Below are 57,671 nucleotides of genomic sequence, written 5' to 3'. Positions count from 1 at the left end.
TTCTGTTTCACAAGAACTGACCCCATGGAACTCCCTTTTCCTGAAGCTTGCAGCCATTATATCGGCATGGTTGTTTTTTGCCAATATAGAATATGGGGTTGGGTGGATACAGATCTTCGATTTTTTAAACCAGTCCGATTATCGTTCTTTTCAGGAACTTATCACCTATTCCATTCACAGCTTTTTCATTTTTCTACTCGCCTTGGTGAGTTTCAAACCGCTCACTTCCTCTGAAGTTCAACTAAAAAATTACACCTTGCCCGTCAAAATCACATTTTACGTGATTTTTGGAGCATTGGGTGCCTTCCTCTTCTTCTTTCTGCTTATTGAAACGTACACCCTTCTTTCGGAAGCTCCCATACCGGTACTCGATCTTGAAGTGTTCCCAAGTACCGTCACCCTGATCTTCTATTTTGCAAGCGGACTTTTCGGGATTTCTGCTTCCCTGGTTTTGATTTTGTTTGGATGGTTTTTGGTAAGGCAGAGCTATTCCATAACGAGATCATTAGTATCCATGATCCTGGGTTTCAGCCTTGCTACCGTTTTAATGTTCCTGATGGTTCCTTCTTTTTCTAAACAAGACTGGATCATTTACTTAGGAAGCATCTTTTTCCTGATTGTTTTGGTTTTCATTTTCATCTCTCACCGGAATCCCACCTTTTTCAACAATGCTTCAAGGTTGAGGCTTCTTTTGCTCTTTAGCTACTTTTCAGTCAGCCTGACTTATGTAGCCATTTATAAAGGTTATTCAGACAAACTGAACGAACAGATGAATGACGCTGCTCAACTCTTTATCAGTGAAGAGGAATCGCAGGCAGAACAGATCACTCAAAACCTGCTTACCAATCTGGAACAATCATTATCAGGTTTAACACAAAATGACTTACTGGAGCGGCCCGACTTTGTAGAGTCACTCTTTATTCAGCAAACTCAGCAGCACATTTCAGCGGAATGGGAACGTTTTTCTATTTCCACTCAATTGGTTAATAATTCAGGTGAGATCATTGGTGAATACTCCTCAAATCTAAATTCTCCCGCCTGGACGAAAGCTTTCAACATGTTCTCGCTTATCATTCCATTCGAAGCTGAGCAGATCCGTATTCAAAACCTTCGCCCTATCATTCGTGAACGGCCTTTGAATGAAGCTAACACTAATTATTCATCTTTCAGAAGAGGCTGGATTCCTTTATATGAACGAAATAACGAAACCAGAATTGGCTGGATACTCACCTCTGTTTACCGGGAGCGCCCACAGTTTGAGAAGCCACTCAGGGCAGTCATCGCTTCAGAAAACAGTGAGGACTGGAATACTACCATAAACATCACCGAATACATCAATGGCCGGTCAGCCAGAACAAATATTTTAGGTCCGCCCCTGGAGCTGCCAAGCAACCTGCGCCTGCCGGATGAACTCATCTCAAAAATACAGGAAGACTCTACTTTGTATAGGGTTATTCATGAAGCAGACCTGAATATTCGTGAGTTTTTTATTGCCAACTCCGATGAACAGATCATAAGAGCTGCTACCTCGCATCCCGGGTTTGACAATCATCTCTTTTCAATGATCCGTTTTTTCTTTTGTGTGTTAGGGGTGGGATTTATTCTTTTTGGCCTGTTATTCTGGAGAAAAGAATTCAACATTTTCGGACAAAGCAAACGATTCAGAGATCGGCTTATCGACCGCTTTATACTGGCATCATTATTTTGCCTAATGGCATTGATGACCACCACCTATTATGCCATCAGCAGCCAAACACAGAAAAGCATTCAGGATCAGCTTTTAAATAAACTCAGCAACCTGACGGAGGCAATCACGCTGTATGAATCCGAATCAAATGAGTCTTCTGAAATTCCCCTCAGCCAGCTCACTTCAACACTGGATGCCGATGCTGCCTTATATCGCAACCAGGTACTTGCACTTTCTACAACCACCCAGATCTACAGCCAGCATTTGTTGCCCCGTTTGCTTCCATGGGATGTTTACAATTCAATCATGGAACGCGGAAACAGGCAGGTTACCCGTATAATCACCCTTGGCGATCTTCAGTTACTTATTGGCTATCAACCATGGCTTAATGAGGAGAATGAGATCGCAGGAATTGTTGCCATTCCAACTTTTTTGAATGCCCCAAAATTTAACGAACAGCTGCTTTCAACTACCAGCTATCTGCTAGGGCTTTATGTGATCATCTTTGGGTTATTCATACTTGGAGCGGCTCTTATTTCAACACAGCTTACTTCCCCACTGGAAGCACTTCGGGATGGCTTGAAAAAAATCACCGGAGGTGACCTTGAAACCACGCTCCCGGTCAGAAGTAAGGATGAGATCGGATCTTTGACAAATGCTTATAACGTAATGGTGTATCGCCTTAACGACTTACAGGATGAACTGGCGCGAGCTGAACGTGAGGCTGCCTGGAAGGAAATGGCTCAACAAGTGGCACACGAGATCAAAAATCCGTTGACCCCCATGAAGCTTAACCTGCAACATTTGGAAAGGCAGCTAAAAGCATCAAAGGAAGATTTTGCAGAAATGAAGCCTAAAATAGAAAAAATAGCAGCGAATATGATCGAACAGATCGAATCGTTGAACCAAATTGCTTCTGACTTCTCAAAATTCGCCAAACCAACAGAGCAAGAATTCAAAGAAGTTGAGGTTAATGAGTTGGTGCGCGCAATAGCTGATCTGTATGAACCGGAACAACGACTGACGGTTAAAACAAATTTATATAAACGAAAGCTTTGGATTTCGGGGGTAAAAGATGAGCTTCGCAGGGTACTTATTAACCTGGTTAAAAATGCCCATGAAGCTATGCCCAAAGGAGGCACGGTAACTTTAGTCACCTCTCTTCAAAAAGAAATGGTCAGCATATCCATAAAAGACAATGGAGAAGGTATCCCCAAAGAAAGCCGCGACCATATCTTTGTGCCCAACTTCTCCACAAAAAGCAGTGGTACCGGGCTTGGCCTGGCCATCACCAAAAAGATCATTCAGGAGCACAATGGAGAGATCTCATTCACCTCTGTTAGTGGAGAAGGAACCACATTTATCATTCACCTCCCATTACTGAAGAAGTAGTTTTCTCAATTTTACCAATAGCTAAACTTTATCTCATTTCTTGCATATAAGTCCGTACCTTTGACGGCTCCAAATTCCTATGAAATATCCCAAGCAAGAAATACAAGAAGAAAGCCGGAAATTACTGGCTATCGGCAGCCCTATCATCGCCACACAGCTTATTAGTATGGGCCTCAACTTCACTGATACAGTGATGGCCGGAAATCTCTCTGCCTTAGACCTGGCGGCCGTAGCTATCGGAAATGCGATATATATGCCGGTGGGGATTTTTTGTATGGCTACCATGATCGCCATCAACCCGGTCGTTTCACAATTCCTTGGAGCCCGTAAATTTGACGAGATCGGTAAAAGCGCCCGACAGCTTTTTTGGCTGATCCTGATGCTGGCCATTCCTGCTTTCTTCCTCTTGCGGAATCTTGACCTGGTAATGGTATGGATGGAGGTAACTCCTGAGATCATTCCTATAGCAGATGGATACTTAAAAGCCATTTCCTGGGGTATACTCCCTTTGCTTGTATATGCCGGAGCCCGTTATTTCAGCGAAGGACTTTCTGTAACCAAACCGGCCATGTTTGTGGCAACAGGTGCACTGATTGTTAATATCGGAGCGAACTATGTGCTGATGTACGGCAAACTCGGATTCCCAAAACTTGGCGCAGTTGGCACCGGTTATGCCACAGCTATTGTGAGTTTATTTGCGGCTATAACATTTGTCACATTCCTGGCTTTCTTCCAACCTTTCAAGCGGTTCCATATATTTGCCCCGCTAAAAAAACCGGAATGGGAATACATCGGAGAATTGATCAAAGTGGGTGTTCCCAATGGGGTCAGTTCGTCTATGGAAGTACTGCTTTTTGCTTCTGTCAGTTTGTTGATGGGCACCCTTAGTGTAAAGGCAGCGGCAGCTCATCAAATCGCCATTAATGTGGCCGCTACTATGTTCATGATCCCCTTTGGACTTTCCCTGGCAATTTCCCAGAGAGTCGGTTTTTCCATTGGACAGGGATCTCTTGAAAAGGCTAGGTTTCGCGGCTTTGTGGGTATAGTGATTTGTGCCGGCGTGATGACCTTCACCGCTATCCTGTTGTTCCTGTTTCCGGAGTTCATCATCGGAATTTACACCAGTGATCCTGAAGTAACCTTTGTCGCTGTTTCTTTACTGTTCATGGCGGCCGTTTTTCAGATCTCTGACGGACTGCAAGTTGGCGGTTTTGGAGCACTTCGAGGGTTAAAAGACACAAGAGTTCCCATGGTTGTCAATTTCATCTCCTATTGGGTGGTTGGGTTTCCAACCGGGTATATATTGGGAATTCACCTGGGATACGGGCCTGAAGGACTTTGGATTGGACTGATCTGCGGATTGACGGTAGCAGCCTTTCTTCATAACTATCGTTTCAACAAACTTACCAAAGCAGCATCAGGGCTGGATTATTAATCTGATCTATTCATTTATGCATTTCCGTTTTCCAGGAAATGCGAAAGCGAATGAACTTCACTTGCAAAAGGTTGGGATAACAAATACAAATTGTTATTCTGTCACATGGGTGTTTTCATTCACGATATTGCCACTTCAGTCCCTCCCTATTCCTCTGATCAACGGCATATACGGGACGTTATGAAAAAATTTCTGGGTTCTGACCGGAAATCTCAGGCCATCATTCATCGTATCTACAATCAATCCGGAATAGAGAGACGGCATTCGGTAATTGAAGACTTCACGCCAAACGAAAAGGGCGAGTTATTTTTCAATGGCCAGGTAAAAAATGATCCGGGAACCTCGGCTCGAAACAAGATCTATGAGCGGGAAGCTAAAAAGCTTTTTGTGGATGTTGGCAGAAAATTATTGGCTGACAATTCTTCAATCTCTTCCGATGATATCACCCATGTAATCACCGTTTCTTGTACGGGTTTCTTTGCTCCGGGGCCTGATTTTGAGATCGTAAAAGCGCTTCAGTTAAAACCAACAACTCAGCGCTTTCATGTGGGTTTTATGGGATGTTATGCGGCATTTCCTGCCTTAAAAATGGCGGAGTCTTTTTGTAAAGCTGATCCGAACGCGACCGTTCTTTTAGTTTGTGCCGAACTGTGTACAATCCACTTCCAGTTCAATAATGAAGTAGATAATCTTTTATCCGGTTCCGTTTTTGCAGATGGAGCTTCCGGCCTCCTTATTTCTTCAAAAGAACCGAAAAAGACGGCTTTCCAGATCAAGCAATTTGCATCTTCATTGGCACCTAATGGTGAAAAAGATATGGCCTGGACTATTGGAGACAACGGATTTGAGATGATTCTTTCTACTTACGTCCCAGACATCATACGTGAAAATCTGAATTCCGTTATTCAACCTCTTTATGAGCAGTATGGATTGCAAACCAAAGATATTGACCGCTGGGCAATTCACCCCGGTGGCCGTTCTATACTCGATAAAGTGGAGGAGACCCTGGAACTTCATCCGGAACAAATTGACGCTTCCAGAAAGGTATTAGCTAACTATGGAAATATGAGCAGTGCCACGGTTTTGTTTGTTATGGATGAATTACTTCGTGCAGACCTGCCTTCCGGGAAAAATATTATTGGAATGGCTTTCGGGCCCGGACTAACCATTGAAAGCGGATTATTCACTATGTATCATCCATCCTGAAATGCCTATTTTTCTATCGAAAAGACAGCCGGATTTGATCGAATTCATGGATCGGGAAGATTGTGATCCGGTTCTGCTTGAGAACACCTATCGCCAGTTTGCTACCATTAACCTGCTTCTTTCACAGTGGAAAAGAATTTATAAAAATGAACTTCTTCCAATGATGCAGGAAGGCATTACCTACACCCTCCTCGACATTGGTTTCGGTGGCGGGGATGTTCCGATAAGACTTGCAGAATGGGCCGAAAAGGATGGAATTAATCTAATAATTACGGCTATCGATACGGATAAAAGAGCTTATAATTTTGCCCAAAAGCTGTATTCACACCCACGGGTTACTTTCAGGCATTGCGCTTCGTCCGATCTTGTCTCCGATTCGGTCTCTTTCGGTTTTGTTATTTCTAATCATGTGCTGCACCACCTTCCTGAAAACCAGATGCAGAAGTTTTTGGAGGAAACTAAATCACTGGCTGATCAAAAAGTGATCTTCAATGATATTGAGCGCAGTGATATTGGTTATGCCCTGTTTACAACCTTTGCGAGAATGCTGTTCCGAAAGTCTTTCATTGTGGCTGATGGATTGATTTCCATACAACGCAGCTATACAAAATCCGAGCTTGAAAAAACTGTTCCAAAAGAATGGAAGGTGAAAAAAGTTTTTCCATTTCGATTATTACTGAAATATGGCAGAAGCTAAACCCGAAATACCGGTTGTGATTGTAGGCGGGGGACCCGTCGGGCTTTTCCTGGCTATTAGCCTGATTAAAAAAGGAGTAAAATGCCGCGTTTTAGAACGGAGAAAAGACCCGGTGCCGGATTCGCGATCTTTGGGAATTCACCCGGTTTCGCTGGAACTTTTTGATGAGCTTGGAATCACCCTACCCTTTTTGAAAGCAGGTTTAAAAATCAGGAAGGGAATTGCGTTTACAGAAAATAAAAAGCTGGGAGAGATCTCCTTTGAGAACTGTCCTCAACCGCATAACTATATTTTGGCATGCCCACAGTTTACTACAGAATCTATTTTACGAAAAGAATTGCACAAGCTGGATTCCGATGCTCTTATTCAGAAGGCAGACTTTCAAGGGTTTGAGGAAAAAGATCAGCATGTGCTTGTAAACTATCATCAAACGGGAGATACTCAGCAAATCCGCTGCGGCTATCTTGTGGGATGCGACGGCAAAAACAGCCAGGTAAGAAGAGAGGCTTCCATTCACTATTCCGGGAAGCGATACCCGGATACCTACATCATGGGCGATTTTGAGGACACCACCAATTTCGGCCAGGATGCGGCTGTGTTCCTGCCAAGAGCCGGTTTGATAGAGTGTTTTCCTCTGCCAAACGGAATGCGTCGATGGGTGGTAAAAACAGATCATTATATAAAAGAACCCAACAAAGAATTGCTTTCATCAGCCATCAAAACCAGGATTGGTTACGATATTTCGATGGCGAAAAATACTATGCTCAGTAGTTTTGGAGTGCAGCACTTTACGGCTGAAGTTTTTGCTAAAGGGAGGATATTACTGGCCGGTGATGCCGCGCATGTGGTAAGTCCTATTGGCGGACAAGGAATGAACCTGGGTTGGCTGGGTGCCTGGAAATTATCGAAAATATTGTCGGAGGAGACTCCTTCTGAAGCACCGGATGCGTACAGTAAAAATCACAAAAAAATTGTGGCTAAAGTAGCTCGCAGGGCAGAGATGAATATGATGTTGGGCAGAGCTTCAAAAATTCCGGCTTTTAAAAACCTATTCCTTAAATTTCTGCTGCGTACTCCTTTAAAAAAGAAAGTAGCCCGTCTATTTACGATGAGAGATCTGGACAGTTTTGGCTTTTAAGCAGGAAAGGAAATTAAGCAAGTAGAACCGATCTCCGGATTTTGAGTATAGGTAATGTCGCCATCCAGCTTTTCAACCAGCGCATTTATTATAAATTGTCCATTCGGCTTTCCGCTTCTGTATTTCAGGCTGTCATCCTTAAAGCCGATACCGTCATCCGTTACAATCATGACAATCTTGTCTTTACCGGTTCTTTTCAGGCTTATGATTATGTCTCCTGAGTCTTTCTTAACAAAGGCATGTTTATATGCATTGATGAGCAGCTCATTCAAGATCAATCCGCATACCATACTGCGGCTGCTGTTAAGCATAACCGGTTCAAACCTTGTGCTGAGAATAATGTCTTTATCGGGTGAGCTGAAGATATTTTCGACATTGTGAGCAATAGATAACAAATACTCTGACAAATCCATTTTAGACTGGTCAGGTTTATCATAAAGCAGGGCATGGGCATCAGCTACCGAACGAATTCTGGAACTGGTTGCCGAAAGAACCTCCTTTGATCTTTCATCCTGCACTTCTTCAAGGTCAAACTCGATCAGTGCACTTATAATAGCTAAGTTATTTTTTAAGCGATGATGAATTTCAGATAGTTGGGTATTCCGGTCATGAAGTTTATTCTCAAGCTCATCATATTTCTTTGACCGTTCAATAGCTGTAGCCACATGAATTGCAAAGGCCTCGAAAACAGGCACATCTTCATTTACAAAAGGTTTTCCCTCTTTTTTATTAATGGCTTGCATCACGCCAAAGGCCTCTCCTTTTGAATTTCTGAGTGGCACACAAATGATATTTCTGGTGGTAAAACCGGTGGAAAGGTCTTTCCAGAAAATATCACTTTCAACTACATCATTTGAAATAAATGGCTGATTGTAAGAAATAACCCATCCTCCTATTCCCTTATTTTTGGGAATAGTCATTCCTTTAACTTCATCCTTTACAGGACCGGTAGGAATGCTAATGTTCAAATCACCCGTGATTTCATCAAGCAACATGAGTGAACTTGCTTCTGATTGCATCACAACCTTTGTTGCTTCCATGCACTTTTTCAGAACATGTTTCAACTCAAGTGTTCGGTTGATCCCCTCGATCACATGCAGAAGCAACTCTTCCCTTTCTTCCACAGAGGAGGTATTGGTCTTATTTTTATTTTTTTCTTTGATATAAAACTCCCGAAAGTATTTTACAGAACCTGAATATAAACAAATTCCCTTCTGATCCGAAAATCAACCACATAAAAAAAAGCACAGCCTTAACTGTGCTTTTTAGATTTTAGATAATCAGTTGCTTACTTACTATGACTTACTCTTTTTGAGATAGTCAAGCAGTACCGTATGAAGAATTCCTCCGTTTCGGTAATAATCTACCTCAACAGGAGTATCAATACGGCAATCGGTCATAAATTCGATCACTTCTCCGTCTGCTTTCGTCGCAGTGACTTTGATCTCATCCTGTGCCTTCACGTTGTCATCCACATGGATGTCGAAGGTTTCGGTTCCATCAAGTCCAAGGCTGTCGGCCGTATCACCGTCTTTGAACTGCAGGGGCAGTACACCCATTTGGATCAGGTTTGAACGGTGGATACGCTCGTAAGAAGTAGCGATCACACATTTCACTCCTAACAAATTAGTTCCCTTAGCAGCCCAGTCTCGGGATGAACCTGTTCCATATTGCGTTCCGGCCAACGCAACCAGAGGAGTTCCTGACTCTTTGTATTTCAGCGAAGCATCGTAGATCGTAGTTACTTCTCCAGTTGGGTGATAGGTTGTATATCCGCCTTCTTTTCCGGGAGCCAATTGATTCTTGAATCGTACATTGGCAAAAGTTCCACGCGTCATCACGCGGTCGTTACCTCGGCGTGAACCGTACGAATTGAAATCCGCTTTCTCTACGCCATGCTCTTTCAGGTATTTACCTGCAGGTGAATCTTCTGCGATGTTACCGGCTGGAGAAATGTGATCTGTAGTAATAGAATCGCCCACTTTAACCAATGCTCTTGCGCCTTTGATAGGTTTGATTGGCTGAGGTTCTTCACTCATCCCCATAAAGAATGGAGGTTCCTGAATGTATGTTGATTCCTCACTCCAGTTAAACAAGTCGCCGCCTGATACCGGAATTTCTTCCCAAGTTGGCGATTCGAAGATATCACTGTACATCTTGTCGAACAGCTCAGGACGAATAGCCGCATCCAGGTGCTCAGCAATTTCCTCGGTAGTTGGCCAAATGTCTTTCAGATACACATCATTGCCATCTTTGTCTTTGCCAAGCGGCTCAGTTGCAAGATCGATATCTACGCTTCCGGCCAAAGCATAAGCTACCACCAATGGAGGTGATGCCAGGTAATTTGCTTTCACCCATGGGTGAATTCGTCCTTCAAAGTTACGGTTTCCGGAAAGTACACCCGCAGCGATCAGATCACCTTCTTTGATTGCTTTTTCAACCGGTTCAGGCAGCGGACCGGAATTTCCGATACATGTTGTACAACCATAACCCACCAGGTTGAATCCAAGTTTGTCCATGTATTCGGTAAGCCCTGCTTCTTTCAGGTATTCGGTCACTACCCGGGAACCCGGTGCGAGAGAAGTTTTCACATACGCCGGCACTTTGAGTCCTTTTTCGTAGGCTTTCTTGGCTACAATTCCGGCACCTAACATTACACTTGGGTTAGAGGTGTTGGTACAAGACGTGATAGCCGCTATTACTACATCACCATGTTTCATCTCGATTTCCTGACCGTTCTTGTACAAGCCTTTATTAGCCAGTTTTTCCTGCGTCAGGTTGAAGCCCATCGTTGGGTTATCACTGGTTAGTGACTGCTCAAAAGCCTGCTTCATATTATTTAGCTTGATGCGATCATGAGGCAGTTTGGGTCCGGCTAGTGAAGTTTCCACCGTACTCAGATCCAACTCAAGTGTTGAAGAGAATTCCGGATCCGGGGTATCATCCGTTCTGAATAAGCCCTGAGCTTTAGTATAGGCTTCTACTAATTTCACCAATTCTTCAGAACGTCCGGTTCTTCTCATATATCGCAGGGACTCTTCATCAATTGGGAAAAAGCCCATGGTAGCTCCATATTCCGGAGACATATTCGCGATGGTTGCGCGATCAGGGAGACTCATATTGCTGAGTCCATCCCCATAAAATTCTACAAATTTACCTACTACTCCATGCTGACGCAGCATTTGTGTTACCGTCAAAGTAAGGTCGGTCGCGGTGATACCTTCCCGCAGTTTACCGGTCAATTTCATACCAACCACTTCAGGAACCAACATAGATATTGGTTGTCCAAGCATGGCTGCTTCCGCTTCAATACCGCCAACACCCCAACCAAGAATTCCAAGTCCGTTGATCATAGTGGTGTGAGAATCGGTTCCTACTAACGTATCAGGATAAGCAGTCGTGGTTCCGTCTTCTTCTTTCCGGGTGAAAACTCCGCGTCCCAGATATTCAAGGTTCACCTGGTGAACAATACCACGTCCCGGAGGAACTACACGGAAATTATCAAAGGCTTCTTTACCCCATTTCAGGAATTCGTAACGTTCGCGGTTACGCTCCATTTCTTTTTCTACATTATACATGAGCGCATAATCCTGACCGAACATATCCACCTGTACGGAATGGTCAATCACCAGATCCACAGGTACTTGTGGGTTAATATCGGTGGCTTTACCACCCATCCGCTTCATAGCAGAACGCAGTGCCGCGAGATCTACAACCGCCGGAACTCCCGTAAAATCCTGAAGTACCACACGCGACGGTTTAAAAGGAATTTCTCCCTGTGGGTTTTTGGCATCATAGTTTGCCAATGCCTCCACATCTTTCTCTGTGACTGCATAGCCGTCAAATTCTCTGAGGACGGCCTCCAATAAGATCTTTACCGAGAAAGGCAGTTTATCAATATTATCGTAACCCAGTTCTTTCAATTTAGGCAAGCTGTGAAGAAAGGCTTTACCCGAACCGGTTTCAAATTCAACTCTGGTTTGCTTCAGTTTATCGCTCATGATTTAATCAATGTTTGGATTTACTTATTCCGGGTCGGAAGGTACGATTTTTTTTAGGCATTGTCTTTACTTACTATCTATCAATAACATTGTTTTGCGTTATCCCCGGCTTATATTCGTCCTGTTATGAGCATAAAATAAGCCCATTACATAATCATATAATGGGCTTTTCAAAGGTACTACGATTTAAAGCTGCCTTGATGAATTAGAAAGCTACATCCTAACCGTCAGACCGAATTGCAGGTACGCAATACCATAACCAAGCTCAGCAAATCCACCCAGCTTTTCGGTAAAATGATACCGGCTGCCTACAAAAGCCGAGTAACTTAAGCCTCCTGCAGATGCATTCGGGTTACCCGGGCCATCCCAATTTGCAGTTGCGATGTTATACCCAAGCATCAGTCCGCCGTACGTATCAAAGTTGTCTACCAGTGGATAATGGTAAGCTCCTCTGGCCCCGATGATAAAATTCGTATAAGTCCAGGTTCCGGAGCCGGTACCAAAGTTGAAGTCTTCTTTGGTTTGTGCGAATCCAAGATAACCTCCCACACTTATATTCTCGTTGATCCCATAGCCAACGGATGCATTGATAGGAATCCCCGATCCGGTTAGGGTTGTTCCAAGCCCTAAGCCCACATTAATATCCAAAGCTCCGGACCCCCGAAAGGTAGGTGTTACTTCGTTTGAATCCTGGGCAAAAGCTGTTACCGAAATTAGCAGAACAGTTACCAGGATCATGCATATTTTTTTCATTTTAATCCTCATAATTTTGAATACAATGATAGTTTGAGATTCAAATATGAGGGGAACGGGCATTAATATATATCCCCTGAAATAGGTATTTATTGGTCAGCGTAGTCCGGAGGGCAAAATAAAAATTGTTGCTGATCAGGTACATTCGGTTTCCAGGGTTGAGTCTTGCTGACTATTCCGGTTACAAGTCCAAGTCCATTTTGCACATTTGATGCAGTACCGGGAAGATCTGTATCTAACCTGTCCATTTCATACCAGTTCGTATCTGCAGAAACCACCGTTAATGTTCCGCTTAAATCCCTGAGTTGGTTAATGTCTGCCCCGAATTCTGAAGCTATTCTTTGAACATCATTCGAAACAACCACCTGCTTTCCCCTAATACCGGGTTCCAGATCTCCCGTATGTGATATTGGAAAAGAATACAATCCCGATAAAACGTCTCTCTGTATTCTAAACGTATACTCTATTTCAACCACAGGTATATTTTCGGCCAATTCATTGATCTGAATGTAGCAATCCGAAGTGTTTTCTCTGTAGTAAATATCCGGCTGCGGAAATTCAGGAGGTACCATAGCTGTAGCTGAAGTAATATTTCCCTCAGGAGAAATAGCCTCCAACAGGTATTTTTCATTGCCAAAAAGAGGGGAATCGGTCCAAAAATTCCATACATAACTGTCTTGCGAAAGTTTGAATAAAGAGTCCTCCAGCACCACAGTTTCACTTGTACTTAACCGAGTTAGTTTAACAGTAGCGTTATTGGGAACAGAATCTTTGAGGATGGTATTTCGAACCGGCATAACTCTTACCCATTGGGTATCTGCGGAAAGATCGAGAACAGCGTACATGGTGTAATTGTATAAATTATTCTCTTTGATAGGTTCAAACGTTTGCTCGCACCCTACCAAGGCTGTTAAAATTGCAGCAAGCAGTGTATAATTTATCTTTGCTTTTGCCGAACCTTCCATTTCATCTATTTATCTAAATCTAATAATGGTTTTGACTTCAAGGGCTCACAGGGGACCCTTTCACCTTCTTCATCAAAGCAGCCTTTAAATGGCAGCACCATACTTACGGCACCGGGTAAAACACCCAATCCGTTTCTAACATTCGAAATGGCACCCGGCAAAAAGCGTTCCGGCTCACTCAACCCTTCAGTATCGGGCCAACCGGGACCTCCTGACACAATCAGGAGTTCCTGCTTTTCATGAACCACAGTCATATCTCCTCCCCGATATTGCTCTCCAATTCTTCTTTTCCCTTCTCCCGGATATGCATAAACCACTTGAGTACCATCTGCGCTCTCTCTGATGTCATCAAGTTGGGAATAACCTTGCTTTATAAGTGGACTGCTTGTCCCATTTGAAAATACATGGAAATAAAAGATAATGTCTACCACTGCTATATTTTCAATCCCTTCAATAAAAATTTGGCCTATTGGGCTATTTCCTCCATAAATTACGATTGGAGGAGGAAATTCAGGAGGCACCTGAATATGTACGGTACTCGAGTCTCCCTCTTGGTTAACAGCAGCAAACAAATAATCCTCATCGGGCAGAATATCTTCGTCGGTCCAATAATTCCAGGCATAATAACCCTGCCGAAGCTCAAAAAGTGAATCTTCAAGTGTGATTTTTTCACCGGTACTTAAACGGGTTATACTAACATCGGCCCCAAGAGGCTTTGGGGAGGTAAAAATAGAGTCACGTACCGGCATAACCCGAACCCATTGCGTATCAGCAGAGGCATCCAGCACTCCATGAATCGTGAAGTGATACCGGTCATTTTCAACCAAGGGCTCAAAAGGCTGCTCGCAGCTTTGAATCAGAATCGACATACCTGCCAGAATCGAACCGTACAAAAGAGTTTTTATTCGAACTGAATATCTCATTAATCAATAGAAAGCTTTAAAGATGCATAAGGGTAGAAAGGGAGCTGATTGATCTGTCGCTGAGTATATACATCATAGTAAAAAATATTCTCCTGATTATAGGTATTGATGGCTCCCACTTTCATCTCAACCTCGGAAGACTGTACATTAAACGACCGCTCCAGTGAAAAATCGAGACGGTGATAAATTGGAAGCCGGCCATCATAAGGTTTATCTAAAATTATTCGTGGCACTCCCGGCACATTTTTGATATTTGGCAGATGGTCTTCAAATCGTATCAGATCATCGAACCCAAGCGGACGAGTATAAGGCAAACCAGAACCAAGCTGCCAGCTTATGTTGAATCGGTATTTCTGAATATCAAGGCTTGCCTGGGCATTTATCTTATGACGTCGATCGTGTGCAGGATTATATTTTTGGGAGGATGTTCCGTACCAGGCTTCAAATAGCTCCTGCTGGGTTTCATACTCGGTCAGAGCGTATCCATATCCGATCGATAGAAATAAATATCTTCCGTAATAATCAATATTAATATCTCCACCATAAGAAATCCCATCGGCATTGGCGATCTCTGTGGTAAATTGAGCAACTGTTCCCCAAACTGCCACCGGTTTGTTACTGATCCATTTGTGGTACCCTTCCACCGAAACATTAAAATGCTCCCCAAGAGGCTGCCTCCATCCAAGCAATGCATGTATAGATTCCATCTGTTTTGCATCCCTGGGAACCGGCACCCAGGCTGTGAAAGCCGAACCGGCATCACGGTTATCGGTAATTCCGGTAAGCGGTTGGCGATAAACTCCAAATGCTGCATTCAGTTCTTCATTATCTTTACCACGGGGTTGCCATGAAAAACGCGCCCTGGGTTCGATACTTGGCTTATAGCTTTTTGAAACGGAAAAAGCCGTGCCCGGATAAAAATTAATGGTATTTCCAATAGGTATGTTCGCTTCTAAATAGCTTCCCAGGCTATACTGTGTTTGAGAGTCTTCATTGTTGCTAACAAAGAGCTCCCTGATATCATAACTCATGGCATTTACTTTGAGGAAGAAACCATAATCAAACCGAACATCCTTAAGAAACTGCGTAAGGTTGATATCTAAATTGAACAGGGATGATTTGGAGGTTCGTTTGTTATCAGATTCTGTATCAGGACCCGGCAAAAAACCATCCTGATCAGAATTCAGGTTCTGCCCCGCAAGGTTTGATACATGTGAAAATCCGACATTCACATCAAATAGCGATATTTCTCCATCCGACAAACCGGAACACCTTGCACCCGTTACAAAATTATTCCAGCTAAATGAGTCCCCCTGCTCAAAATCCATTTTTCCTCTGTCATAGGTTCTCATGAACAGCATCGAACAGGTACCGCCCTGATTATTGTTGTAGCTCACCTTTAAAAACTGACTGTCAAATTTGAGGGGTTGATCTTCCATTGGATAAAGTGCACTGGCTCCTTCTATTAATGATTGCCTGGCCGACACCACCGCCGATGTTTTCCCTTCAATGATCGGCCCTTCCATATACAATTCCGAGACAAAGGGACTTATTGAAGCTGAACCAGCATACTCATATTTATTTCCATGCCGCAATTTTACATCCAGAACAGATGAGGTTCTACCGATATATCGAGAACTATACCCCCCGGCATAAAAATCTGCATTTGCAACCAATTCCTGCGGAAACGCAGAGAAAAAACCTATAATATGAAACGGTTGATAAATAAGTTGTCCGTCTACCAGAACCATGTTTTCTGAGGGAGTGCCGCCACGTACAAATAACTGCCCACCTCGATCTCCGGTTGAAACCACGCCGGGCAAAGTCTGGAGATAAGAGGCAATATCACCACTGGCTCCAGGTGTTGGAACCCGCTCTAGTTCTATCCTCGATATCTTGCGCTGCCCGGCATCGAGATCTGCCGTCCTTCCCGAGTGTGTAACCGTTACCTCCCCCTGCGCTTCATCAGAAGCCGTCATTCTGATACTTTTTCTCCGATTAAAATTTGTGCCTTCAAAAGTCAGGGTATCCGTATAAAGCTGGTAACCAACGTAACTTGCTTTTAATATGTACCGTCCACTTTCAATTCCACTTATTTGGTACAAGCCGTTGATATCTGTAGTTGTGCCTTTGTAAATCTGTTCATCCATAGTTAGCAATACCATATTTGCTAATTCAAGAGGCTGACTTGTTTGCGAATCAGATACCAACCCTTCTATGGTGTATTGAGCTAAAGCATGATGAGAAATAAGCCCGCATGCGAAAATCAAAAAAAATTTTACAACCCTGCTAATACCTTTTTTTGAATTCATTGAATTTCAGTATTGATAAGATTCCGACCGTTCAACCATGTAATAGTATCTATTTGTTATTACAGAAACAATGTTTTTAATTTTGGTGTCATTAAAAGGTATAGATTGTTATTATTTAAAAGCTGAAAATCTAAGATTTAGCTTTCTTTCATATTCTTCAATTACACATCCTACACTGCTTACAGTAATTGCAGTACAATCTTTACAAAGAGATTCGTTTTTTTCTAAGGCTTCTTATTGATATCTACAAGAATAAACTCTATCTTGTTCGACTTTCCAAAATGACAAAATAAAACGAGTATAATCGTGGACACATTAAGTTTTAAGACATACTCAGCCAAACCCAAAGATATTGAAAAAAAATGGGTGCTCTTCGATGCGGAAGATCAGCCTTTGGGTCGCCTGAGTAGCGAGATTGCAAAAATTTTGAGAGGCAAGCATAAGCCAACTTTCACTCCACACATGGATACCGGTGACAATGTGATTGTTATCAATGCAGAAAAAGTGAAATTGTCCGGTAAAAAAATGACGGATAAGACTTATTTCCGTCATACTTTTTACCCCGGTGGAGAGAAATTCACTACTGCGGCTGAAATGATGGAAAAAGATCCTACCTCACTGGTTACTATTGCCGTGAAAGGAATGCTTCCTAAAAATAAACTTGGCCGCAAGCTTACAGGAAACCTGAGAGTTTATGCAGGCCCCGTTCATCCGCATACTGCACAAGAACCTGAACTTTTTGAGCTTTAAACCATCCAAATTTAAATAATGGCACAAGCGAATTACATAGGACGACGAAAAACAGCTACTGCCCGTTTGTACATCAAGCCGGGTAATGGTGAAATTCTCGTCAACCACAAACCAATTGAAGAATATTTCCCAGTAAAAGCACGTCGTAACATTGCTTTGTTTCCAATGACTGTTACTGAAACTGAAGGCAAGTACGATATCAAGATCACCGTTCGTGGTGGTGGAAGTACTGGTCAGGCCGGCGCTATTTCTCATGCGCTTGCACGTGCTTTGGACGGAGAGAACGAAGAACTGCACAGCATCCTGAAAGGCCACGGACTTCTTACCCGAGACGACAGAATGGTTGAGCGTAAGAAATACGGACAGCCTAAAGCCCGTAAGAAATTCCAGTTCTCTAAACGATAATTTCGGTATTTGTTATTTGGAAATGATTATTCAATCACGAATAATCATACTTCCGATAATTAATAGCCAAAGTATATAAAATCACACATATGTGGTGACTCAGCGTTTGGTGTTTCGGTAAAACAGCCGGAATTAACGCCTGAGGCAGACCCGCATAGAGGATTAACCTAAACACACATATTTAATATCATGCCAAAAGCTGCATCTATACAAGACCTGCTTAAGTCAGGCGCGCATTTCGGTCACTTGACCCGACGATGGAATCCTAAAATGAAAGACTTCATCTTCATGGAGCGCAACGGGATTCACATCATTGACCTCAAAAAATCTCAAACTTACCTTCAGGAAGCCCTCGACGAAGTTCAGAAATTAGCTCGTGCCGGTAAAACCATTTTGTTTGTAGGAACCAAAAAGCAATCTACCGAGATCATTAAAACTGAAGCTCTCCGTTGTGGAATGCCGTTCATTACTCAGCGTTGGATGGGTGGAATGTTGACCAACTTCAGTACCGTACGCAAGAGCATTGCCCGGATGGAAGAAATCGAGAAGATGAAACATGACGGTACTTTTGATGAACTCACCAAGAAAGAAGGTTTAATGCTTCAGCGTGAGCAAGATAAGCTGGATGCTGCTTTGGGCGGTATCAAAAACATGGGCCGCCTGCCGGGTGCAATTTTTGTTGTGGATATCAACAAAGAGCACCTTGCTGTTAAAGAAGCTATTAAGCTTCACATCCCGATCATCGCAATGGTGGATACCAATAGTGACCCGGATGTTCCTGATTATATTGTTCCTTGTAATGACGATTCAGCACGTACCATTCAATTGGTTACCACACAAGTAGCTGATGCCATTATCGAAGGAAATGCAGAACGTGAGGCTCAGCAAGAAGAAGACGTAATGGAGCAAGCGGCTGCAGAATCCAAAGATGAAGATATCGACGTAAAAGACGCTGCACGCAGCACTAAACTTCGTTCACGCCGCAAGAGTAAGAAAGATGACTCCGGCAATGCTGATGATGCAGATAATTCTGCTGACGATGACAGCAACGACGAAGAAGAATAAACTAATTTCAACCTCATAAAAACTATTCAAAACAATGAGCATTTCTGCTGCTGACGTAAAAAAACTTCGAGACATGACCGGCGCGGGCATGATGGATTGTAAAAAAGCCCTTGCCGAAGCAGACGGTGACTTTGACCAAGCCGTTGAACTCCTGCGTAAAAAAGGACAGCAAGTATCTGAAAAACGATCAGATCGTGAGGCTAATCAGGGATTAATTCTGAGCCGTATCAGCGATGATAAGAAGAAAGCTGCCCTGCTTGAGATCAATTGCGAAACAGATTTTGTGGCTCGTAATGAAGAATTTCAGGATGATGCCGAACTCTTTCTAAACGCTGCTTTCGATAATGATATCGACAATGTGGACGAACTGCTAAAAGTTGAAGTTGAAGGACTCACCATCGAAAAACACCTCGAAGAGATGGTTGGTAAGATCGGAGAAAAGATCGAGATCAATAATGTAGTTTTGATGACTACCGATGGAACTCTTGTGGATTATATTCACCCCGGCAATCAGTTGGGTGTTCTTGCAGAATTTGATGGTGACCTTACCGACGACAACATCGGTAAAGATGTAGCTATGCAAGTTGCCGCTATGAAGCCCCTCGCCGTTACCCGTGATGGCGTTGACGCTACTCTCGTTGAAAAAGAACTGGAGATTGCCAAAGAGCAATTGCTGAATGAAGGCAAACCTGAGCACATTGCCGAGCAAGCTGCAAAAGGTAAACTTCGCCGGTTTTATGAAGAGCGCGTCCTTCTCGAGCAAAAGTTCGTGAAAGACAACAGCGTTTCCGTTCAGGATTACCTGAAGCAGAATGATGCACCACTGGTGAAATCATTCCATCGACTCCAACTCGGAGAAAACGCTTAATAATTTTTTTTACTTTAAGGCTGTCAGTTTTGGCAGCCTTTTTTTTGTCTACTAATTTCTAATTCGAGGATAACGTGGGAAATAAATACAACAGAGTACTTCTTAAGCTCAGCGGCGAAGCTCTTTTAGGTGAACAGGGACACGGAATTGATGCTGATATTCTCAGCGCGTACGCCAAAGAGATCCAATCTATTCAAGAAGCCGGTGTTCAGGTTTCTGTTGTGATCGGAGGTGGCAATATCTTCCGCGGCGTAAAAGGTGCAACGCAGGGCATGGATCGTGTTCAGGGCGATTACATGGGAATGCTCGCCACCATGATCAACAGTATGGCGCTGCAGGATGCGCTCGAACAGATTAATGTTCAAACCCGCCTGATGAGCGCTATCCGTATGGAAGCCATTGCTGAGCCTTATATCAGAAGAAGAGCTATTCGGCATCTTGAAAAAGGACGTGTGGTGATCTTCGGTGCCGGGACCGGTAATCCTTACTTCACGACTGATACGGCAGGTTCGCTCAGAGCCATTGAAATAGAAGCCGATGTGATCCTGAAAGGCACCCGCGTAGATGGGATATACGATTCTGACCCTGAGAAAAATGGCGATGCTAAGAAATTTGACCAAATCACCGGAGATGAAGTCTTGAAACGACGCTTATCCGTCATGGATCTAACAGCCTTCACTCTCTGCAGAGAAAATAAAACTCCGATCATTGTCTTTAATATGAACAAAAAAGGCAATTTGAAGAAAATCGTAGTAGATGGTGAAGATGTGGGAACAACGGTGGTTTGGGAATGATTCTTTTACTAACACTTTTAGAAGCTAGAGGGATCTTCTTCAAATTATTTTAAAAGGCAATCTTTGAATAAACAGTTAGTACTTTTTGTCTTGAAAAATATTTAAATGTCTGTGGAGGATGGAAAGAAGGATAAACCTCTTTGATCGATTTCAAGGAAATAGCCTCTTTTAATTTTGAAACTGATCCCAGCTTAATACCGACTGCAAGATCTACAGAATCATAATACTCGTCAAAGTCTTTTTTTTCTATTCCTAAGACAGTGGCATGCTCTTGCCACATTAATTCAGGTGTAGTTTTTATTACCTCTACAACTTTACAATAACCAATAATTAGCTTATCAGGATTGGTACTATAAATGACTACAACATCTCCTTCGTTAACATTTGGTGAGCTTTTACGTAACTCGATTTTTTTTTCGCCACTAAAAATTTTGTGAGAATAATCTGGTTTAACTGAAATAAAAAGAAAGTTATTCATTTCCTATTCCTTTAGAATAAATTTCATTAAAAATTTTGCTTGATACCTCCAAAGGAGAGGCGAAAGTATTTCTGGGGCGTCCATTTTTAATTAAAATTTCATTCACTTCCTCTAGTTTTATTATGTCATCAAATACTTCTGTAAAGCTAAATTTTAAAGCCTTTAGTTCATTTTCCAAATCTTCAGAAGCTAGTTTATAAATTGAATTCCACTTATAAACACCATAATGTTTGAACTCTCTAAACAATATCTTTGGTAAATCAATTCTTACTTCATCCAAATATGATGTAGCTACTATACCCTTATTTCTACTACTATAACGACTTTTCCCTTTACTTAGATACCAGAGAATTCTGCCAGGGCTCTTCTCTGAAACTGGTTTTACACTTCGGTAATAGACATTTTCATTTGACCAAATTAATGATGCCTGTGATCCAAAAATTGTCTCATTAGCAAGCCTATAGTCGAATAAATCTTTCGCCCAAACTGGTTTTATAGGAACTATATAAGTTGGGATTTCAAAATCTGAAATTTTTACTGGCCACAATTTTTTTTCAAACTCTATCTTCAAATTAATACTCTCAGATTTCTTAGAAAATTTTCTTTGCAATAAATTTACATTAAATGATTGATTAACAATTTCCATACTGAGCAAATCATTTAAACTGTAAAGACCATTCAGTGAAACTTTCTTATAAATCCCCTCGGCATGAGAGAATCCATATTGATATAAAATTGAACTTTCCAATTCAGTAAAATAGGGTTCTAAAACTAGAATTTTATTTTTTTCCTCAACCTTTGACCTTTTGATAATATCCATCACTAGTTGGTGGAATAAAGGTTCCGATACTTTTGTATTTACTACTCTTAACAGAGGGATCTCAAGACTATTATTTTTGTTTCTTAAACCAATTATTCCAATAAATCCTTCTTTCTTATCTTCTACCACTTTCACTTCTGAATATTTTGTATCAGCAGCTAAGCTTAACAAGACCGATTTAAAATTACTTTTCTTCTCCGAGTAATCTTTTTTTAGAAAAGTATCTACTATAACACCAATTTGTTCATGTTTAACCTTGCTAAAATCATAATTTGCCCCTTCTAATCTAAACGATGTATAATCAACAGCATTTTTTATACTATCTATCCTTAAAATTAAATCGATGGGTCGATAAACATTAACCCCATACTTTTGATAGATCTTTTCGTTCTTATCTAAAATACCCTCATCTGTGGTTACAAAGTATTTTGAATTTGATTCTATACATTCAGCTAATTGTTTCCTATCAGATATATCATTAGCTGAATGTCCATGAAGTAAATCTTGCAACTCATTTTCTATTTTCTTTGCAAAATCAGGTTTACATCTAATTTCTGTAAAATTTTGTCTTAAAAACTTTCTTGTTCTCTCCGCTCGTTCTTTATCAGTATCTCTTTTAATTTCATTATATAACTCAGGTGCATAATAAAACTCACATTCCTCATTAATCCAATCAGCATCTAATGACCTAATTTCCTGATCACTCTCATCATTTATTTCTCTTAACTTGATAAGAATATTCGCATCTAAAACAACTTTTAGCTTATCGTTTTTAGTCTCACTTACTGTAAATAAATCAGGATTTCCAAAGTCATACCACCACACATTTAGATAGGTTTCCTTCTTACCCCGACCAGGTTTTCTTCTTACTGCTTTAAAACCGAAAGACTCCCAAAGCTTAGATGCTTTTTTATAATCTTCACGGCAACTTAACGATATACCTCTGAGCCTATGTTTGTATATGCTACATAATTTTGATAAAAGCTGATAAGCAATACCCTTCCCTCTAAATTTATCATCAATACAAAGATGAGTAATACTTATTCTTTGCTTGCTCTGAACTATTCTATAAAGAATATATCCATGAAGTTTATTCTCTTCTTCAGCCACCAGTATCAACCTTTTTCTGGCATGGTCTTTAAATGCCCCTTCAGGGAAGTGCCCGAGAGTTTTTCTATTTCTGTCCCCTAATGAAATGACCTTGTCAAGTAAAGGGTCATTCCTTTTTATTCTTCTTATCTGCAAAACAATTAACTTAGCTATGTTTTTAGATATTTATACCTTTCTATTTGAAAAATCAACTGTTTATTAAATTTAATACTTACTTTATCTCTGCAAGATCTTTACAAAGAATAAACCTTTTGGTACTTATATAATTATTTAGGCAACCAAAAATTGATAGATCAACTGTGCTGCCAACTTCACCGTGCGGTTATCCACATCATATCTTGGATTCACTTCGGTGATCTCAAACAACCGTAAATTCTCTTTTTGTTTGGCATGATGGAGACATTGCATCACTTCTCTACCTGACAATCCAATCGGCGAAGATGCACTCACTCCGGGTGCATCTGATGCCTGAATGGAATCCATATCCAATCCCAGGAAAAATGAGCGGTCATCAATATCATCCAGTATTTGCTGAAAAGAAGATACCACCCCAGTAGAGATCAGGTCCGGCAGAAAATGAATGTGTACACCCAAAGCCTCCGCAGATTCAAGATAATGTGTTGCATTACTTTCTCTTCTGATTCCAAATTCATAAAAGTGATTGGGAGACAAATAGCCCTCTTCAATGGCCTTTCGGTATGGAGTTCCGCTGGTCATCTTTTCAGCATTTCGCATATCCAGGTGGGCGTCTATGTTAACAGCTGAGATACTCCGTTCTGTTTTAGCCAGCGCCCGGATATCCGCACAGGAAATATCGTTTCCTCCGCCTAATACGATCACCTTTTTCCCATCCTTCAAAAACTCTGAAACGGTTTTGGTCAAACTATTGTGGATACGATCCAACGCATCTTTTTCGCCTTCAATCTCACTTAGGGTCAACTCATTTGAACCTTCATAATAATCGGTAAGAATATTACCGGCATCAAACAACTTGATCGAAGAACTTGGCTCAACTTGCAGCTTGTAGAGCTGTTCACGGATCTTATTGGGAGCCTCAGCCGCTCCACTTCGTCCATTATTTCGTTGAACGCCTTCATGCTGTGGACATCCGATCAACACATGCGTTGCCCGGGTGTAATCCCGATCTTTAGATAATATTTCCTGCACCAGCCAATGATCATTTCGATCATGAGAGCTTAGTTTTTTAAATGAATTCGGAACGGACTGCAGATATTTTTTTACCCTCTCGATTCCCATACCTTCTCTCCTTTTTTGATGACGGTGTGCACGTGATTTTCCCCAAAGAAATACGCTAAGTCTCTATAATTTTCCGTATCCAAAAGCAGAATATCGGCTTGAAATCCCGAGGCGATGGCTCCTAACTTTGATTTTTCCAAAGCATTTGCACCATTTTGGGTAGCACAGCAAAGTGCTTCCTCCACCGACATTCCCATTTTGGTACAGGCCATACTCATCAGCAACTGCATGGAGATGGTCATTGAAGATCCTGGGTTAAAATCTGTAGCCAATGCAACCAGCGCACCGGCATCCAATAATTTTCTGGCCGGCGAATAGGGAATGTTCAGAAAGTAGGAAACGCCGGGAAGCACCGTAGCGACCGTTTCAGAACGCGCCAACCGCTGCACATCCTCATCATTTAACACTTCCAGGTGATCAACGGAAACAGCCCTAAGCTCGATGGCCATTTCCACTCCGCCAATATCATAGAATTGGTTGGTGTGAAGTTTGGGCTTGAGTCCATATTCGATTCCTCTCGTGAGCACTTGTCGGGTTTCCTCAACCGTAAAATACCCTTTTTCACAAAATGCATCGCAATAATCAGCCAATTCAGCGATTTCGGGGATCATCGCTAATACATCTTCCAGATATTTCTCTTTTGAAGATTCTTTAGGAACCGCATGTGCTCCCAGAAATGTCGCCGTTAGCTCGATAGGCTGTTCCTTTTTTAGTTCATTCACCACTTCCAGCATCTTGCGCTCTGTTTCCAGATCCAATCCGTAGCCGCTTTTAATTTCCATGGTGGTGATACCCTGTTTCAGCGCTTTTTGGAGGCGAATTCTTGCCAGATTCTTCAATTCTTCTTTAGATGCATCTCGTGTTGCTTCTACCGTAGAGACAATACCTCCACCCTGTTCTGCAATCTCCTCATAACTCATTCCCGCCGATCGCATAGCAAACTCATCAGCCCGATTTCCTCCAAATACCAAATGAGAATGGGAGTCCACAAATCCGGGAACAGCCGCTTTTTCTTCTGCATCTAAAATTATTGGATGCCCCTCAACTTCTTCCATTACTTCTGCGATGGAGCCAACCGCCTTAATTATTCCATCAGAAATATATATGGCGGCATTTTCATAAATATTCAAACTGCGGAGTTCTGAACCGCGAAACACCCCAGGTTTGGGAGTTGCTATTTGGGATATGTTTTGGATCAGCAGATCAGACATATATAATTGGGTTTAAGTTGTGGTCTCAGATATAAAATCAGTCTTTCTGTATCTTATTTAGGACAAAAAAGGCAATTTCAACTGATGTTCTTTTGCACACTCAATGGCCGCCTCATATCCCGCATCGGCATGACGCATAACGCCGGTGGCAGGATCGTTCCAAAGTACGCGTTCCAATCTGCGATCGGCATCTTCACTTCCATCACAGACGATCACAAGACCTGCATGTTGGGAGAACCCCATGCCTACTCCTCCTCCGTGATGAAAGGAAACCCAGGTAGCGCCGGAAGCCGTATTTAATAGAGCATTTAGAATCGGCCAGTCTGATACGGCATCGGATCCATCTTTCATGCCTTCGGTCTCGCGGTTGGGACTGGCTACTGAACCGGAATCCAAATGATCGCGCCCAATAACGACCGGGGCTTTCAGTTCTCCGTTTCGAACCATTTCGTTGAAGGCCAACCCAAGTTTGTGGCGCTGACCTAATCCCACCCAACAAATACGGGAAGGTAGTCCCTGAAAGTGAATTTGCTCTTTGGCCATATCTAACCAATTATGAAGATGTGGATCATCGGGAATAAGTTCTTTCACTTTTTGATCGGTTTTGTAAATATCTTCAGGATCTCCCGAAAGAGCTACCCATCGAAAAGGGCCGATTCCTTTGCAAAACAGCGGACGAATATATTCCGGTACAAATCCGGGGATGTCAAAAGCATTTTCCACACCTTCATCAAAAGCTTCCTGACGGATGTTGTTTCCGTAATCAAACACAGGCAGATCTTTTTCCTGAAAGGCGAGCATGGCTTCTACCTGCACCGCAATGGATTTTTTGGCTCTTGCAACTACTTCTTTAGGATCTGATTGCTGCATCGCCTCCCATTCTTCCACTTTCATACCAAGGGGCAAGTATCCATTTAAAGGGTCATGAGCGCTGGTTTGATCAGTAACCGCATCCGGCAGCATATTTCGCTCCAGCAGTTTTGGGTAGATGTCTGCAGCATTTCCGTGTAACCCAACGGTCACCGGTTTTTTATCTGAAACCGATTCCCGTATGATCTCCAAAGCTTCATCCAAAGATTTTGCCTTTCTGTCAACGTACCCGGTGCGCAACCGAAAGTCGATACGGGATTCGCGGCATTCCACCGCCAGCATACTTGCGCCGGCCATTTTAGCCGCCAAAGGTTGAGCTCCGCCCATTCCTCCAAGCCCTGCCGTGAGGATCCATTTACCGGAAAGATCTCCGCCAAAATGCTTCTTCGCCATCGAGACAAACGTTTCATAGGTCCCCTGTACAATACCCTGACTTCCAATATAGATCCACGAACCGGCGGTCATTTGCCCGTACATCATTAGTCCTTTTTTATCCAGTTCGTTGAAGTGATCCCAGTTCGCCCATTTGGGAACGAGATTAGAGTTGGCGATCAAAACGCGCGGCGCATCTTTATGTGTTCTGAAAATCCCGACCGGCTTTCCGGATTGAACCAGCAAGGTTTCTTCCTCACTCATGGATTTCAGGGATTGCAGGATCTTGTCAAAACTTTCCCAGTTTCGTGCAGCTTTTCCAATTCCACCGTATACCACCAATTCTTCCGGCTTTTCGGCTACATCCGGATCGAGGTTATTCTGGATCATCCGGAATGGAGCTTCCGTTTGCCAGCTTTTGCAATTAAGATTGGTTCCCATTGGAGCTTTGATCGTTCTTCCCATCATTCAAATTTTTTATTCCTGTAATTACATCCACCACAGGAATGTACAGGAATTTTTGAGAAGACTCATCCCTAACTACTGTTCTTCAGCAGCTCCCGAAAACTCCCCAAAATCTTGATCCAGATAAGCATCGGAACCCACAAAATCGAGGATCGTGAGATACAGCTCTTCAGGGATGAATCCGGGCTGTCCGGCTATCACTTCACCTTCTGAATCCAGGAAAATAAAGGTTGGTGTTCCGGTGATTCTGAATCCCATGGCAAGCTGACGATGGGTCATGGTTTTCCCGCGAAATGAAAGAGAGTCTTGCGACTCTATATCCAGCCAAACGGGATAAAAATGTTTTTCGGTTCTCTCCTGAACTTCTTTAGACGGAAACACTTCTTTTTCCATTTTTTTGCAGTAAGTGCACCAACGGGCATTACCGTATATAAGTACTTTTTTATCGTTCTCGGATGCCAGTTTTTGCGCTTCTTTCAGCGGTTTCCAATCGAACATTTTTTTAGGATCCGGAGGTGTATCATCCTGGGCCAGAATGGAAATACTGAATAGTGAAAAAGCGAAGAATAGAAAAGTAGTTTTTAGGTGCATTTGAATAGTCTTAAAAAGTTTCAGGCTCTGTAACGAGCTTATGTGATGTTTGTTTTATTCGTTTAAAGCTTGCTTAAGGTCAGCTATGATGTCATCGGGGTGCTCGAGTCCTACACTAAGCCGAATTAAATTTTCAGGTGTTGGTGATTCCTCTCCTTCAGACGACTTCCGATGCTCCCATATGCTTTCAATACCTCCAAGGCTGGTTGCAGCTTTTATCAACTCTGATTTCCCAACTATGGAAACAGCTTCATCGTATCCGCCTGCAATCAGGAATGAAATCATCCCGCCAAAATCATTCATCTGTACTTTGGCTATTTCATGTCCCGGGTGAGAGTCCAAGCCCGGATAATAGACGTCTTCAACCTTTGGATGCTTACTTAAAAAATCGGCTACTTTTCGGGCATTTTCGTTATGAGCCCGCATACGATACGGAAAAGAACGAATGCTTCGGCTTAGCAACCAACAATCTCTCGGGGAAGGAACGGCTCCTTGTACCTTTTGAACCAGTCGAATGTGTTCGAAGAATGTATCTTTTGATTTGGTTATTACCGCCCCTCCAAGGATATCGCTGTGCCCGCCTAAATACTTGGTTGTAGAGTGAACCGACAGGTCGGCTCCAAGTTCAAGCGGACGCATGTTATACGGGGTAGGCCAGGTATTATCAACGGCAACAACCGCTCCTTTATCTTTTGCCAGTTTACTAACTTCGATCACATCTGTGATGAGCAATCTTGGATTGGAAGGCGTTTCCAGCCAAACGAGTTTGGTGTTTTTTTTCAGGGATGATCTCACCGCATCAAGATCGGTCATGTCAATGAAATCAACATCCAGGTTCCACTTTTTGGCAAATTCCCATATCAACTTGCGGGTTCCGAAATAAACATCATCGGGTACCAACACATGAGCCCCGGAATCAACGGATTGAAAGACCGAAGAAATGGCCGCCATCCCTGAGGAAAAAACGGCTGCATCTGCTCCATTTTCCAGTTCGCTCAGTACATTTTCAAGTTGACTGCGGTTCGGATTCGAAAGCCTGATGTATTTATCATCCCCTTCGTGATATCCTCCTCCTCTATGCTCATAAATGGTAGATACTTCTATTCCCGGAACAATAGTATCATTTTCATGAACCGATTTTTTCATACTTCCATGAATAGCGATGGTCTCTATATGTTTTTTCTTCATAGCAATCCGTTTTTGTTGAACTAAAAATAAACAATTTATTTCCCATACTTCCGGAATTGTTATAACAGTCGCACTAAAGCCTTACGCTTATCCAGATCGCTTCGTTATTGATTAGATTCACTTCATAAATTTTAAGAAAAGAAATGCTCTTGTATCTTTGGCATGAATCTTTTGATGGATACGTATGGTTAAGTTTTGGAAATTTTACAAATCGAGAGTCTACAAAAACTGTATTGGCGGCTTGTCTATGCCCGATGGGTTAGATTTCTGGCGGAATAAGCTTTTCTATACCATCATACTTTACCTGCCGCTATTGGCTATGATACTGCTCATACCATCCATCATCATGACCTACTTCATGGGGTTGGGCGGCCTTGCTGTTGCTTATTTTACTTTCGCGGCCACTATCCTGTTCATTGCTCTTTACAAAGGCTTGAATATTACCTTTCGGAAATACTTTTTCCTTTTTTTGCTTTATATAGTGGCCATTTCCCTCATTTTCTTCATGGGCGAACACGGAGCCGGCATTACTTATTTATTTGGGGTAACCGTATTTGCATTGTTGATTCTACCCGTTAATGCCGGGAAAATTACCGTAGCCATCAACTTTTCCATTTGCGTGCTTCATGCCTTTTTCATCCATAAGGGTTGGGTTGATTATCCCCTCCGCGATAGTTTTCAGGTCATTTCATGGTTTCTTATTTCCGGTAACTCGATCCTGCTAAGTTCCATGGCGGTAATTTTTATGCCCATGTTGTTCAGCGGACTTCAAAAAACGATCATTGAACAAAATCATCTTGAAAAAACCCTCAGAATCCATCAAAAAGAACTTGAGGGCTCATTAAATGAAAAAGAAACGTTGCTTGCTGAAATTCATCACCGGGTTAAGAACAACCTGGCTGTAATTTCGGGCATGCTTCAGATACAATCTTTTAAGGAGCCGGATGAAGAAATTCAGAAAAAGCTGATGGACAGTACACTCAGGATCAAGTCTATGGCGAATATCCATGAGCAGTTGTATCAATCCCACAGTTTTTCAAACCTGTCATTCGATCAGGGACTTCAAACACTGGTTCATACCATTCTGGATACCATGGACCACAATCTTGGAATAAAAACTTCCTTCGATCTGGAGCCGATTGAACTCAATATCAAGCAGGCCATTCCGTGCAGCCTGATCGTAAATGAAGTGATCACAAACTCTCTAAAACACGCCTTCAGCAATCAGTCAGATCCAAAGATCGCCATCTCTCTTTCTAACAACGCCGGAACCATATTTATGCAGATCAAAGATAACGGTGGTGGTTTTAAGGAAAAGCAGACAGAACGAACTTCGCTGGGAATGGAACTGATATCTACACTGGCACTTCAATTAGATGCTGATTACAAGTATGAGTCACGAAAAGATGATTCAGGAACCGTCTTTGAGCTTAGATTTTCTGAATTAAGCGCTCTTTAAACTTCGCTTATTGATGCCCCGCCCGAATCGCCTTGATCCGCTCCAACACCGGCGGATGCGAATAATTCAACCAAACATAGAATGGATGTGGGGTAAGGTTAGAGAGATTATCCCTGGACAATGTTTTAAGTGTTGAAACCATATCCTCCGGCTTGCCTGTTGTTTCTGCGGCAAAAGCATCAGCTTCGAATTCATGTTTGCGTGAGAGGATCTGCATAAATACAGAAAGGATCATATCGATAGGCGCATATAACATTCCGAAGAAAATAAGACCGGCATAAACCGAGGCTTGCTCCATATAAAACGCCTCGAACAATCCTTCCGAATGTAAAAATATCGACAACAAGAAGAACATGACCCCGGTTTGTAAAACAGAAGTAATCATACCTTTTATAATGTGTTTCTTTTTGTAATGCCCAATTTCGTGAGCCAGTACTGCTACCAGCTCGTTATTGTTGTGATTCTCAATAAGGGTATCATACAAGGCCACTCTCTTGTTTTTTCCAAAACCGGTAAAAAATGCATTTGATTTGCTGGAACGTCGGGATCCGTCAATTACGAATAATCCCTTGAGGGGAAAATCAACTTTTTCCGTGTATTCTTCGATGGCGGTGCGTAATTCGCCCTCCTCCATGGGTGTAAATTTATTGAACAGCGGCATGATCCAGGTCGGTGCCACATATTGCATGACCAGAGTAAAAACCGTTACTGCACCCCATGCATACAACCAAGCCAGGTCCCCGGCGTACATAAAGAACCAAAGAATTCCGGCAAGTAGTGGCGTCCCGATCAACAAGCTCAACCCCAATCCTTTTACAAGATCCAGTACAAAGGTTTTGGGGGTCGTTTTGTTGAACCCGAACCGTTCTTCGATCACAAAGGTAGAGTAAATGCTGAATGGCAGGCTGATGATGGTTTTAGCTAAGATGAGGATGCCGATGTAGAAAAGTCCGGTTACCAATTCGCCAAAACCCCAGGCTCGAACGATTGTATCCAGCCAGTTGAATCCCCCCGAAAACCAGAATCCTAAAACCACTGCCAGATCAAATCCACCAGTCAGAAAACCAAACTTGGTTCTTACTTTCGTGTACTCCTGGGATTTAGCATACGTATCTTCATCATACACACCTTCGAATTCACCGGGTAATTCTTTGGAAAGGGATTTGAGATTTAGATAATTGGAGGTGAGATCAAGAATAAAATCAATGGCAATGGTTGCCAGGATAATAATAGCGTAGATGTTCATGAAAAAGGGTTCTTTAGCTTGATAAATCGAAGCTTAAGATAACGGTTTTATACCTTCCCTCTTATCCTTTTTTGGTACTTCAGTGGATCCTTATTTACCGGAATATTTCTTTGCAACCAAACCCTTATGAGGGTCATAGAAAACACAAATTAGTTTAATGTTAAACTATTGAATGATAAACCGTATATTACCGTTGAGTTATCAAACCAAATAAACCAAAACTGCCATGAAACATCATAAAGGAATCCATCACATCACGGTGCTTGCCGGAGATGCACAACGTAACGCAGCATTCTATACTGAACTTTTAGGAATGCGGTTGGTTAAAAAGTCGGTCAATCAAGACGATCCAGGTACGTATCATTTGTTTTATGGTAATCAGTCTGCTGAACCGGGTTCAAGCCTTACTTTCTTTCCGTGGCCTATGGCTCAAAAAGGAAAAGCAGGAGTTGGCGAAGTAGTTAATGTGGGTTTACAGGTTCCCAAAGGCTCCGAAGATTATTGGGAAGTCCGGCTTAGCGAAAATGATATCTCTTACGAAGTAGTTGAGGTGTTCGGACGAAAAGCCCTTCGTTTCGAAGATCCCGATGGATTGGAGCTGGATATCGTATTTGAAGGAGAAGCTAAATCCAAAGTGGAAAATGTGAATTACATCGTTCCCGCAGAACATACCATTCAGGGATTTTGGGGAGCGCGCATGTTACTTACGGAAAAACAGCATACTGAAATGTTGCTGGGCGACCTTTTTGGATTTGAGGAAGCCGCTGAGCAAGGAAACCAAACGCTTTATCAAACGGATGCCCCAATTGGCCGATTTGTCATTATTGAGAAGGCCGATAATCCGGAGTACGGAAGAAACGGGCGAGGCATTGTTCATCACATAGCCTACCGGGCAGAAAATCAGGCTGAATTGGATGGGCTACGCCAAAAAGTAGAGCGAAAAGGATTAAGTCCCACACAGATTATCGACCGACATTGGTTTAAATCGGTTTACTACCGTATTCCTGCCGGAGTGCTTTTTGAAATGGCCTCCGATGATCCCGGATATACCGTGGATGAGGAATTCGAACATCTCGGCGAAACGTTAATCCTGCCTCCCTGGCTGGAATCCAAACGAGATCGCATCGAGCAAATTCTCCCTGAAATTAAGGTGGCTACGAAAGCCTAAGCTTTTCAAAAAATAAGTAGTCAACACCTCGCTCCTGCGCTCAGCGTAGGAGTGAATTTTCACAAAGAAATTAATCAAAAATATTATTCCTATGAGTTTATTCCGAGTAACAGAAAGTGCTCATTTTGAAGGGCCTCATCAACCTACGCAAATTGCAGAAGGTGGGGTTCCGGCCTCTGAAGCGGATGCCGCTATGATCATGATTCACGGCCGCGGAGCCACTGCGCAAAGCATTCTTCCATTAGCCAACGAGTTTGATACATCCCTCAAATTGACGCTTCGCGCTCCTCAGGCAAGCGGCAACACCTGGTATCCATATTCATTTATGGCTCCCTCAGAACAAAATGAACCGAATTTATCTTCGGCTCTCCAAAAGATCTACGACGTGGTTGAGGATTTTCAGTCTGAAGGTTTTTCACACGAGCAGATCTATTTCCTTGGCTTTTCACAAGGCGCCTGCCTGATCTCAGAATTCGTGGCTCGTCATCCCAAAAGATACGGGGGGTTGATCGCTTTAAGTGGCGGATTAATAGGGACCGGCCCGGAAGTTAATCCCGCAGACTACAAGGGAAATTTGGATGGAACTCCCGTATTCATGGGCTGCAGCGATGTAGATCCGCACATCCCTAAAGAAAGGGTGAATGAATCTGAGCAGGTGCTCAACCGTCTTGGAGCAAAAGTTACCAAAAAGCTATATCCGGGAATGGGGCACCTTGTGAACCAGGATGAGATCAAAAACATTAATCAGTTGCTGGGCTAAGTGCATTTGGGAAAGCTTTACAAATCCTTTATTCCCAAAAGGATTAAAAGCCATATATTAGAGCCTAAAATCAAGATTAGTGTAATTCCCGGCAATAAGGACAGGGAAGCTTCCACCGGCCAACCGTAAATTGGCTGTCACCACTTCTCACAACAACAGAATTTAAGCTTCAAAGTATGTTCTCTTTCTCATCCTTCAGGTTGAAGAACCTGATTTCCGTTTTTGCAGTATCCCTACTCGTCACTTTCTCAGCCTACGGACAAAGTTGTCCGGCCCAGGGCACACAGATCTTTCCGGAACTTTCCGGGCAGGAACTGATCAATGCCCTGATTCAGGAGTATAAAACTACCACTGTACTTGGCTACGATAATGCCCGGGAAGAAATGTACGGTAATATTGACAATGTGGGCGGTTTTGTTGAAGGGATATATACCGGTTATCAAGGAGCGATTGACCCTTCGGCAGGAAGTGTCCGCTCACAGGCCAACTCGGTCAATATCAATGCTGAACATAGCTGGCCTCAAAGTAAAGGAGCTACTGAAGGCACTAACGCACATTCTGACATGCACCACCTTTATCCTGCTTTTTCGTCCGCGAACAGCTCTCGAAGTAACAGTCCTTTTTATGAAATTCCTGATGACGAGACGGATGGCTGGTGGTTGAGAGATCAGCAGTATAATACACCGGTTGCAGATTCTATTGATAATTACAGCGAACGCCGCGACAATCACCCCAACAATGCATATTCCGGAAGCTGGGAACCGCGTGAGAGCGTGGAAGGCGACATAGCCCGAAGCATGTTTTACTTCTACACCATGTATAAAACTCAGGCTGATGAAGCCGACCCGATCTTCTTTGAAGTTCAAAAACAATTTTTACGTGCATGGAATCAACTCGATCAGGTTTCAACCAAAGAGTATAACCGTACCTGTGCAGTCGCTGAATTTCAGGATGGCAAAGTGAACCCTTTTGTGATCGACCCTACCCTGGTAGACCGCGCTTATTTTGAAGGCGCTATCAGTCAAACCAACGTCTATTTTGCAGCTTCTGAACTTACTGTGCGTGAAGGACTCGGAACCATTCAGGTTGAAGTAGCCATCACCAACCCCAACCCTGATACCGCTACCTCTGTAAATATCGTTTATTCCGGAGGCTCAGCTACTGCCGGCGATGATTTCGAAACGTTCACCTCACAGACCGTGACCTTTCCACAGGGTTCTTTGGAACGGCAGTCCGTGACTCTTAATCTAATCGATGATGATTTGGAAGAAAATGAAGAAACGATCTTGCTGAACCTTGAAGGAATTTCCGGACCTCAAAATGCAGTAATCAGTGATCCTGAAAGCCTCGAGATCACTATTGCTGATAATGACGGACAGGCTCCTTCCACTGCGTGGATCAACGAATTGCATTATGACAACGAAGGAACCGACGAGGGCGAGTTTGTTGAATTGGCTGTAAACGCCGAATTTGCGGACCTGACCAATGTTACTATTACGCTGTATAATGGCAGCAATAGCTCTTCCTACGCTTCTTATTCCGGGAATGATTTTGTAAAAGGGGAGACCACCAACGGGTTTTCTTTGTATTACCTGGATCTGCCAAGTAACGGAATCCAAAATGGAGGCCCGGACGGACTGAGTCTCGATATTGACGGAGAGCTTATTCAGTTTCTCTCTTACGAAGGAACCTTTACTGCCGCCGACGGTCCCGCCGCAGACTTTGAAAGCATAGATATTGGGGTTGAAGAAACCGCAAGTACCGCAGTTGGAAGTTCTTTATCGCTTACAGGAACCGGCTCTTCTTATGCTGATTTTGAGTGGGTTGTTACGGAGCAAAATACCAAAGGCGCTCTTAATGAAGGGCAGGAGATACAGGAACCTGTTTCAATTTGGGAAGAGCCTGAAGTTGCTTCTGCATTTCAACTTGATCAAAACTATCCAAACCCCTTTAACCCATCAACTGTGATTCGTTATCAATTAGCGGAAAATAGTACGATCTCGTTACAAGTATTCGACATGCTGGGCCGGGAAGTCGCTTCGCTGGCAAATAATGAACAGAAAGCAGCCGGCTCATACCAGGTAACTTTCGATGCCGGCAATCTCTCAAGTGGTGTATATATTTATCGTCTGTCTACCAGTACGGGTGTTGAGCTCACCAAGAAAATGTTACTCATGAAATAAAATAAAAAAGCTGACAGCATTCCGGATTCCGCTGTCAGCTTTTTTTCTATTCGAAATCGATCCCGATCTTATCTTTGATCTTGTCTTTGAGCTGGCTCTCTAACTCTTTCTTACGTTCTTCAAGCTCTTTTTTCTTGTCTTCAACCAACTGAATCTTTTCATCGATCTGGGTCTGTAGTTCTTCATACCGTTTGCGGATCTCAGCTTCTTTTTCTTGCTTGAATTTTGCCAGTTGCTCTTTTCGTCCATCCACTCGTTTTTGAACTTCTGCCCGGACTTTTCGCTTGGCATTTTCAAGCTCTTGGCTTACCGTTTGCCTCAAAGCGCTCATAAAAAGATCATCCACATTGGAACGCACACGAACCCGAAGCGGTCCGTTCACATTGTCGACAAGAGCAGATACGTTAATACGGTCGGTACCGCCAATCGCATCCCGAACCAATTGCTCGAGCCTGTTCTTTGGCTTCCCTGCCGACTGAAAATCAAAACTAATGTTACGAGCCAGGTAATCAATTCGGCTATCCAGTCTTTTATCGATGATATTCACATTAACGCTCACATCACCTTTCCCGGAATTTAATTTATATGGCAACAGATCTGAACCTGACAATCGTGCTTTGGAAAGTGTAAATCCTTCATAAGCCAGTTTAAAACTTTCGCGTGGTTCATTTCCCAAATAGTTAAATTCTCCATTCAGAGAAAGCCGCACCTCATTTTCATCCGTTCCGCCTACTTCAAATTTTACCGGCTCCCCGGTCTTTTTTTGGCTGCTGCTAATACCTGTCACTTTTCCGGCAATATTTATATCCGATTTGGTTTTACCGGATAGCTCAATATTCTTGAACCAAAAACCGGGCAGATCATACTTATCGCTGAAATGGTAATCTATGCCTTCATACCTTGGAATCTCTTCGGTTGAATCTTCCCCCACCAGCCTGCTTCCATATTCTCTGGCCATGGCTACATATTGTAAATACGCGGCATAATCTCCCAACAAATTTCCGCCAAACAAGGCCTTCCCGATATTTTGCACATCGAGATCCGGAAGCTTAGCCACGCTTAGTGCTCTTTGGTAATCAGCACGGATCCAGTTATCAACTTGAGAAAGATCCTCTTTTGTGGTTCCGTAATCTTGTTCAAATTCTTTTTTGATCGTTTCTGCCCTGGTTTTAAGTGAATCAACTTGCTTCCTAAGCTTCTGCACATTGTTGATGGTTTCCACGATCTTTTTGGGGTCTTTGATTTCCTTTGGCTTGATGGAATTTACGGTCTGTTCGACCTGTGCGATCTCTTTGCGAACATCTGTATTCTTAAACGTACTGTCCCATTTCGAATAGGTTTTTTGGATGCCCCGCCGAAGAGAATCGATCTTTTCGGGAGATTGAATATTAACCTTGGCCATCAGGCTGTCTATGTTAAGGTCATCCCGAACATCCGTAAACCGGACTTCAGCATTTTGCCGGGCCTGACTGCTCACCTGGTTCACCACATCGTAAACAAACCCTGGTTCAGCATCTTTTTCTTCTTCAGGAATTTCAAAAGAGCCATCGGTTTCTCGTTCTGTGCCAAGCTGGAAACCGGTGAGCTTCATATTATTTACAATGACTTTCTCAGCCAACAACAAAGGCCAGAACTCAACCTGAAACTCCGTTTCCCCGGTTTCAAAAGTATTCTCCATCGTATTATTGGGATTGGTCACCTGAAGGCGGTCCCATTTGAGCTGTAAGTTGAACAGGTCAAACACAAAGCCGTCAATTTCCACCTTGGCTTCATTCAACACACTTGCCTCGTACTCTACCTGTTCTTCTACCCATTCATCGGTTATAAAGTAAGTGGCGGCAAAAGTGAGTCCCGCCAAAATCAATACGGTTATAATTCCCCAAATTCTCATGACTTATCCTCTCACTCTGCTTACGGTTTGATAGATCGTATAAAACTTGGTGGTCTTGAATGCCTGAACGATCTTCCATTTCTGTACTTTTGCATGAATATGCTCGCGATATTGTACCACTCCATACATGGTTAAAGGAAATAAGGGAATAGCAGCTATAATGGACGAGACAAAACTGCCGATCACCACCGTGTTATAGAAGTTGGTGAAAGCCCACCACTCGTTATTATACATGTTGGTCCAGGTTTCCTGCATACTTTCCAGCTCCAGCAGATACATTCCAAAGCTATGAAAAAGGGGATCAGCCAGGTAGGCAATTCCGCTGAAAATGGTAAAAGAAAGAATGGCCATCCCAAAGTTTACTCTAAAGATCAAAATCAGAATCAGTATGATCAGGTTATGAGGCGATGACAAAGGTGTCAACCCAATGATCATACCCAAAATCACCCCGCCGGCTATTTGTGCGGGAGAAGCTTCTGATGCCAACGCTTTTAAAAGCTTGGCAATATATCGCATTATTAAAAACATACTCCGATTATTTTACTCTCAGGTGAATCGCAAAGTAACTTAAATTGTAATGAATTTCTTTATGTTCCGTTCTTTCACTATTAATATAATTTGTTGGTAAAACAAGTATCCTTCTTCAAAAGTTGGTATTTCGAAAATTCTTCTGATAAATTGAGACCAGATTTAAACTTTATGCATACCATGTTTCAAAAATTTACCCTGTTAGGAACCCTTCTTTTATTAGGCGGACTGTTCTCTTCATGCGACCTTTCAAACGCAGATGATAAACTCAAAGCACCATTTCCTTGTGAAGATGGAAACGCAAACGGTTTTGCCTGTGAAAATGTAGACCTTTTTGCCCAACTCTCCATTTACGAACTTTCCGGAGACTCTACCGGTGTTTATCTGAATGATATTTGGGGTTGGACAGACCCTCAAACCTCCAAAGAATATGCATTAGTAGGCCTTACCAACGGCACTGCTTTTGTCGATATTTCTGATCCAGAAACCCCTGTAGTTGTGGGGCGTCTGCCGGAATCGAATCTTCGCGGAAAATTCAAGCAGCTCACACTGAATCAATACCCGGCATGCAATTTAGGGATCGGTACCACCAACAGATCGAAATCAATTAGCATGGGAACCGCCTGGAGGGATATAAAAGTGTATGATAACCATGCTTTTATAGTCAGTGATGCACAACCCCATGGAATGCAAGTATTTGACCTGACCAATTTGCGCGATTTTGATGGACAAGTTCTGCAATTTGAGCATGACGCACTCTACGATAAATTTGGCCCTGCTCATAATATCGTGATCAACGAGCAAACGGGATTTGCTTACGGAGTTGGAATCACTCAATCTGAAATGTGTGGAAGCCGGGACAGCACAGGGCTTCATATGATCGATATTTCCAATCCAAAATCACCGGAGTTTGCTGGTTGCTATATCGACCCTTCTCCGGGCTATTACAGGATAGCGCCGGGTTACATTCATGATGCACAATGCGTGGTATATAACGGCCCGGATTCTGAACACTCCGGTCAAGAGATCTGCTTCAACTCAGCCGAGGGAAATGTGGTGATCGCTGATGTCTCGGATAAAGAAAACCCTAAAACCATTGGATTTAACCGTCAAGCTGATATGCAGTATTCTCATCAGGGTTGGCTTACTGAAGATCAGGCTTTCTTTTTGATGAATGACGAATTGGATGAACGAAACCTGGGGCGTGGTACAAAAACATATATTTGGGATGTGCGAGACCTGGAAGATCCCAGGTTTGTAGGCTATTATGAGCATGAATCCTTATCGATCGACCATAATCTCTACGTGCGCGGAAAATATGCCTACGAAACAAATTACAATGCAGGTTTGCAGATCCTGGATATCTCCGATGTTGAGGACGCCAACCTGGAACGGGTTGCCTACTTTGATACCCAGCCGCAAACAGATGCTGCAGTCTTCACAGGCACCTGGAGTAACTATCCGTATTTTTCCAGCGGGATGGTAGTTTTAAGTGACATCGAAACGGGACTGTTCATTGTGCGGCCCAACCTTTGATTGAACAAAGGTTTAACGCTGAAAGAATGACTTTGAATAACCTTACGCCTCACTTTTAAAGAATCCCGGCCAATATTACCGGGATATTACGAAAGGGTTAGGTCTTTTGAGTTGAGAGCATATTTACGTACATTTACCACGTTTTATAAACGGTAGAATCAGCCGTTCTAATCACAATTAAAGCGAAAATTTCAGCGCAAATTTATGGATTTATTTGACAAGCTTGAGGGCCGCCCAAGTCCCCTGGGCCCATTCACTTCTGAAGGATACGGGTATTACACATTTCCAAAATTAGAAGGCCCGCTCGGCCCGGAAATGAAATTCAATAACAAGGATATGGTTGTTTGGAGTATCAACGACTACCTTGGTATTGGCAGTAATCCCGAGATCAAGAAAGTGGATACCGAAGCTACTGAAAAATACAGCCTGAGCGCCCCAATGGGAGCTCGACTCATGACCGGAAATTCAAACGAGCATGAAAAACTTGAAGAAGAGCTGGCTGCATTTGTTCACAAAGAAAAAGCCCAATTATTGAATTATGGGTATCAGGGTATCATGAGTACCATTCACGCACTGGTTGATCGAAATGATATTCTCATTTATGATGAACTTAGCCATGCTTGTATCGTTGATGGTAAACAACTCGCCATGGCCGAGAAGTATGTATTCAAGCATAACGACATTGAGAGTTTCAAGAAGCAACTGTTCCGTGCCAAGAAAAAAATGGGCGAAAATACTTCTATCCTGGTTGTAACTGAAGGTGTTTTCGGAATGACGGGAGATCTCGGTATCCTTAAGGAGATCATCGAGCTTAAAAAAGAAGTTCCTTTCCGGCTTTTAGTGGATGATGCACACGGAATCGGTACCATGGGTAAAGACGGTTCAGGTACCGGAACGCATCTTGGTGTTCAGGATGGCATTGATATTTACTTTGGTACCTTTGCTAAATCTTTTGCTCTGATTGGTGCTTTTATAGCTTCAGAGCCACGTGTTATTGAATTTTTAAAAGCGAATTCCAGAAGTCAGGTATTTGCCAAGTCTTTGCCGCTGCCTATGGTAGTCACTGCAAGAAAACGACTCCAAATGATCAAAGACAACCCTCAGTGGAGAGAACAACTTTGGAATAACACGCTCAAGTTGAGAGAAGGACTCCGTGAGATCGGTTATACCGTGCTACCATCAGAAAGCCCGGTAACACCTGTACTTACTAAAGGAAGTACTGATCTATGCCAGGATATTATGCGTAAACTTCGTGAAGAGCATGGGGTATTTGTAAGTGGAGTGGCATATCCTGTAGTACCGCGTGGCACTGTTTTGATCCGATTGATCCCAACAGCGGCCCACAACGATGTACATATCGAAAAAACGCTCAAGGCTTTTGAAGCTATCAAAGACTACGTATTTGAAGCGGCTGAAAAACTGAGTGCATAATTTTATAAGTCTTTCAGACTTAATTTCAAACCCGTCCGGCATAAACCGGACGGGTTTTTTATGAGGATACTTTTCCTAAGATCCGAACTTGCTCGTATGCATATTTTTGCACCTCCAAGGCTTCATCCATTGCCAATAGCTCCCCCCATTCATTTACGCCCAAAAATTTGAGTGGCTGCGGCAACTTAGCTCCATCTACTTTCAACTGACACCATTCCCCAACCCCCAACATAGCTCGGTTAACCTGCTTTACCACATCCTGATTATGCTGCGCCCATAGCCGATAACGATATTCAATGGCCTGTAAGATCTCAATGAGCAATGCTTCCCGGCTGACCTCTTTGCCGGTTTCATTCCGAAGTGAAGTTGCAACTCCTTCCAATGCTTCCGGAAACATCAGTTGATTTACATTCAGCCCAACTCCAACTACCACCCGATCCAGTTTATTTCCAATGAAAACCGTTTCGGTAAGTATTCCGCATACTTTTTTCCCGTTGATCAAAATATCATTGGGCCATTTAAGCGAAGCTGATACATTCAACAAACTCTCAAAAGATTCTTTGATGGCCAGCGCACAAACCAGCGTTAATAAATTCAGGCGTTCAGCTTTTTGTGGTTCAAAGATGAGTGAGAAGGTAAGATTTTGTCCGGGCTCCACTTCCCAGCTTCGTTCGTGTTGCCCCCGTCCGGCACTTTGGTAATCGGTAAGAATGAGAGTGCCATGCAGGGAATCTTCACCTTCCGTTTTTTTGGCATAGGAATTGGTAGAAGGCAGTTCTTCAAAAAAATAAAAGCTACGCCCTAACCAAGACGTAGCCAACTTTGCTTCAAAAGCAGTGGTGTTAAACAAAATAATTGGGCTGATGTTTTGGCTTACCGTTTAAAGTAAAATAAAATCATCAATGTTCCCCGGGAAAGCTGTCGGGTTATTTACCAATGTTGATGACAGAATCTTCAGTACCAAATTCATTCGGTACGTATTTATCTGCCGCATCATCATTTTCCCAACGTTCGCCATCAATCAGGTATTTAAACTTGTACTCATTTTCCGGCTTAAGTCGTAGCGTGGTGGTCCACTTGCCTTTTTTCTTCTCAAGTTTTTCCGATCCTGTATCCCAATTATTGAAACTACCGGCTACCACTACCTCTTTCTTAGCCCAATCTTCAGGTAGGGTTAGGGTTACTTTGCAAACTGTTCTCTTTGGAGTAAATTCTTTGGAAATCATAATTAATACCTTTTTTCGATGAGTGAGTGAGCTCTAAAAATATCACATAATTTAATTTGAACAAAATAATTGCCGTATTTAATAATGTTTAAAAAGATTAATAATTAATTTAATTAAGAATAAAATATTTTATCCTGAATTTATAAATAATGGAAGCGATTTCTTGTCTAACAAATATGGCAGAATTTGAGTCTTTTATTAACAAAATAAAATTAACCTCTACTACACTCTTTTTACTGATTGGACGAATTTTTTCCTTATGAAGAATTAATTGAACATTGGAGTTTAGGATTCGGAATTTCCCAACATTCCGACAAGCTGTCCGAAATCCACTTATTTTACTGCCACTCACTTTCATGGCAGGGTATTTGTAAAGATTAACTTCCAAACAGTTGAACCGCCCTATTTATAAGCTTAACTTTAGTGGTTCACCAAATTTTCAGTAGAGCACGAGTATCCTATTATGTTAGATAAAGTCGGTCAAATCATTACCAAAGTTTTTGGCTCCAAAAGTGAAAGAGATATTAAAAAGATCCAGCCTATCGTAGATGAGATCAAGAGCTACGAAGAGCAAATGAAGAAGCTCAGTGATGATGAGCTAAAAGCAAAAACGGAAGAGTTCAGGCAGAAAATAAAAGATGCCACCGCAGACACTGTTGCCCGCATTAAGGAGATCAAGCAGCAGTTAGACAACATCGAAGAACTCACTCCGGCAGAACATCGGGAGTTAGCGGAACAACTCGATGAAATGGAGCAGCAGGAACTGGACACCATCGAAGATGTGCTTGATGAGATTCTTCCTGAAGCATTTGCGGTATTAAAAGATACATGCCGGCGCTTTGTCGGACAATCCTGGAAAGTAGGCGGTAACGAAACAACCTGGGAGATGATCCCTTATGATGTACAGCTAATCGGAGCCATTGTACTGCACCAGGGTAAAGTAGCTGAAATGAAAACCGGTGAAGGTAAAACGCTTGTGGCCATTTTCCCTGCCTACTTGAATGCATTAGCAGGCAAAGGCGTGCATGTAATCACCGTAAATGATTACCTGGCAAAACGAGATGCTGAATGGAATGAGCCTATTTTCAACTTCCATGGGCTTCAGGTGGATTGTATTGACCGATACCAGCCCAGTACCGATCAGCGCCGAAAAGCATACAAAGCAGACATCACTTATGGAACCAATAATGAATTCGGCTTTGATTACCTCCGCGATAATATGGTGATTGAGGAAGAGCAGTTGGTTCAACGCGATCATCACTTCACTATCATTGATGAGGTAGACTCTATTCTTATTGACGAGGCACGAACCCCGCTGATCATTTCCGGGCCGGTTCCTCAGGATAATAAATCTGACAAGTATGTGGAGATGAAGCCCAGGGTTGAATCGCTGGTGAATGCACAGAAGAAACTTGTTGCCAACCTTGTTAAAGAAGGAAAGCAACTGTTGGACGATGGCAACGAAGAGAAAGCCGGACTTGCCTTATTCCGTGCCGTGCGTGGATTCCCAAAAAACACACAACTACGGAAACTGCAACAAGATCCCAAGGTCCAAAAACTGATCCAAAAAACAGAATCATATTACCTGCAGGATAACGCCAAGAACATGCCTGTTGTGGATGAATACTTGTTTTATGCAGTGGATATGAAAATGAATTCCATCGAAATGACCGAAAAAGGCCGGGAATTCATCACCAAAAAAGGAGAAGATGAAGAGTTTTTCGTAATCCCTGACCTTGGAGAAGAAACAGCCAAAATTGAAAAAGAAGTTGATGAACTCGAAGAACAAAAGATCGAATCGGTCAAAAATAATGATGAGTTCAGTGAGGAATATAAAGAGAAGAAAATTGAGGAGGCCAAACAAGAAGTCCGACAGGAGCGTGAGCGGAAATTCAATGAACTGCATCGTTTGTTTGCCGAACGCGGAGATCGTATTCACACCGTCAATCAGCTCTTAAAAGCTTACACTAATTTTGAACGTGAGGAAGAATACATCGTTCAGGATGGAAAAGTTCAGATTGTTGATGAACATACCGGACGTGTACTTTCCGGCCGCCGCTACTCCGATGGATTGCACCAGGCTATCGAAGCCAAAGAACAGGTTAAAGTAGAGGCCTCAACACAGACTTACGCTACCATCACCCTACAGAATTACTTCCGAATGTATAATAAGCTGGCCGGTATGACCGGTACTGCCGAAACGGAAGAAGGTGAATTCAATGAGATCTATGAGCTGGATGTTGTCGTAATCCCAACCAACAAACCTATAGCTCGCGATGATAAAGAGGACCTTGTATTTAAGACCAAGCGTGAGAAATTCAATGCGGCTATTCAAAAGATTCAGGAATATCACAAAAAAGGACAGCCGGTTCTTGTGGGTACTACCAGTGTGGATGTATCGGAAACCGTTAGCCGAATGCTGAAACGAGCCGGAATTCCTCATAATGTGTTAAATGCCAAGCAACATGCCCGCGAAAGCGAGATCGTAAAACAAGCCGGTGAAGTAGGGGCTGTTACCGTGGCTACCAACATGGCCGGCCGTGGTACTGATATCAAATTAGGCAAAGGAGTGAAAGAGCTTGGAGGACTTGCCATTCTGGGAACAGAACGACATGAATCCCGCCGTATTGACTTACAGCTGAGAGGTCGTTCAGGACGTCAGGGTGATCCGGGTGAATCTCAGTTTTATGTTTCTCTGGAAGATGACCTGATGGCCATGTTTATGAGTGACCGTGTTGCCAACGTAATGGACAAGCTCAGTTTTGAAGAAGGCGAGGTCATTACACACCCATGGATCACCAAGTCGCTGGAAAGAGCGCAATCTAAAGTTGAGCAGAATAACTTTAGTATCCGAAAACGACAGTTGGAGTATGATGACGTGCTCAACAATCAGCGAAATGTGATATACGCTCGTCGTAAACACGCACTTTCGGGTGAGCAATTGCGTACCGACATTCTTGACATGCTCGACGACCTTGTGGAAGGCATGGTGGAAGAACATATTGCTGCCGGAGATTATGATGGTCTTCATGAAGCAGTAATACGTAATCTCGCCGTTGATGTAGACTATGACCGGGAATCGTGGTTCACCATGGGAGAGCGTGAACTTACAGATCACATTGTAGATAAAGCGCTTGAGAACTATCGTAAGAAAGAAGAACGAATTGCAGCTCCGCTTTACAAAGTAATGCAGCGCATCAACGAGGCAAATCCGGAAAACCGCCCTGATAAAGTTCAGGTTATCTTTACGGATGGTATTCGCAGAATGCGCATTGTAGTTGATGTAGTACGTGCCCTCGAAAACGAAGGCCGAGAAGTTGCGCGGTCGCTCGAGAAAAGTGCCATACTTTCTATCATCGACCAAAAATGGATGGAACATCTGCGGGAACTTGATTCCGTAAAAGAAGGGATCGGACTTCGTTCTTTTGCACAAAAAGATCCACTGCTCGAATATAAACGGGAAGCATTCGATATGTTTAAGATGCTTTTGGATGATATCAATCAGGAAGCTATTTCATTGATCTGGAAGGCTGTTCCGGAAGTGAAAGAAGATGATTCTAAACTGCAACAGGCACAAAAACAGAAATCACGTTTTGACACTTCTTCAATGGAAACTCAGCATGCCGACTCAACCGGAATGGGGCTCAAAGGTCAGCCACAACAAAATGGAGGACAGCAACAGCGTCCTCAGGGTGGAAACGCCAAGCGACAACCCATTGAAGTTGCAGATGAACCCGGACGAAATGATTATGTTACGGTTCAAAATATGAACTCCGGTGAAACCAAAGAAGTGAAGTGGAAATACGCCAAGCGCATGGTTGATGAAGAAGGCTGGATTGTGGTAGAGAAGTAAATCTCAGCTTTCTTATAACTTCACATAACTATAGAAATCTTATAAAATTCAACAATTGGTCCAAGTGTCTCGCTTGGACCTTTTTTTTGGGCTATAACTCTTAAGTCTTTGTTCGCTAAGACAAGGTTTCTAAATCAGCCATTCAGGCTCACTCAAGACTTAAGAGATCTTTTTGAGGAGTTTATAAATTAATTCCAGTAGGATTTACTCAATTGGCCGATGCATGTTAATCTACATCGGCAGTTATGGGCTGATTGTTTTCAAAATCATACAACGTAAGCCGTCGAAGATTGAAGTATCCCGTCCAGTAATTTCGAAGGGCCTGAATGTAGCTTCGGCGGGCACTGTCTTTTTCATTTTGGGCAATAAAAAGATTCGTTACATCAATTTTACCGATCAAATACCGGTTTTGAGCTACATTATAGCGACGATCTGCGATCTCATCAGAAACCTGGGCTAATTCAACTTGTTCTCTCAATTGTGAAAATTCCCTAACGGTACTTCTTACGTTCAGATCAAACTGTAGCTTTTGGTATGCAATGGTATTTGCTGTAGCAGCCTGCTGATTTCGGGCGGCTTGAATTTCAGCCGTATTCTTGCCCCAATTGAAGATCGGGATCTGAAAGCCCACGGTAAAAAACTGACGGTTTTGAGGATCATTATAAAGTTGATCAAAATCTTGAGAGGTTTGATTCAATCCATAACTGGCTTGCAATGTTGCTGAAAAACCGGCCTCTTTCCTTGCTTGATCATACGCTTGGTTTGCCTGTATTTCGTTCAATTCAAACTCAAGAGACGTACTGTTATTCTCCCGGGCAAGTTGTAATGCACGGTCTACTTCAATATTCAATTCCGGAGCCTCTTCAGGTGCAATTACGTCTACTTCTGTAGCATCAGGTATACCAAGAAGGGCTTTAAAATTTTCTTCAGCCCTCTGAAAGTTCAACCTTGCAGTTGTCAATGAGGTTTCTGCATTCCTGAGAGCTAACTCACTTTGAAGCAAGTCATTTTCCGCAATATTCCCCACCTGATACCGGCCTTTGGAAATATTATAGATCGAATCGTTGACTGTAACATTAAATTCTGCTACCTCTACATTGATCTTGGCCAGCAGAAAATCGAAAAAACTTTGGGTGGTATTAAAAGCCAGGTCCTCCATGTCTTCCACGTATTGCTTTTGAGCGATCTGATACCGAAGAGGCTCGGTCTTGTTTCTCCATTTCAAACCATTGTACTGAAACAGCGGCTGAATGTAGGATGCCACCAAGGGAGTGCTCTGCCAGAAATAAACATTTTCACCATCCACACCACGGTCAAAAAGAATGAGCCGATTGATTCCGCTGGATAATGAAAGCCTTCCACCTGTAGGCATAATATTCTGATTGATCGATAAATTTACGGATGACTGAGACTGACTTTCTTCCTGGTAGATAGTAGACCCATCATCAAGACGGTTTGATGTTATGGCCCGGCTATAACCCGGTATATCTCCATCCAAGTCCAGGCTGGGCAACAAATCGGCTCGAAAGGATTTGTATCGCCACTTGGCAGATATTAACGCAAAATTTGCTGCACGGGCGAGCGGGCTGTTTTGCTTGGAGATTTCAATACTCTCTTCGAGAGTGAGGGTTTGCTGCTCTTGTGCTTTTAAGCTGGAAGCAGTGAGGGTAAGAATTAAAAATAGAAATCCAAGAAAATATTTATTCATGTCGTAATGCGTGTACTGGGTCGTGTTGTGCGGCTCTTTTTGCGGGATAGTATCCAAATATCACCCCGATAATTAGGGCAACCCCAAAGGAAATGGCTATGGACATAGGAGTAACGATGGTAGCAATTCCGGCGGTAGCTTCAATGGCATAGCTGAAGGCCATACCCAGAATGATACCAACTACTCCTCCGGAGATACTAATCGTAAGTGCTTCGGTTAAAAACTGTAATTCAATATCTCTTTTTTGGGCACCTACAGCCATCCTTACCCCAATTTCACGGTAACGCTCAACTACGGAGGCAAGCATAATATTCATAATCCCAATTCCTCCCACGATCAGTGAGATAGATGCGATAGACGAAAGAACGATATTGAAAATACGTTTGGTTCGCTGTTCCTGCTGTAATAATTGTTCAGGTACTATGATCTCAAAATCAACCACATCATTATGGCGGCGCTTTAACATGCGCGATAATACATCTGCGATCACGCCGCTGTACTGGGTATCTGTAACTTTGACAATGAGCTTATCTAACTGGTGATAATTTGGATCTGCATCTGAATTACCGTTGCCACCGGAACTTGTGATCATCGCTCCGCCCATAAATATTACGGAACTCCCTCCGCTCTGAAGATCCTTACCGGTTACCACAGCACGATTCTTGAAACGTAGTAAAACCGTCGTTGCCGGCGCATAGATATCCAGGTTAAAATTACGAATACCCAGGTTTTCAATATTCTCGGTGGTCACTTCTTTCTTTTCGATGACGCCGATCACAGTAAGCCAAAGATGGCCTACTTTAATTTGTTTACCAATGGGACTTTCTCCTGCAAAAAAGCGTGTTTTCACATCATAGCCAATAACTGCAACCGGGTCGGCATTATTGATCTGAACTTCACTGAAATTACTGCCTTCAACGATATTGAAATTCGTGATATCAAAATAATCACGGTTCACTCCCACCAATTTCCCGGTTCGGATCCGTCCGTTCCTGATGAAGGAAGTTTCATACATGATCTCCGGGCTTAGTTTCTCAACCTGAGGCACATGTTCCCGCACACTTTCCAGATCTTTTAGGTTCAGCCCGGGTGAAAACTTATTCTGTTCCCCTCCCAGGTTCTCATCATTAACAGAGCCCTCCCGCTGTTCAATGACCGGCTGAACGATCACATTATTGGTTCCGAGTAATTGCATCTGTTGCAATACTTCTTGTTGAGCTCCGGTACCAATGGCCAGCATAGCTATGACCGAAGAGACACCAAAAATGATACCGAGCGATGTAAGAAAAGCACGAAGCTTGTTTCTCTGAATGGCTTCCAGTGCAATATCAAAATTGTAAAGTATTTTCTGGAGCATCAGGTCTATTTTAAAGTAATCTCTTCTTCAAGAAAAATCTTTTCCACTCCGGAGGTGTCGGATGGGAGGGAAAGATAAATAACGTCATCCATGGAAAGGCCACGGTTTACGATCACTTCATTTTCATTCATCAAACCTAATTCAACTTCCTGCATTACCGGAAACAACCCGGATTGCTTGAATACAAAACTGGTTGAATCTTGCACATGAATAGTTTCAAGCGGAATATACATGGCATCTTGTACCCGGTTTACGATCACACGATTGCTTGTAGTCATAGCCGGACGAAGCACACTGTCTGATTCCGCTATTTCAATGATCACCTCATAAACTTTGGAATCGGAATTAGGGCGCTGCTCTCCGATATTTGCCACGCTTGTTACTTCTCCACTCAGCTTCTTTTCGGGAATTGCATCCAAACCGATCTCAACATTTTGTCCTTCCGATATCTTCTGTACATCCACCTCATTTACATAGGTCACGGATTCCATCACTGAGAAATCGGGTAGTTCAGCCACGATGGGATTCCAGGCACTGATATCACTGCCCTCGGTAACTTTGCTGCCATCATAATTTCTGCGATAGATCACCATTCCCTGGGCCGGAGCCGTTACGGTAAATTCACGCTGCAAAGACCGGATCTTATCAACCTCGTTCTGTTCTTCCTGCAGGTCGGCCTGCACTTCACTCATTTTAGCTTCCGCCTGCTTCACTTTGGTCACATAGTTCTTACGCTCCTGTGCCAGCTGCCTGCGGGCTTTATCCAGATCGATCTCTGCCTGGCGCTGAACTGCCGGGGACTCATAAACAGACTGATCCAAAGCAATCTGACGTTCTTCCAAAGCATATTCCAAATTGATTAGATTGTCGCGGGCTTGTGATAAGGTGAGCGTACTGTCCAAAGAAACCTGCGTTACCTGGGATTGCGCCTGTTGCAGTTCCAGCATTGCATCCTGAAGACGGCTGGTGATCTCGGAGCGATCAAGTTCCGCTACAAAATCTCCTTCCTTCACAATAGTACCTTCCGGAATCAATCGCTGGATCTTCAAATTATAAAGGCGAATTTCACGTGCACGTTGCGGCCCTTTTATCTCTACTGAATTCTTTGCGCGGAGCTCTCCTGTTGTGGTTACATCAACTACAAACTCTCCTTTTTTTGGTGTGGTTGTTAGCTCGATGGATTCTGATTGCTCTCCCCCAAAAACAAACCAGGCTACCAGAGAAAGCCCCACGACAACCGCAGGTATTATATACTTCTTATTCATGTGATTTAGATATTAAAAGATTGAATCCGAATATACTCTTTTTGTAATTTGACGATCATACTAAAAAAATAGTTTTACAATTACGAATAAATCCCCGAATTGTTGTAGTAACCTATATGATCAGAAAAGCTTAATTCCCCTTTGTTTATAAGAATACATTCGCGATGAAGAATCTTCGGCAGTAAGTTTTATAACTGCGACAACAGAAAGTGTCGTGACCCCGAAATAGTTATAAACTCAACAAAAGGATTGCTCCTCATTTTAATCTACCAGCGTATTATCTACCATACCGGTCTCCAAGTCGTAAGAAGTGCCCGGTTGGGTGTTGTCGATGATATCTTTGGGATCGTTGTTTTCATCCACAATCACCACACGAGGCTTATGATCTTTTGCCTCTTCAGGTGTCATTTCAGCATAACTGATAACGATGATGCGATCTCCGACTTGGGTCATTCGGGCAGCGGCGCCATTCAGGCAACAAACGCGGCTGCCCCGCTCTCCGGGAATGGTATAAGTTTCAAGACGAGCTCCATTGGTAATATTCAACACCTGCACTTTTTCATAAGGAAGCAGATTGGCGGCATCCAGCAAATCCTGATCGATGGTGATACTCCCTTCGTACATCAGGTTGGCTTCGGTTACGGCCATTTGGTGCAGTTTAGATTTAAACATCGTGATTTTCATGGGAATCGCTCAGAGGTCTAAAATTATGTTATCAATGAGGCGGGTTTTTCCTAAATAAACCGCGCCGGCTAAAATATATGAGTTACCGGGTTGAAGTTTTTTTACCGGGTGCATCGTTTTCATGGAAAACACATTAAGATAATCATTTTTGAATCCTTTCGCTTCCAATTCATCTTGCTGATGATTTAACAACAATTTTGGCTCCATCACTCCATCTTTGATCTGACGTTCCACATATTGCAATGCCCGATAAAGACTTGGGGCAATTTTACGCTCCTCATCACTTAAATAAGCATTGCGACTGCTCAGCGCCAATCCATCATTTGCCCGGGCTATGGGTGCAGCAATCAGTTCTATATTATGATTAAACTCGTAGACCATTTGCTTGAGGATCTGAAACTGCTGAATGTCTTTTTGCCCAAAAATGGCTACATCCGGCTCAATAATGTTGAAGAATTTATTCACCACCAACACAATCCCTTCAAAAAACCCGGGACGACTTCCCCCATCCATATGCTCATTCAGCGTGTCCAGTTCAATGCGGAAGTACTTCTCGCCTGAGCCGTACATCACTTTGTCATTTGGGGTGAAGACCAGCGAAACGCCTTCTTGCTCACAAGCATCCAGATCATCCTGCAGCTGCCGCGGATAATCCTCAAAATCTTCATTTGGACCAAACTGCTCCGGATTCACATAAATGGAAACAACCACTTCATCCGCCTTTTCTTTGGCCAGTCGCATCAGCGAAAGATGCCCTTCATGCAAAGCGCCCATCGTGGGGACAAACGCGATGGTTTTACCCTGTTTTTTCAGGGCTGAAATTTCGCTCCGGATGTCATCAATAGATGAACACTGTTTCATGAAATGCATGCATTAATTTCTAAAGGGCGATAAAGGTAGCAATTTATTTGGTGAAGTTTGCAAACCTTCCGATACAAAAAAGGCAGCCTCTGCTGAAGCTGCCTTAAATATCTTTCATGAAAAAAGACTACGCATTCGCCTTCTGCTTTTCTGCCCGTTTACGATCGTTATGATCGAGATGCATTTTCCGGATTCGCAAACTTTGAGGAGTCACTTCCAACAACTCATCGTTATCAATAAATTCGATGCACTGCTCCAGGCTCATATCCCGGGCTTGATTCAATTTCACAGAATCAGCGGTTTGTGTAGCACGGTGATTCGTTAGGTTTTTCTTCTTCACCACATTCACTACCATGTCGTCGCTGCGTTTATTTACGCCAACCACTTGTCCCATATAAACAGGATCTCCAGGTGCAACAAAAAACTCTCCGCGATCCTGAACGCCTTCCAGGGCATATCCGGTCACATCGCCTTGTTCAAGAGCAATAAGAGCTCCGCGATTCCGACCCGGGATTTCACCGGCATAAGGCTCATAGCCATCAAATTGCTGGTGCATAATTCCGGTTCCTCGGGTTTCAGTCAGCATCTCGCCTCGGAAACCAATTAACCCACGTGAAGGCACACGGAATTGAATCCGGTTATTTTCCCCTTCCTGACTCATAGAAGTCATGATACCTTTACGTTTTTGAAGATTATCAATAACGCGGTTACTATAATCTGTTTGGACATCCACCACCACTTCCTCAACCGGTTCAAACGTAACACCATCCACTTCTTTAAATAAGACTTCTGGGCGGGAAACTGAAAATTCATAGCCTTCACGGCGCATGGTCTCGATCAAAATGGCCATCTGCAATTCGCCACGACCGGAAACCTTATAAATATCCGGACTATCCGTCGGCTCAACCCGCATAGCCACATTCGTTCTGGTTTCACGATACAGACGATCTTTCATTTGGTTTGATGTCACGTAATCGCCTTCTTTGCCTGCAAACGGAGAATTGTTAACCCGGAAATACATAGCAATGGTCGGCTGATCCAAATCCACATATTTAAGGGGGGTCATGTCCGCTGTATCGGTCAGTGTATCTCCGATGTTCACCTCCTCATATCCCGCCAATGCAATAATATCACCGGCCACTGCTTTTTCAACCGGCTCGCGCTGAAGGCCATTGAAAGTAAACAACTTGGTAGCGCGGGCTTTCTCTTTCACTTTGCCTTTACCATCCATCAGGGCTACTTCCTGATTTATTTTGATGGTTCCCTGCTCAATCCGGCCAACTGCAATTCGGCCTACATAATCATTCCAGTCGATACTGCTAACCAGCATCTTAAATTTTGATTCCGTGTCTTGCTCCGGTGCGGGAACATGTTGTACAATTTTATCCATCAATGGAGAAAGATCGGTTCCGTCCTGCTCCAATTCTTCTTTAGCAATACCCTCTTTGGCAATCGCGTAAAGAACAGGGAAATCGAGCTGCTCGTTGGTGGCATCCAGCATCACAAACAAATCAAAAATCTCATCCAAAACCGCATCGGGTCGGGCATCTTTACGGTCAATTTTGTTGATGACTACAATGGGTTTATATCCAAGGCTCAAAGACTTTCGGAGTACAAATTTGGTTTGGGGAAGTGGCCCTTCGGCGGCATCCACCAAAAGAATTACGCCATTTACCATTTTCAGGATACGTTCTACTTCTCCACCAAAATCGGCGTGACCCGGGGTATCCACGATATTGATTTTCGTGTCTTTCCACTTTACAGCGGTATTCTTAGAACTAATGGTGATTCCGCGTTCTTTCTCGAGGTCGCCGGAATCCATGACTCTCTCTTCTACTTGTTGATTCTCTCTAAAAGTCCCGCTCTGTTTCAGGATCTGATCAACGAGTGTGGTTTTGCCATGATCTACGTGAGCGATAATGGCGATATTTCTTAAATCTTGTGACATTGAATTGGATGAAATAATGGAAAATTTGCAAGCCTTAAATATACGGTTATTTTGACGATTTCCGTATTATTAAATAAACAATAAATCGCTTCCACTTTTTACATGCCTCTAAAGCTCATTTTTGCACTTATCACTTCAACTCTGGCAATCCTAAACATACAAATTACAGCGTTAGCCCAGGCTTACAGTTCAGACCCCGTTATTCATAATTTCAACGCTAACACTTTTGTCACCATTGATGAAATCTTCAATGAATTTAAAGGGCTTCAAAAATTTGAAGGGAAAGGTGAAAATAATAAGGATGAGTTTGCAAACCACTTAAAGCTTACCAGGCACATCTTTGGATACGCACTTATTGCAAAAAACCTTGATAGCCTCCGGCAAATTCCTACTGAGAAGAAAGAAGCATTTGATTTAAGTATTGATCTTTTGAATCTGGATGCCAAATTCAAGGAAATAGTGACTAATGAGGTTTACCTGGAGGTAGATGGGCATCAACTATGGATTCCCATACAAGACAAGCTATTTTCTATCTGGAGAGATAATGTAGCTGGCCAGGATTCTGTACTCATTTACACCCGTATCATAGGCGGATATAATACAGATCCAGCTAATAGTTGGTTTCTAATCATGACCGGATTTCATGAAGAATTACAGACTGTATTATGGAATGAAGGAATAGAAAAATTCAATGCCGGACTAGATAAGATCGGGGAAAGATACCTCTCCAAATTGATTGATCTCTATCCGAACGATGCAGAAGCAAAAGCCAGCCTGGCATATCATTATACGGAGAAGGGCTTTTCAAATACAGGCGATCAAAGACAACATTATTTTAATAAGGCAAACACTTTATTTTTGGATGCAGAACGTCTGGCTCCCGACTATGGATTCCAATATTTTCAACAGGCCATCCTGAGGTATCATCAAAACAGATTCGTCGATTCCTGGAACCTGATCGAGAAGGCAAGAGAAAATGGTCACACAGATATCGAGGAAAAGTTCCTTAATCAGCTCAATTCTAAATTGTCTTTTGAAGAATATCAAAAGATAGATCAATAAAATATTTATGCTAATACCTATCCTCTGGCTCACTCTTGGGCTTATTTTCCTTATTAAAGGTGCCGACTGGCTCGTCGATGGCGCCTCCGCGCTCGCAAAAAAATTCAATGTTTCGGACCTCGCCATTGGTTTGACCATTGTAGCTTTTGGGACTTCCGCACCCGAGTTGGTGGTCAACGTAATGGGAAGTATTGAAGGACACCATGAGATCGTTTTTGCCAATATTATTGGAAGTAACAACTTCAATTTGTTGGTGATCCTTGGTATCTCGGGACTCATCACCCCACTTGTGGTTCAGTCCAGTACGGTTTGGAAAGAGATCCCACTTTCTCTGTTTGCCGCTGTTTTACTGTTTTTTCTTGCCAATGATTTTTGGACTCCTGAAACATTTACCCTTTCCCGTTTAGACGGACTGATTTTTCTTCTGCTTTTTGCAGGATTCTTGTTCTATGTTTATAAACAACTTTCCAACGACCCGGCTGATCTGGAGTCTCCCAAATTGCAATATTCCCAGCTCAAGATCTGGAGTTCCATCTTCATTGGTTTGGCGGGACTGGTGATTGGTGGTCGGCTGGTCGTCAATAATGCCATAGAAATCGCAACCATAATGGGTGTGAGTGAAAAGATCATTGGCCTGACGATCATAGCGGCCGGGACTTCTTTGCCGGAACTGGCCACGTCTATCGTTGCTGCTATGCGTAAGAACGTAGACATCGCTGTTGGGAATATTGTGGGCTCTAACATTTTCAACATTTTCCTGATTCTTGGGATTAGCTCACTGGTAAGTCCAGTTCACTACAATCCTTCCTTCAACCATGAAATGTACCTGCTGGGGGGCGGAACGCTACTCTTGTTTATCGGGATGTTTACCGGACAAAAGAAAAAGCTGGATCGCTGGGAAGCCGCTCTTTTACTGCTGATCTTTTTGGGATATACTGGATATTTGGTGGCTTCTGAATTGTAAGTCATTTCAGCCCTTGGCCCGAACGCTGCGATCCCGAATCCTCGGGAGCAAGCTCGCAGGTTCTCCAACTTTGCTTGATTACACAGCAACCTCGCAGCGTGCGATAGCTCCTGCAAGCGTTGCGAAATGAGGCCCGCCCATCAATTCACCTTGATTTAATGCTCCGATAACCATTTGGTAATACACAAATTCCATATTCTGATATGAAATCATATTACCAAATACTATTTCTTCTGCCCATTCTGACGTTCACCCCTGACGGCTCATTATTTGCCCAGAATACTAAAGATGAGGTCGAAAAGTCCATATCTCGTGATGCTATGCCTGCCAATGCCTTATCACAGATAAATCAATTTTGGAATGAGGAGAAAAAAGCAGATTTTTACCGTCAATCGAACGGTGAAATGATCAGCTATGAAGCAAAGCTGGATTGGAACGGATATCGATATAGCATCGAATTTGATGCAATAGGATCGCTCATTAATGTTGAGCAACTTATAGATATCCAAGAACTTCCTGAGGCTTTGCGGAACACCATCACAGAAGAAATAGACAAACAGTACACGCGGTTCAAATTTACCCGGATACAGCGTCAGTTTTCTGCTTCAGAAGAAGACGAAAATGACGAAATCCTGGAAAATGTGCTCGAAGAAGATTTTGACGACTTAAAAATTCGCTATGAAATCGAAGTTGATGCACAAAACAAAAAAGAACTAGGTTCATTTGAGTTGCTGTTTGACGAAAATGGAAACTTAATTCAGAAACGTAAAATTGTGAGACGTTCGCTGGATAACATCTGGTAATACATGAATTTTTTAAAATCCTGGGCACTTTTAGCGGTAGCAACTCTGCTTCCGGTATGTGCATATTCGCAGCAAGCCGAACTCATTTGGAATCCAGAGGTTTCATATTCCTGGAAATCATCCGACCGGCTCGGTTTTAATACCAAGTTGTCGATCTTTAATTCAATTCGTGATTTCGACAATAAAGGAGCTATAGAGTACATAGAACCTCAATTCACTTTTTCCTATGGGCTTTCGGCAGGCACCAAAGTAGGTGGCGGATACTACTACCGGCTTTCCACTCCTCTGATCGATGGTTATCAATATGAGCATCGTTTCCTACAACAAATTGGTTTCATTTCCTATATTAATGATCGTCGGTTAGCACACCGGCTTCGGCTTGAACAGCGGATCCGTTCAAGTTCCTACCAAAACAGATTACGCTATCGCCTCAGCTACGACTTTCCACTGGAAGGCGAACAACTGGATCCCGGTGAAAAATACCTGATCCTGTCCGACGAAATGATGACTGCCTTCAATAAAGATGAAGCTGATGCCGAAAACCGGGCAACAGTAGGAATGGGCTGGTACTTCAATTCTAAGCAAAAATTTGAACTGGGACTCCAATATCGTACGCAGGATATTTTCAGCAACGGAGGAATCAGTCATCTTTTCCTGATCAGTACTTCGTATTATTTGAACAGATAAGCTAAGCCTTAGACTGAACGCTGCGAGGTCTTGAGGACGCTCGCAGGTTCTACATCTTTACTTAATTCCGCAAGCAACCTCGCAGCGTCCGAAGGTCCTGCGAGCGTTGCGAAACGACTGTTGAAAAAGACTCCCTTCAATTCTAAATTTCTAATCATGAAATTTGAATCGGGGTTATACTATCACATATACAACAGAGGCGTAAATTCTTCTGAAATCTTCCTATCATCTGGCGATTTTGATTTCTTTCTCGACAAGTTCAGTTATTATCTTTCCTTATCAGTAGAAGTATATTCTT

Annotated in this window: 45 protein-coding genes and 1 riboswitch (1 of these 46 running past the window's edge); of the genes, 21 read left to right on the top strand and 24 right to left on the bottom strand. The window is 42.8% G+C overall.

Annotated features, from left to right (window positions below):
- From B151_RS0115755 to B151_RS0115735, 5 genes are all read left to right on the top strand, one after another.
- A protein-coding gene (locus B151_RS0115755; protein ID WP_020404617.1) for an ATP-binding protein crosses the window boundary here: on the top strand, positions 1–3,079 show its 3' portion. Its footprint begins 809 nt before the window's first position; only the last 3,079 of its 3,888 coding nucleotides appear in the window; its start codon lies beyond the left edge, outside the window; its stop codon occupies positions 3,077–3,079.
- Between the two features lie 79 nt (positions 3,080–3,158).
- A complete protein-coding gene (locus tag B151_RS0115750; RefSeq protein WP_020404616.1) occupies positions 3,159–4,514 on the top strand; it encodes an MATE family efflux transporter in 1,356 nt (451 codons plus the stop codon).
- A 105-nt stretch (positions 4,515–4,619) separates the two neighbouring features.
- Positions 4,620–5,720: a type III polyketide synthase gene (locus tag B151_RS0115745; RefSeq protein ID WP_020404615.1), complete on the top strand. Its 1,101-nt coding sequence runs from the start codon at positions 4,620–4,622 to the stop codon at positions 5,718–5,720.
- Position 5,721: 1 nt separating this feature from the next.
- A complete protein-coding gene (locus B151_RS0115740) occupies positions 5,722–6,417 on the top strand; it encodes a methyltransferase domain-containing protein (protein ID WP_020404614.1) in 696 nt (231 codons plus the stop codon).
- Complete coding sequence (locus B151_RS0115735; RefSeq protein ID WP_020404613.1) at positions 6,404–7,555, top strand: FAD-dependent oxidoreductase; 1,152 nt, start codon at positions 6,404–6,406, stop codon at positions 7,553–7,555. Before B151_RS0115740 ends, B151_RS0115735 begins: the two co-directional genes overlap by 14 nt.
- On the opposite strand, the gene B151_RS0115730 is transcribed toward B151_RS0115735, so the two are convergent.
- The 6 genes from B151_RS0115730 to B151_RS0115705 form a co-directional block, all read right to left on the bottom strand.
- A complete protein-coding gene (locus B151_RS0115730; protein ID WP_020404612.1) occupies positions 7,552–8,679 on the bottom strand; it encodes a histidine kinase dimerization/phosphoacceptor domain -containing protein in 1,128 nt (375 codons plus the stop codon). The genes B151_RS0115735 and B151_RS0115730 overlap by 4 nt on opposite strands.
- Before the next feature lie 171 nt (positions 8,680–8,850).
- Entirely contained in the window at positions 8,851–11,556 is a 2,706-nt protein-coding gene (acnA, locus tag B151_RS0115725; protein WP_020404611.1) for an aconitate hydratase AcnA, read from the bottom strand.
- A 213-nt stretch (positions 11,557–11,769) separates the two neighbouring features.
- Positions 11,770–12,309 carry an outer membrane beta-barrel protein gene (locus tag B151_RS0115720; protein WP_169332229.1) on the bottom strand — a complete coding sequence of 180 codons (540 nt, stop codon included), beginning with the start codon at positions 12,307–12,309 and terminating at the stop codon, positions 11,770–11,772.
- Positions 12,310–12,398: 89 nt separating this feature from the next.
- Positions 12,399–13,274: a DUF4249 family protein gene (locus tag B151_RS0115715; RefSeq protein ID WP_020404609.1), complete on the bottom strand. Its 876-nt coding sequence runs from the start codon at positions 13,272–13,274 to the stop codon at positions 12,399–12,401.
- Positions 13,275–13,279: 5 nt separating this feature from the next.
- Positions 13,280–14,143: a hypothetical protein gene (locus tag B151_RS0115710; protein WP_020404608.1), complete on the bottom strand. Its 864-nt coding sequence runs from the start codon at positions 14,141–14,143 to the stop codon at positions 13,280–13,282.
- A gap of 53 nt (positions 14,144–14,196) precedes the next feature.
- Positions 14,197–16,509: a TonB-dependent receptor gene (locus B151_RS0115705; RefSeq protein ID WP_020404607.1), complete on the bottom strand. Its 2,313-nt coding sequence runs from the start codon at positions 16,507–16,509 to the stop codon at positions 14,197–14,199.
- Positions 16,510–16,815: 306 nt separating this feature from the next.
- On the opposite strand from B151_RS0115705, the gene rplM reads away from it, so the two are divergent.
- The 5 genes from rplM (at position 16,816) to pyrH (ending at position 20,391) form a co-directional block, all read left to right on the top strand.
- A complete protein-coding gene (gene rplM / locus B151_RS0115700) occupies positions 16,816–17,259 on the top strand; it encodes a 50S ribosomal protein L13 (RefSeq protein ID WP_020404606.1) in 444 nt (147 codons plus the stop codon).
- 18 nt (positions 17,260–17,277) lie between these two features.
- Entirely contained in the window at positions 17,278–17,664 is a 387-nt protein-coding gene (gene rpsI / locus B151_RS0115695) for a 30S ribosomal protein S9 (protein ID WP_020404605.1), read from the top strand.
- 189 nt (positions 17,665–17,853) lie between these two features.
- The gene (gene rpsB / locus B151_RS0115690; protein ID WP_020404604.1) at positions 17,854–18,729 is read left to right on the top strand and encodes a 30S ribosomal protein S2; all 876 of its coding nucleotides are present in this window, start codon (positions 17,854–17,856) and stop codon (positions 18,727–18,729) included.
- A gap of 34 nt (positions 18,730–18,763) precedes the next feature.
- On the top strand, positions 18,764–19,597 hold the full coding sequence (tsf, locus tag B151_RS0115685) for a translation elongation factor Ts (protein WP_020404603.1): 834 nt from the start codon (positions 18,764–18,766) through the stop codon (positions 19,595–19,597).
- A gap of 74 nt (positions 19,598–19,671) precedes the next feature.
- Positions 19,672–20,391, top strand: coding sequence for a UMP kinase (pyrH, locus tag B151_RS0115680; RefSeq protein ID WP_020404602.1), 720 nt, complete (start codon positions 19,672–19,674; stop codon positions 20,389–20,391).
- A 49-nt stretch (positions 20,392–20,440) separates the two neighbouring features.
- On the opposite strand, the gene B151_RS0115675 is transcribed toward pyrH, so the two are convergent.
- The 7 genes from B151_RS0115675 to B151_RS0115645 form a co-directional block, all read right to left on the bottom strand.
- The gene (locus B151_RS0115675) at positions 20,441–20,869 is read right to left on the bottom strand and encodes an ASCH domain-containing protein (RefSeq protein WP_020404601.1); all 429 of its coding nucleotides are present in this window, start codon (positions 20,867–20,869) and stop codon (positions 20,441–20,443) included.
- Positions 20,862–22,934, bottom strand: a complete 2,073-nt coding sequence (locus B151_RS0115670) for a GNAT family N-acetyltransferase (RefSeq protein ID WP_020404600.1) — start codon at positions 22,932–22,934, stop codon at positions 20,862–20,864. Before B151_RS0115670 ends, B151_RS0115675 begins: the two co-directional genes overlap by 8 nt.
- Positions 22,935–23,069: 135 nt before the next feature.
- Positions 23,070–24,056 (bottom strand): formimidoylglutamase, encoded by a 987-nt coding sequence (locus B151_RS0115665; RefSeq protein WP_020404599.1) that lies wholly within the window; start codon positions 24,054–24,056, stop codon positions 23,070–23,072.
- Positions 24,038–25,267 carry an imidazolonepropionase gene (gene hutI / locus B151_RS0115660; RefSeq protein ID WP_020404598.1) on the bottom strand — a complete coding sequence of 410 codons (1,230 nt, stop codon included), beginning with the start codon at positions 25,265–25,267 and terminating at the stop codon, positions 24,038–24,040. Before hutI ends, B151_RS0115665 begins: the two co-directional genes overlap by 19 nt.
- A 57-nt stretch (positions 25,268–25,324) precedes the next feature.
- Positions 25,325–26,974 carry a urocanate hydratase gene (hutU, locus tag B151_RS0115655; RefSeq protein ID WP_020404597.1) on the bottom strand — a complete coding sequence of 550 codons (1,650 nt, stop codon included), beginning with the start codon at positions 26,972–26,974 and terminating at the stop codon, positions 25,325–25,327.
- A gap of 75 nt (positions 26,975–27,049) precedes the next feature.
- On the bottom strand, positions 27,050–27,565 hold the full coding sequence (locus B151_RS19005) for a thioredoxin family protein (protein ID WP_020404596.1): 516 nt from the start codon (positions 27,563–27,565) through the stop codon (positions 27,050–27,052).
- A 54-nt stretch (positions 27,566–27,619) separates the two neighbouring features.
- A complete protein-coding gene (locus B151_RS0115645) occupies positions 27,620–28,753 on the bottom strand; it encodes a trans-sulfuration enzyme family protein (protein WP_020404595.1) in 1,134 nt (377 codons plus the stop codon).
- A 247-nt stretch (positions 28,754–29,000) separates the two neighbouring features.
- Here B151_RS0115645 and B151_RS0115640 point away from each other — a divergent pair, with 247 nt between their 5' ends.
- Positions 29,001–30,212: a sensor histidine kinase gene (locus B151_RS0115640; RefSeq protein WP_020404594.1), complete on the top strand. Its 1,212-nt coding sequence runs from the start codon at positions 29,001–29,003 to the stop codon at positions 30,210–30,212.
- 7 nt (positions 30,213–30,219) lie between these two features.
- On the opposite strand, the gene B151_RS0115635 is transcribed toward B151_RS0115640, so the two are convergent.
- The gene (locus tag B151_RS0115635) at positions 30,220–31,458 is read right to left on the bottom strand and encodes a M48 family metallopeptidase (protein WP_020404593.1); all 1,239 of its coding nucleotides are present in this window, start codon (positions 31,456–31,458) and stop codon (positions 30,220–30,222) included.
- A 226-nt stretch (positions 31,459–31,684) separates the two neighbouring features.
- Between B151_RS0115635 and B151_RS0115630 the strand changes: the two genes are divergently transcribed.
- The 3 genes from B151_RS0115630 to B151_RS19750 all read left to right on the top strand — a co-directional run bounded on the left by B151_RS0115630 (position 31,685) and on the right by B151_RS19750 (position 35,569).
- On the top strand, positions 31,685–32,626 hold the full coding sequence (locus B151_RS0115630; RefSeq protein ID WP_020404592.1) for a VOC family protein: 942 nt from the start codon (positions 31,685–31,687) through the stop codon (positions 32,624–32,626).
- Positions 32,627–32,717: 91 nt separating this feature from the next.
- Entirely contained in the window at positions 32,718–33,386 is a 669-nt protein-coding gene (locus tag B151_RS0115625) for an alpha/beta hydrolase (RefSeq protein WP_020404591.1), read from the top strand.
- Positions 33,387–33,443: 57 nt separating this feature from the next.
- Positions 33,444–33,549, top strand: a riboswitch (purine riboswitch).
- Between the two features lie 13 nt (positions 33,550–33,562).
- Positions 33,563–35,569: an endonuclease gene (locus B151_RS19750; protein WP_020404589.1), complete on the top strand. Its 2,007-nt coding sequence runs from the start codon at positions 33,563–33,565 to the stop codon at positions 35,567–35,569.
- A gap of 46 nt (positions 35,570–35,615) precedes the next feature.
- Here the strand turns inward: B151_RS19750 and B151_RS0115610 are convergent, their stop codons facing one another.
- Positions 35,616–37,460 carry a TIGR03545 family protein gene (locus B151_RS0115610; RefSeq protein WP_020404588.1) on the bottom strand — a complete coding sequence of 615 codons (1,845 nt, stop codon included), beginning with the start codon at positions 37,458–37,460 and terminating at the stop codon, positions 35,616–35,618.
- A gap of 3 nt (positions 37,461–37,463) precedes the next feature.
- Positions 37,464–37,988 (bottom strand): TIGR03546 family protein, encoded by a 525-nt coding sequence (locus B151_RS0115605; protein WP_026166701.1) that lies wholly within the window; start codon positions 37,986–37,988, stop codon positions 37,464–37,466.
- 180 nt (positions 37,989–38,168) lie between these two features.
- Between B151_RS0115605 and B151_RS0115600 the strand changes: the two genes are divergently transcribed.
- Both B151_RS0115600 and B151_RS18995 read left to right on the top strand, forming a co-directional pair.
- Positions 38,169–39,524, top strand: a complete 1,356-nt coding sequence (locus B151_RS0115600) for a choice-of-anchor B family protein (RefSeq protein ID WP_169332228.1) — start codon at positions 38,169–38,171, stop codon at positions 39,522–39,524.
- Positions 39,525–39,728: 204 nt separating this feature from the next.
- Positions 39,729–40,955, top strand: a complete 1,227-nt coding sequence (locus B151_RS18995; RefSeq protein WP_020404585.1) for an aminotransferase class I/II-fold pyridoxal phosphate-dependent enzyme — start codon at positions 39,729–39,731, stop codon at positions 40,953–40,955.
- A 58-nt stretch (positions 40,956–41,013) separates the two neighbouring features.
- On the opposite strand, the gene B151_RS0115590 is transcribed toward B151_RS18995, so the two are convergent.
- Positions 41,014–41,805 (bottom strand): biotin--[acetyl-CoA-carboxylase] ligase, encoded by a 792-nt coding sequence (locus tag B151_RS0115590; RefSeq protein ID WP_020404584.1) that lies wholly within the window; start codon positions 41,803–41,805, stop codon positions 41,014–41,016.
- A gap of 76 nt (positions 41,806–41,881) precedes the next feature.
- The gene (locus tag B151_RS0115585) at positions 41,882–42,181 is read right to left on the bottom strand and encodes an isoamylase early set domain-containing protein (RefSeq protein ID WP_020404583.1); all 300 of its coding nucleotides are present in this window, start codon (positions 42,179–42,181) and stop codon (positions 41,882–41,884) included.
- Between the two features lie 463 nt (positions 42,182–42,644).
- Here B151_RS0115585 and secA point away from each other — a divergent pair, with 463 nt between their 5' ends.
- A complete protein-coding gene (gene secA, locus B151_RS0115575) occupies positions 42,645–46,034 on the top strand; it encodes a preprotein translocase subunit SecA (protein ID WP_020404581.1) in 3,390 nt (1,129 codons plus the stop codon).
- A 226-nt stretch (positions 46,035–46,260) separates the two neighbouring features.
- Here the strand turns inward: secA and B151_RS0115570 are convergent, their stop codons facing one another.
- The 6 genes from B151_RS0115570 to typA form a co-directional block, all read right to left on the bottom strand.
- The gene (locus B151_RS0115570; protein ID WP_020404580.1) at positions 46,261–47,742 is read right to left on the bottom strand and encodes a TolC family protein; all 1,482 of its coding nucleotides are present in this window, start codon (positions 47,740–47,742) and stop codon (positions 46,261–46,263) included.
- Positions 47,735–49,099, bottom strand: coding sequence for an ABC transporter permease (locus tag B151_RS0115565; protein ID WP_020404579.1), 1,365 nt, complete (start codon positions 49,097–49,099; stop codon positions 47,735–47,737). The genes B151_RS0115570 and B151_RS0115565 overlap by 8 nt, the downstream gene beginning before the upstream one ends.
- 5 nt (positions 49,100–49,104) lie before the next feature.
- On the bottom strand, positions 49,105–50,364 hold the full coding sequence (locus B151_RS0115560) for an efflux RND transporter periplasmic adaptor subunit (protein ID WP_020404578.1): 1,260 nt from the start codon (positions 50,362–50,364) through the stop codon (positions 49,105–49,107).
- A 261-nt stretch (positions 50,365–50,625) separates the two neighbouring features.
- Positions 50,626–51,048, bottom strand: coding sequence for an aspartate 1-decarboxylase (gene panD, locus B151_RS18990; RefSeq protein ID WP_051069761.1), 423 nt, complete (start codon positions 51,046–51,048; stop codon positions 50,626–50,628).
- A gap of 9 nt (positions 51,049–51,057) precedes the next feature.
- Positions 51,058–51,909, bottom strand: coding sequence for a pantoate--beta-alanine ligase (gene panC, locus B151_RS0115550; protein ID WP_026166699.1), 852 nt, complete (start codon positions 51,907–51,909; stop codon positions 51,058–51,060).
- 127 nt (positions 51,910–52,036) lie between these two features.
- A complete protein-coding gene (typA, locus tag B151_RS0115545; RefSeq protein WP_020404575.1) occupies positions 52,037–53,857 on the bottom strand; it encodes a translational GTPase TypA in 1,821 nt (606 codons plus the stop codon).
- A 102-nt stretch (positions 53,858–53,959) separates the two neighbouring features.
- On the opposite strand from typA, the gene B151_RS0115540 reads away from it, so the two are divergent.
- The 4 genes from B151_RS0115540 to B151_RS0115520 all read left to right on the top strand — a co-directional run bounded on the left by B151_RS0115540 (position 53,960) and on the right by B151_RS0115520 (position 57,373).
- Positions 53,960–54,919 (top strand): tetratricopeptide repeat protein, encoded by a 960-nt coding sequence (locus B151_RS0115540; protein WP_020404574.1) that lies wholly within the window; start codon positions 53,960–53,962, stop codon positions 54,917–54,919.
- A gap of 7 nt (positions 54,920–54,926) precedes the next feature.
- Positions 54,927–55,883: a calcium/sodium antiporter gene (locus B151_RS0115535; protein ID WP_020404573.1), complete on the top strand. Its 957-nt coding sequence runs from the start codon at positions 54,927–54,929 to the stop codon at positions 55,881–55,883.
- 203 nt (positions 55,884–56,086) lie between these two features.
- Positions 56,087–56,686, top strand: coding sequence for a hypothetical protein (locus B151_RS0115525; RefSeq protein WP_020404571.1), 600 nt, complete (start codon positions 56,087–56,089; stop codon positions 56,684–56,686).
- 3 nt (positions 56,687–56,689) lie between these two features.
- On the top strand, positions 56,690–57,373 hold the full coding sequence (locus B151_RS0115520) for a DUF2490 domain-containing protein (protein ID WP_020404570.1): 684 nt from the start codon (positions 56,690–56,692) through the stop codon (positions 57,371–57,373).
- Positions 57,374–57,671: the final 298 nt, after the last annotated feature.

It is taken from the genome of Gracilimonas tropica DSM 19535, assembly GCF_000375425.1.
GTDB lineage: Bacteria > Bacteroidota > Rhodothermia > Balneolales > Balneolaceae > Gracilimonas > Gracilimonas tropica.
This window is presented reverse-complemented; position numbering and strand designations above follow the sequence as displayed.

Bases quoted from the DNA above. Each gene is read 5' to 3' on its own strand.
- secA (WP_020404581.1), top strand. From the start codon at position 42,645: ATGTTAGATAAAGTCGGTCAAATCATTACCAAAGTTTTTGGCTCCAAA.
- B151_RS0115565 (WP_020404579.1), bottom strand. From the start codon at position 49,099: ATGCTCCAGAAAATACTTTACAATTTTGATATTGCACTGGAAGCCATT.
- typA (WP_020404575.1), bottom strand. From the start codon at position 53,857: ATGTCACAAGATTTAAGAAATATCGCCATTATCGCTCACGTAGATCAT.
- hutU (WP_020404597.1), bottom strand. From the start codon at position 26,974: ATGGGAAGAACGATCAAAGCTCCAATGGGAACCAATCTTAATTGCAAA.
- B151_RS19005 (WP_020404596.1), bottom strand. From the start codon at position 27,565: ATGCACCTAAAAACTACTTTTCTATTCTTCGCTTTTTCACTATTCAGT.
- acnA (WP_020404611.1), bottom strand. From the start codon at position 11,556: ATGAGCGATAAACTGAAGCAAACCAGAGTTGAATTTGAAACCGGTTCG.
- panC (WP_026166699.1), bottom strand. From the start codon at position 51,909: ATGAAACAGTGTTCATCTATTGATGACATCCGGAGCGAAATTTCAGCC.
- B151_RS0115645 (WP_020404595.1), bottom strand. From the start codon at position 28,753: ATGAAGAAAAAACATATAGAGACCATCGCTATTCATGGAAGTATGAAA.
- B151_RS0115715 (WP_020404609.1), bottom strand. From the start codon at position 13,274: ATGGAAGGTTCGGCAAAAGCAAAGATAAATTATACACTGCTTGCTGCA.
- B151_RS0115520 (WP_020404570.1), top strand. From the start codon at position 56,690: ATGAATTTTTTAAAATCCTGGGCACTTTTAGCGGTAGCAACTCTGCTT.
- B151_RS0115735 (WP_020404613.1), top strand. From the start codon at position 6,404: ATGGCAGAAGCTAAACCCGAAATACCGGTTGTGATTGTAGGCGGGGGA.
- B151_RS0115665 (WP_020404599.1), bottom strand. From the start codon at position 24,056: ATGGGAATCGAGAGGGTAAAAAAATATCTGCAGTCCGTTCCGAATTCA.
- B151_RS0115585 (WP_020404583.1), bottom strand. From the start codon at position 42,181: ATGATTTCCAAAGAATTTACTCCAAAGAGAACAGTTTGCAAAGTAACC.
- B151_RS0115740 (WP_020404614.1), top strand. From the start codon at position 5,722: ATGCCTATTTTTCTATCGAAAAGACAGCCGGATTTGATCGAATTCATG.
- B151_RS0115745 (WP_020404615.1), top strand. From the start codon at position 4,620: ATGGGTGTTTTCATTCACGATATTGCCACTTCAGTCCCTCCCTATTCC.
- B151_RS0115540 (WP_020404574.1), top strand. From the start codon at position 53,960: ATGCCTCTAAAGCTCATTTTTGCACTTATCACTTCAACTCTGGCAATC.
- B151_RS0115640 (WP_020404594.1), top strand. From the start codon at position 29,001: ATGCCCGATGGGTTAGATTTCTGGCGGAATAAGCTTTTCTATACCATC.
- B151_RS0115720 (WP_169332229.1), bottom strand. From the start codon at position 12,309: ATGAAAAAAATATGCATGATCCTGGTAACTGTTCTGCTAATTTCGGTA.
- B151_RS0115635 (WP_020404593.1), bottom strand. From the start codon at position 31,458: ATGAACATCTACGCTATTATTATCCTGGCAACCATTGCCATTGATTTT.
- B151_RS0115570 (WP_020404580.1), bottom strand. From the start codon at position 47,742: ATGAATAAATATTTTCTTGGATTTCTATTTTTAATTCTTACCCTCACT.
- B151_RS0115605 (WP_026166701.1), bottom strand. From the start codon at position 37,988: ATGTTTTTAATAATGCGATATATTGCCAAGCTTTTAAAAGCGTTGGCA.
- B151_RS0115630 (WP_020404592.1), top strand. From the start codon at position 31,685: ATGAAACATCATAAAGGAATCCATCACATCACGGTGCTTGCCGGAGAT.
- B151_RS0115560 (WP_020404578.1), bottom strand. From the start codon at position 50,364: ATGAATAAGAAGTATATAATACCTGCGGTTGTCGTGGGGCTTTCTCTG.
- tsf (WP_020404603.1), top strand. From the start codon at position 18,764: ATGAGCATTTCTGCTGCTGACGTAAAAAAACTTCGAGACATGACCGGC.
- rpsB (WP_020404604.1), top strand. From the start codon at position 17,854: ATGCCAAAAGCTGCATCTATACAAGACCTGCTTAAGTCAGGCGCGCAT.
- rpsI (WP_020404605.1), top strand. From the start codon at position 17,278: ATGGCACAAGCGAATTACATAGGACGACGAAAAACAGCTACTGCCCGT.
- B151_RS0115625 (WP_020404591.1), top strand. From the start codon at position 32,718: ATGAGTTTATTCCGAGTAACAGAAAGTGCTCATTTTGAAGGGCCTCAT.
- B151_RS0115535 (WP_020404573.1), top strand. From the start codon at position 54,927: ATGCTAATACCTATCCTCTGGCTCACTCTTGGGCTTATTTTCCTTATT.
- B151_RS18995 (WP_020404585.1), top strand. From the start codon at position 39,729: ATGGATTTATTTGACAAGCTTGAGGGCCGCCCAAGTCCCCTGGGCCCA.
- B151_RS0115705 (WP_020404607.1), bottom strand. From the start codon at position 16,509: ATGAATTCAAAAAAAGGTATTAGCAGGGTTGTAAAATTTTTTTTGATT.
- B151_RS0115750 (WP_020404616.1), top strand. From the start codon at position 3,159: ATGAAATATCCCAAGCAAGAAATACAAGAAGAAAGCCGGAAATTACTG.
- B151_RS19750 (WP_020404589.1), top strand. From the start codon at position 33,563: ATGTTCTCTTTCTCATCCTTCAGGTTGAAGAACCTGATTTCCGTTTTT.
- B151_RS0115675 (WP_020404601.1), bottom strand. From the start codon at position 20,869: ATGAATAACTTTCTTTTTATTTCAGTTAAACCAGATTATTCTCACAAA.
- B151_RS0115610 (WP_020404588.1), bottom strand. From the start codon at position 37,460: ATGAGAATTTGGGGAATTATAACCGTATTGATTTTGGCGGGACTCACT.
- B151_RS0115710 (WP_020404608.1), bottom strand. From the start codon at position 14,143: ATGTCGATTCTGATTCAAAGCTGCGAGCAGCCTTTTGAGCCCTTGGTT.
- panD (WP_051069761.1), bottom strand. From the start codon at position 51,048: ATGAAAATCACGATGTTTAAATCTAAACTGCACCAAATGGCCGTAACC.
- B151_RS0115525 (WP_020404571.1), top strand. From the start codon at position 56,087: ATGAAATCATATTACCAAATACTATTTCTTCTGCCCATTCTGACGTTC.
- B151_RS0115600 (WP_169332228.1), top strand. From the start codon at position 38,169: ATGTTTCAAAAATTTACCCTGTTAGGAACCCTTCTTTTATTAGGCGGA.
- hutI (WP_020404598.1), bottom strand. From the start codon at position 25,267: ATGTCTGATCTGCTGATCCAAAACATATCCCAAATAGCAACTCCCAAA.